Below are 44,722 nucleotides of genomic sequence, written 5' to 3' on the forward strand. Positions count from 1 at the left end.
AGGTGAATAAGATTCATCCCGAATATGTAATGTCCGAGATTGACAAGCTGGCTTCGGATGATGCTGTATTCACAGTAGATACGGGGATGACTTGTGTATGGGGAGCACGTTATCTGCAAGCAACAGGGATGCGCCATATGCTGGGTTCTTTCAATCACGGTTCTATGGCTAATGCGTTACCGCAAGCTATTGGCGCGGCTTTGGCTTGCCCCGACCGTCAGGTAGTTGCGCTTTGTGGAGACGGCGGATTGTCGATGACTTTGGGAGATTTGGAGACGGTTGTTCAATATAAGTTGCCGATTAAGATTATCGTATTCAATAACCGTTCACTGGGAATGGTGAAACTGGAAATGGAAGTGGACGGACTACCGGACTGGCAAACAAATATGCTGAATCCCGATTTTGCCCAAGTAGCCGAAGCAATGGGAATGACAGGATTCAATGTCAGTAACCCGGAAGAAGTATTAACGACTCTATTCAATGCTTTCGAACTGGATGGCCCTGTACTCGTGAATATCATGACCGACCCGAATGCACTTGCCATGCCGCCTAAAATTGAACTGGGACAGATGGTAGGTTTTGCCCAATCCATGTATAAGTTGTTAATCAACGGACGTTCACAAGAGGTTATTGATACTATCAATTCGAATTATAAGCATATAAGGGAAGTATTTTAAGTTGAGTGACAAGGGTGATTATCATTTTATTTTCTTATGTTTGTAATCATCTAAAAGTTGAAACATATGGAAAAGGCTGACTCTTCACCCTTGTCACGACAAGCTTTGTACGCAAACAAAAAGGAATGGAACCGGTTTCTATCCATTTTCTTATTAGCAGTGGGCATTGGTTTTACCGTATCAGGTATCATTTTTTTCTTTGCCTATAACTGGAACGACCTGCCCAAATTTGCAAAACTGGGAATTGTAGAAGTATTATTAATATCTTCTGTCTTGCTTGCCGTATTCACCCGATGGAACAGGCTCGTCAAACAGATTCTTCTTACAGGAGCGACTTTCCTGATAGGTACGCTCTTTGCCGTCTTCGGACAAATTTATCAGATAGGTGCTGATGCCTACGACCTTTTCCTGAGTTGGACACTTTTTACTATCCTTTGGGCGGTTGCTGCCCGTTTTGCTCCGTTATGGCTGACCTTTATCGGATTACTTTGTACAACGATATGGCTGTATAATATACAAATAGCCAGTCGCGGCTCATGGGAAATGATTCTGTTTGCCAATGCAGTAACTTGGATATGCGCTTTGGCAACTGTCATCACAGAATGGATGAGTATAAAAGGGAGTCTGAATAAACAAAACCGCTGGTTTGTCAGCCTCCTTTCATTGGCTACCATTGTGCACGCCAGTTATCTTATGATGTTGGCGATTTCTGATACCAGCTCTCTTACAATAGCAACCATCTGCGAAGAAAAAGCTATAACCGTTTCACTCATAAGCACTATTCTTATATTCTCTGCGGGACTATGGTTTGGATGGAAAGAAAAGAATCTGTTCTACCTGGCTGTTATTCCTTTTGCGACATTGATGATTCTATTGACTACATTCATATGCCACAGCGGTTTGAGAGATGTCAATCTATTCTTCTTTTCAGGAATTATGGTTATCACCGGAACAACCTTACTTATCTACATTATTCTTCAACTAAAAAAGAAGTGGTATGGCACAGAAGCATAATCTCACAATTCAAGTGGTATCCATCATCGGTGGAATACTGACTGCTATCTTTTTTCTCGGATTTCTTGCACTTGCCCGAATCCTAAGCTCCGAAATCTCATGCCTGTTAGTCGGGAGTTTATTGATTATTACTACATTAACAATCAGCCGTCTTGTCATCCGGTCTTTCCTGGATGCTATGAATATCACTTTATATATTGCAGGATGCGTATTGGTTGGCTTTGGGCTTAGTGATTATATGAATATACTTTTCATTGCACTTATGGGAATCAGTATGCTCACCTTCTGCCTGTCGAAAGGTTTCATCCTGCCCTTTCTTTCAGTGATTGCGTTTATCATATCCTTATTTGGAGAAATAACTCATATATTTTCTTCTTCCTATCCTCTGCAAATTGCAGTAGTTCCTGTGATGGCAGTATTCCTGTTCACCAATCTTTTCGAAGTGAAACTGCTTGCCCGATTAGGAAATAGTTTTTCCAAATACATGCCATTCCATTACGGACTATTCGTTTCTTGTCTTGTTTTAATGAGTGGACTGTCAATCAATTATCTGACACAGGATATGAATTATTGGATTATATCCTGCATTCTGTCTGTATTTATATGGATAGGACTTCTCATCATGGTTCAACGGATTATGAAAGTCATGCAAGTGGATAACCCGGTACATCAGGCCGGCATCTATATTCTTTGTATCGTCATCTGTCTGCCCACTATATTTGCCCCTTATTTATCCGGTAGCTTATTGTTGATTCTGATATGTTTCCATTATGGCTATAAAGCAGAGTGTGCAGCCTCACTCCTTCTCTTTATCTATGCTGTTTCCAAATATTACTATGATTTGAATATAAGCTTACTTATTAAGTCTATCACGTTATTCATTATTGGAATTTCCTTTATTGCAGCCTGGTATTTCTTCACTCAAAAAAGAATAAGACATGAAAAAATATAGTCGGATATTGATTATTGCAAATCTTATATTGCTACTGGGATACTTCAACTGGTCAGTTTTCAAGAAAGAACAGACTTTGAAGGATGGACAATTAGTGTTATTACACTTAGCTCCCGTTGACCCTCGTTCTCTCATGCAAGGGGACTACATGAGACTCAACTACGAAATAAACTCATCTTCGTCAGACTTTATAGATGAGCAGACTGCCACGCGCGGTTATGCCATACTCCAAACGGACAGTAATCAGGTAGGTCAACTTATACGATTGCAGAATGCTCTAATACCTTTGAATGATAATGAGATAGCTATCAAATACAAAATAGTAAATAATCGGATATTTCTCGGTGCCGAATCCTTCTTCTTTGAAGAAGGACAGGATACTCTTTATCAGAATGCCATGTATGGTGGGCTAAAAGTGGATGATAAAGGACAAAGTTTACTAATTGGATTGTATGATGAGAACTTTCAGCATATCCAACCAGATAAATAGAATATAAAAATCCCGGACTTTCTCAAGCCCGGGATTTCCATATTCTCAAAACATCTCCTTATCTATAGGGAAATAAGGGACTAGCAAATTGTTTCTAGCGCAACAAAGAAGATGCCTTAAGACAAAAAAGGGATACCTGTGGGAAATAAGGGAGGTATCCCTTCCAAGAGAAAAACATTTGAAAACATACTTTCACAAGCATAATTTTCAGTCCATCTCTCAGTATATTTCTTGTAAAGGATTTATAATCCTATATTACAACTTGTAAAGAGAAGGCATCTTCAGTCTATGAAAAATTAAGATGCCCTCAATTACAAATCTTTTAATCTAGATTACTTATTTACTGTTTTACTGTTACGTAGATGGATACAGATTTTGTTCTGCCCCACTTATCAAGAATGTTAACATCCACTTTACAAGTAGGAGGAGTTACGATTACCGCACCCTCTTTCTTAGATATAACAACTTCCGCTTTATCAGCTGCCTTATTATCAGTATCATCAAGAATAAGCTTACCAGTCATCGCCAAATAAGTTTGAGCGTCTTCGTCTGCTAATTTAGCCTCAACAGACTCTATTCTGTTATCGTCGAAATTATAGGTCTTAGCACGAGCATCTATTCTCTTGAAATCATCAGGTGATATAGTTACTGTATTTCCTGCGATTACGAACGGATTCTCTTTTGTTCCTATAGCTTTCTTATCTACCTCTTTGGTAAATTCAAAAGTACCTTCATAGATTTCTGACTGTATTGTCAAATTGATTCTATCAGTAATAGCCTTCAAACCATCATTTCCAAATGGCGCATAAGATACAGTGATATAACGATCAGTATAAGCACCACCCCAGTTTTTATCAGTTGCTGGCTTAGAAGTATAAGGGAAAACTCCAATCTTTGACTCATGAGTTGGTACACCACCAAGCTCCTCAGTCAACCATGCAGGAGCATCCACTTTCTTACCACCTTCAACTCTAGAAGGTTTCTCTTCTGTAAATGTAATATCTTCCTTAAGAACATCAGATATAGAACCCTCTTTATATAAAGTATAGAGATCGAAGCTAATCTTATTAGCTTGAGCTGTAGCCGGCACTGTACCATAAGCCTTAGCATTACCATCTTTATCAAAGTAAGCAGTTGCACGCTTAAAGACGAACAATTTATCATCTTGCTGATCTACAGTAATCTTGAATGTTGTTTCATACAAGTACTCATTGCCTAAATGATCTCCGGGCTTACTATTCTTGAATTTAACTGTTGCAGTATGAGGCACAGCAGCAACTGTTTCAGATTTAAATTCAGCTTTGATTACAAATTTAGTAACTTTGTCTGTATTAGCAACCCATTTGTCTACTGGATTTCCGTCTTTGCCCAAACCTAGCAACTCCAACTCAATACTCTCATCTACATATTTCCGAACTGGTGCTCCATTGATCATTGCCTTATCGTCAGTATAAGCAATAGATGCTTCTATAGGGTCGTTCAAGTTGACATTTTTTATAATATCTTCTACTGAAGGACCTACAATTTCAGAAGTAGCTGTTAGCTGTTTCTTATCACCACTTACAACCCAAGTCATATCTTTGATTTCAGCTTTCTTTGCCACATAAGTAAATATCAAATTTACTTTTGCCTCAGTAGTAGCTCCATCAACAGCAAGATAATGAATGGTAACGTCTACTTTAGTTGGCTCATTTGCAATAATTGTATTGTTCTTTTTATCAAAGTCTACCTTGTCATTATCTGCAACCGTATAATAGTGAGCTACCACCTTATTCAATTCACTACTAAATAATTCATCTAAGCTATAGGACTTTTGATAAGTCAAATCTTCGTCAGGAGCTTGAAAACTAACGCTCGGTGTACCATTTTCAGCCTTTTCAGTCTTAACTTTTACGTCATATCCAGAAATGATTTCATTACCCCATGCATCTTTTGTTGTAAGCGCATAAGCAGTTTCAGCTTTTTCCAAAGCTGTCAATTCCTCTTGAGTCAATCCATTCGCAAACTTAAGAGTCAAGTCGTATACACCTTTATTTGCTGTAGGTTCTTTTTCCGGATCCGCTGCACGAGTCAAAGCTTCTAAACTAAAATTATCTTCAATATTAGCAACAGCAAAATTAGTATTGCCCTTAGAGTCCGTTAAGCCAATTTCATAAGCTTGAATATCTGCTGCCTTCAAGTTCACAGGATTAATCAATGCATGAATCTTGCTACCACCTCTGGCAACAAGCACATCTCCTTTTTTCTTGAAAGTTTTGTTTCCATTAAACTCAATATCTTTGCCTGCTATACCATAATATAAAGTAGCTTCAGCCTCAGCAGAACTTACATCAACAGTACCATCATCTTTTACACCAAGTACACTAATACTCGTGATACGAGCTGACTTCGGCATAGAAACTGTTTCCCATTCTTTTGTTTCCTTATTAAGGATATTCAATACCCAAACCAATGGATTACTAGCATCAGCAGTTACATAGATATCTGTAGCAGCTTTCACATCTGTTTTCTTAGGTTTTTCAGTATCAGCATCCCAAACTATCCAATATCCATCTTCAGAAATCTGCGGTGCGTATCCTGCTGCACCAGGCTGACCTGGTTTGCCTTCACCACCCGGTTTACCATCTGTTCCTTTCTTTCCTTCAGCACAAATACCAAGGTCTGTACCATTGACAATCCAGTTCTTTGTTGTTGAATCAATCTTGATTTCCGTTGGTGTAGCATCTTTACCGCTTGTGATAGAATAACTTTTATTATCATTAAAAGTTATCTTAAATCCATCAGTAATTGGTTCAACATTGGTTACCCACTTACCTTCTTTCACAAAATTCTGCAACTCGGCAATGCTAGCTTTGTTTGCGTCAATCTGTGTTTGCAGATTGTCGATGTCATCATCGTAGTCCTTACAACCTACATAGGTGACAGTAGAAAGTGCCAGCGCCCCGAAGAACATCACTTTTACAAATTTTCTTTTCATAACTACTTAAAAATTACATTAATAATATATTATTAAACACTAAGTTTCAATAATAGACAGCCCGTTACTCTGTAGGTAACGGAGAAACCTTTGTGCCTGCTCTTTTAGAGTAGTCAATACTGAAAAATGGTATGATATGCGATGAAACATTTTTACCCCTGCTTCTGACAAGCGGCAGAGGGGAGGGAAATCTATTGCAAAATTTAGAAGTTAACAAAGCCCTAATACAAAGAATCCGTGTGTTTTATTTGGTATAGTTCCTCTTTTGAGTGATTTATTAGAAAAAATGTGTGATTTAGTTTGGTTGTTTTAAGAAATATGCTCATATTTGCACCGGAATTTATCCCCGTTACCTACAGAGTAACAGTTTAATTTTCAGACGCTTACTACAGACACAGCACGTTTCACAAAATCAAGTACTTGTTTATTTGCTTCATCTATTTTCTTATCCTGAAAAGGTTTCAGATAAGTCTCAGTCACCGTGATAGATGAATGCCCCATCGCTTCGGAAATAATACCCGGATGGATTTCACAATAATAAGCTGTCGTAGCCCAGGTGTGGCGGGCGGTGTACGAACTCAGTTTGTCTCCCAATCCTAGCAATTCTCCCAATAACATCAACCGTTGATTAAAGCTGCGCAATGCCAACTGATATTCACGATAGGCTTCCTTGGTCCCTTCACGGCTTCTCAAAAACGAAAACAAATAAGGCGAAGAAGAGTCACGGTTCATGTACTTCTTTATCAGAATCATTGCTTCAGGAGTTAATGTCACTGACAGTGGATGTCCCGTCTTACGTCTGCGATACGTAATTACGTCATCACGCAAATCACTCTTGCGCAAATAAGCAAGATCGACAAACGGCATACCACGGAGCAGAAACATCAGAATGAATAACTCTTGAGCCTGACGGACAGGCAACGATACTCCCGGTTTCCGGGACAAATTAACAAAGATCTTCTTCATGTCATCATCAGCCAGGGCACGTTTATGATCGGCACGTGTCCCGGTGTAAACGAAACGGAACAGATACGGAACATAGAGGGCTTTTCGAAGATTAACCGCACGATTGTAAACGGCACGAAAGGTACGCATATAGGTGGAAACCGTATTCCAACTACACCCACGATTACGAAGATGGACTTCGAACCCTTTCAACCACTCCGAAGTCACTTCACTAAAAACAAAGTCGCTTTTCCCACGATAAGCAATGATGGCATTCAGACTGCTACGATAGACGTGCGCAGTACCAAAGTTTCCCTCCACCTGTAACCTGTTGGCTACTTGCTTCATAAATGTTAATACTTTCAACATCTCACTTTTTATTAATAAATTTGAATCTAAATATACGAAGTATTCTTGGCATCAAGAATACAAGTAGAAAAACAAACAAAATAAAAAGCGAAGATGTTTTGAAAACACTTACTTACAAAATAGATGGATTGCAGAGAGAATCTTTAAAGATTCAGAGCAGTAAATAACAAAAAAGTCGCTTCCGGAAATCCGGAAGCGACTCTTATATTCATTCAAAGGAAACCGGAATTACATCATTCCGCCCATACCTCCCATTCCGGGAGCGCCCATCGGCATTTCAGGTTTGTCTTCCTTCTTTTCTACGATAACACATTCAGTAGTCAGGAACATACCAGCGATAGAAGCTGCATTTTCCAAAGCTACACGAGCAACCTTAGCAGGGTCTACCACACCGGCAGCGTGCAAGTTTTCGTAAACGTCCGTGCGGGCATTGTAACCAAAATCACCTTTTCCTTCACGTACTTTCTGAACAACTACTGCACCTTCTTTACCAGCGTTGGCAACAATTTCGCGAAGCGGTTCTTCGATGGCACGTTTGATGATACCAATACCGGTTGTTTCATCGGCATTGTCACCCTTCATACCTTCGATGCTGTCGATAGCACGGATGTAAGCTACACCACCGCCCGGGATGATACCCTCTTCGATAGCAGCACGAGTTGCACGCAATGCATCGTCTACGCGGTCTTTCTTTTCTTTCATTTCCACTTCAGAAGCAGCACCTACGTAAAGAACAGCTACACCACCTGACAATTTAGCCAGACGTTCCTGCAATTTCTCACGGTCATAGTCAGACTTGGTTGCAACGATTTGAGCCTTGATTTGCTCGCAACGTTCCTTGATGCTGTCCTTGTTTCCTGCACCGTTTACGATAGTAGTATTATCCTTAGAAACAGTTACTTTGTCGGCAGTACCCAACATTTCGATAGTAGCCTGTTCCAGTTTCAGGCCTTTTTCTTCGCTGATAACAACACCACCTGTCAGGATAGCGATATCTTCAAGCATTTCTTTACGACGGTCGCCGAAGCCCGGAGCTTTCACAGCACAAATCTTCAACTGAGAACGCAGACGGTTTACTACCAGTGTAGTCAACGCTTCGCTATCTACATCTTCTGCGATTACCAACAGAGGACGACCAGTCTGTACAGCCGGTTCGAGGATAGGCAAGAAATCTTTCAGGTTAGAAATCTTCTTGTCGTAGATCAGGATGTAAGGTTTTTCCATCTCACATTCCATCTTTTCCGTATTAGTCACGAAGTAAGCCGACAGATAACCACGGTCGAACTGCATACCTTCCACTACACCGATAGTAGTGTCAGTACCTTTCGCTTCTTCGATAGTGATAACACCGTCTTTAGAAACTTTACGCATAGCGTCAGCAATCAATTTACCGATTACCGGGTCATTGTTTGCAGATATGGTAGCAACCTGTTCGATTTTGTCATAGTTGTCACCTACCGTCTCAGCCTGTGATTTGATTGATTCCACCACTTTGGCAACGGCCTTGTCGATACCACGTTTGATATCCATCGGGCTTGCACCGGCAGTTACGTTCTTCAAACCTTCAGCTACGATAGCCTGAGCGAGAACGGTTGCGGTAGTTGTACCGTCACCGGCATCGTCACCTGTCTTGGAAGCAACTTCCTTTACCAACTGCGCACCTGTATTCTGATAAGCGTCTGCCAATTCGATTTCTTTTGCTACTGTCACACCGTCTTTGGTGATGTGAGGCGCACCAAATTTCTTCTCGATGATAACGTTACGTCCTTTCGGGCCAAGCGTTACTTTTACTGCATTTGCCAAAGCATCAACACCTTTTTTCAATTGGTCGCGGGCGTCGATATTGAATAATATTTCTTTTGCCATCTCTTTATTTACTATTTAAAGATTTATGATTTACTATTATTAATTAACCCAAAACAGCGAGAACATCGCTCTGACGCATGATAAGATATTTAGTACCTTCAACGTCAAGTTCTGTTCCGGCATATTTGCCATAAAGAACCGTATCGCCTACTTTCAATACCATTTCTTCATCTTTCGTACCGTGACCTACTGCCACAACTTCACCCTTCAAAGGTTTTTCTTTTGCTGTATCAGGAATAATGATACCACCAATTGTTTTTTCTTCTGCAGGTGCAGGGAGAATAAGCACTCTGTCTGCTAATGGTTTAATGTTCATAGTTACTTTTTTTATATTTTAGTTATACATTTAATAGTAGATACTATCCGTCTTTCTCAGGCGGAACGCTAAAGACATTGCGAAAAGCGTGCCAAAGTAGATAAATGATTCTTTGTCAGAAATTGACTGACAAAATGACTGACAACCCATACCATCTGGCAAAAAAGTATATTTGTTCCATACTTTTTAAACAAAATAAAAGGTTTATTCCTTATAATGACGTATATTCGTAAACAGACCATTTAATGCATTGTACTAATAATATGAATAAAATAGCATCCGGCATACTTATCGCCTCTTGCATCTTCTGCTCCTGCAATTCGCGTACAGGAGAGGTTTCGTCTGCCGAAATCCAGCCATCGGATTCATTAATACAGGACACGATTACTGAAACCGCCGTTAAACCTGTCGTTAAAAAGCTGACAGGGGAACAGATACAACTCACCAAAGATTTACTCTATGACAAATATACACTGGATGATACCTATCCTTATAAAGATACTACCCGACAGTTTCAATGGGATAAAATAAAAGAACGGTTGGCCTTGCTTGAGAATATACAGCTACAACCCACTACATGGGCTATCCTTCAGAACTATAAGAACAGGAACGGGGAAGCTCCCCTTGTAAGGAGTTTCAAGAGAAATGCTTACGGACGAGTGGCAGACACTCTCGGAGTGGAGCGGTATCAATCTGTCCCACTCTATCTGCTCACTGACACATTAGTAGCCGAGCGTTACGGTCAGGACGGTGAACTGACCCGTTTTATAGAAGACGGAGAAAAGTTTGTCAAAGCGGAGCCGATATTCACGGGGGACGAGTGGATGATTCCCAAGAAATATGTGAAAGTTATCGGAGATACGATTGTATTCAACAAAGCTGTTTTCGTAGACCGGCACAATCAGAATATCACCTCTCTTGAACGTAGTGGAAAAGGGGAATGGATAGTGCGCAGCATGAATCCCTCCACTACCGGACGCCACCTTCCGCCATATGCGCAGGAAACTCCTTTAGGTATGTTTGTATTACAGGAAAAGAAGGCCAAAATGGTATTTCTCAAAGACGGTTCGAAAGAGACAGGCGGTTATGCGCCTTATGCCAGCCGTTTCACGGATGGAGCCTATATTCATGGAGTACCTGTCAATGCTCCCCGCAAGACGCTGATAGAATACAGTCCGTCATTAGGAACAACTCCACGCTCTCATATGTGTGTACGAAATGCAACTTCCCACGCCAAATTCATTTATGACTGGGCTCCGGTAAATGAGACTATTGTTTTTGTATTAGAATAAAATTCAAACAATCAGATTACATAAAAGAAGTGTTATAATCATTATTATCACCATCTCCACAAAAAAGTTTTCATCGTTTTTGCCCTCATACTCTCATAAATCGTCTCAAAACCTTTATCCATCAGCATTTCAGCTATGAGAGCACCCTATGAGAGCACCCTGATAGTAAAATTTACCCTCATACCTGCCTACACGTACTTCAAGCCATTAATATCTGATGTTCAAAGTATTAACAGTTATCCCGTCAAGTATTAACACCCTACATCCCAAACATTAATAGTTGAGGAATCAGGTATTAATACATAAGAAACAACATAATAATGACTGATAAACGATTCGATACTATCTGGAACAACAGATAGAATAATCTGTAGATACAAGATAAAGAATTATATCCTATAAGATGAGTGTCCGTTTCCCCATAGGGAAACGCCAGTTTCCTCGTAGAGATACGACTGTATCCCCGTAGGGAAACGGGCGTTCCCTCGTAGAGATACGAGAGTTTCCATTATTAGAAACGAAAGGAAACTGCAAACGATTGATAATCAACAATACAGTTTCATATGATGATGATTAAAGATTATAGGTTAGCCATATATTTCCAAAGCGGAGCGGCATTCAGTGACTGCATGATTTCATAGTTTTCACCGGAATACCACACCTTTTCCTGTTTTCTATCTTTTATTCGTCTATGTCGATACAGGTAATCTCTATCCCCTGTATTTGTTCCAGGTATTTCTTGGTCGAACTAACCAGTGAACTTCCCATATAGAATAAAAACATCAAGCTGATAATAACCATCAGCGCGCCAATCATTGCAAACCGGCTGCGTTGTTCTAAAATACTGCTACTCATACCTCTGTCTCCTCTCCTTTTTTTGTCTACTACAAAGATAACGCACGGGGGCTACAAAAAAATGACAAGAATGTTACAAAAGACTTAAATATTGAAATTCTGTTCGTATCTTTGCACCGGCTAACTAACAACCTCTTTATTACAATATGGCATTTACGAATAATATTATGATTGTCCGGCACAAATTGCTGGCTGACCTTGTCAGACTCTGGAAAAACGACCAGTTGGTAGAAAAGATAGACCGACTCCCGATTGAGCTGAGTCCGCGGAAATCAAAACCGTTGGGACGTTGCTGCATACACAAAGAACGGGCGGTGTGGAGATACAAGACTTTTCCGCTGATGGGACTGGATATGACAGACGAACACGATGAAGTGACCCCGCTTTCCGATTACGCACGCATGGCGTTGAGTCGTCCCGAACCGGAAAAGGAGAATATCATGTGCGTCATTGACGAAGCATGTTCTTCCTGCGTACAAATCAATTATGAAATAACGAACCTTTGCCGTGGCTGTGTAGCCCGCAGTTGCTACATGAACTGTCCGAAGGATGCGATACGTTTCAAGAAAAACGGTCAGGCCATGATTGACCATGACACATGTATCAGTTGCGGCATTTGTCACAAGAGCTGTCCTTATCATGCTATTGTGTATATTCCTGTGCCTTGCGAGGAAGCTTGTCCGGTAAAGGCTATCAGTAAAGATGAACATGGCATAGAACATATCGACGAAAGCAAATGTATCTATTGCGGTAAGTGTATGAATGCCTGTCCGTTCGGTGCTATCTTCGAGATTTCACAGACTTTCGATGTGCTGCAACGGATTCGGAAAGGAGAAAAGATGGTTGCCATCATCGCTCCGTCCATTCTCGGACAGTTCAAGACTTCCATCGGACAGGTATATGGCGCTTTCAAGGAAATAGGATTCACCGATGTAATCGAGGTGGCCGAAGGCGCCATGGCGACTACCAGCAACGAAGCCCATGAATTACTGGAGAAACTGGAAGAGGGACAGAGTTTCATGACTACTTCCTGTTGCCCTTCTTATATAGAATTGGTAGAGAAACATATTCCGGGTATGAAACCTTATGTATCCACCACCGGTTCACCAATGTATTATGCGGCACGGATTGCCAAAGAGAAACATCCGGACGCAAAAATCGTATTCGTCGGCCCTTGCGTGGCTAAACGCAAGGAAGTACGCCGCGATGAAGCCGTGGACTACATTCTGACGTTTGAAGAAGTGGGTTCTATCCTCGACGGACTGGATATTCAGTTGGAGCAGATGCAGGAGTTTTCCGTATTGCATACTTCCGTTCGCGAAGCACACGGTTTTGCCCAGGCAGGCGGCGTGATGGGAGCGGTCAAGGCTTATCTGAAAGAGGAAGCGGAGAAAATTAATGCGATACAGGTATCGGACATTAACAAGAAGAATATAGCTCTGCTACGTGCTTGTGCCAAGACAGGAAAAGCTGCCGGGCAGTTTATTGAAGTGATGGCTTGCGAAGGTGGATGTATCACCGGGCCGAGTACGCACAATGACATTGTTTCAGGACGTCGCCAACTGGCACAGGAGCTTCTCAAACGGAAAGAGAGCTATGAAACAATGGATAGATAAATTACGGAAGGAAAGGACACTCCGGCAGGAAGAACTCCGGCAACTGTTGACTGAATGTGACGCAGAAACCCTGCGAACCATCAACCGGCAGGCACGGGAAGTAAGTCTGCTCCACTTTGGAAACAAGATTTATATCCGTGGCCTGATTGAGGTCAGCAACTGCTGCCGGAATAACTGTTATTATTGCGGTATCCGAAAAGGAAACCCGAATATCGAACGTTACCGGTTGACCGTGGAAAGTATCCTGGATTGCTGTAAGCAAGGTTATGACCTGGGATTCCGTACTTTTGTACTGCAAGGCGGGGAAGACCCTGCCTTGACGGACGACCGGATAGAAAAAACAGTCTCCGCCATCCGTCAGAATTATCCGGATTGCGCTATCACCCTGTCGCTTGGCGAAAAGCCGCGCGATGTGTATGAACGTTTCTTCCGGGCAGGCGCCAACCGCTATTTGCTCCGTCACGAAACCTACAACGAACAGCATTACGGGCAACTGCACCCGGCAGAAATGTCCGGCAAACGACGTTTGCAATGCTTGCAGGATTTAAAGGATATCGGTTATCAGACGGGAACAGGAATCATGGTCGGCAGCCCCGGACAAACGGTGGAGCATATCATCGAAGATATCCGGTTTATAGAAAGGCTTCACCCTGAAATGATTGGCATCGGCCCTTTCCTGCCCCACCATGACACGCCTTTTGCCGGATATCCCGCCGGCACGGTGGAGCAGACCCTTCTTTTATTATCCATCTTCCGCCTGATGCATCCGACCGCACTGATTCCGGCAACAACGGCTTTGGCCACACTTGCTCCTGATGGCAGGGAACGGGGAATATTGGCAGGAGCGAATGTAGTCATGCCCAATCTGTCCCCCCGTGAAGAACGGAAGAAATATGAACTATACAATGACAAGGCTTCACTCGGAGCAGAATCCGCCGAAGGACTGGCCACGCTACAAAAGCAACTGCACGCCATCGGCTACGAGATTTCCACCGAAAGAGGTGACTTTAATACAACAGAATTATGATATACCAAGCAGATTCATCAAAAGCGGAAGAGTTTATCCACCACGAGGAGATTCTGGATACACTGGAATACGCACAAAACAACAAGGATAACCGTGCACTGATTGAACAACTTATTGAAAAAGCTGCCCTGTGCAAGGGATTGACCCACCGTGAGGCAGCCGTCCTGCTGGAATGTAACCAACCTGACCTGATAGAACGTATCTTTCATCTCGCCAAAGAAATCAAACAGAAGTTTTACGGCAACCGCATCGTGATGTTCGCACCGCTTTATTTGTCGAATTATTGCGTAAACGGTTGTATATATTGCCCGTATCATGCCAAGAACAAGACTATCGCACGCAAGAAACTGACGCAGGAAGAAATCCGAAGGGAAGTGATTGCCTTACAGGATATGGGACATAAGCGTCTGGCTCTCGAAGCCGGGGAGCATCCGTCACTGAATCCGATAGAGTATATCCTTGAGTCTATCCGGACAATTTACAGCATCAAGCACAAGAACGGCGCAATCAGGCGGGTAAACGTCAACATCGCCGCCACTACGGTAGAGAACTATCGCCGCCTGAAGGAAGCGGGTATCGGCACATATATCTTATTTCAGGAAACCTACCACAAAGAAAACTACGAAAATCTCCACCCCACCGGCCCGAAAAGCAACTATGCCTATCATACCGAAGCGATGGATCGTGCCATGGAAGGGGGAATTGATGATGTAGGAATAGGCGTTCTTTTCGGTCTGAATACGTATCGGTATGACTTTACAGGCTTGTTGATGCATGCCGAGCATCTGGAAGCCCGGTTCGGTGTAGGCCCTCATACGATTAGCGTTCCGCGCATTTGCTCGGCAGATGATATTGACGCGGGAGATTTCCCGGATGCTATCTCCGATGAGATATTCAGCAAGATTGTAGCTGTAATCCGCATTGCGGTTCCTTATACGGGAATGATTATTTCCACCCGTGAGTCGCAGGAATCCCGGAAGAAAGTGCTCGAACTGGGTATTTCGCAAATCAGTGGCGGTTCACGTACCAGTGTGGGCGGATATGCGGAAAAAGAATTGCCTGATAATAATTCCGCCCAGTTCGATGTAAGCGATACACGGACATTGGACGAGGTAGTCAACTGGTTGCTCGAACTTGGCCATATCCCCAGTTTCTGCACGGCCTGTTATCGGGAAGGAAGAACGGGCGACCGGTTTATGTCTTTAGTCAAATCCGGTCAGATAGCCAATTGCTGCGCTCCGAATGCCTTAATGACTTTGAAAGAATACCTGGAAGATTATGCTTCGGAAGATACGCGCCGAAATGGTTTGGAACTTATTCTGAATGAAACGGAACGAATCCCTAACCCTAAAATCAGAGAAATAGCCATCCGGAATCTTAAAGCCATCGCTGAAGGCAAAAGAGACTTCAGGTTTTAGGGCAAGGTGCCCTGCCAAATTTCCATGCGGATGGAGACTAATTAAAATATAGAAAGAATATGAGCTTAACAGATACCCCAAATGCCAACAGACTTCATATAGCCCTTTTCGGTAGACGGAACAGCGGCAAGTCTTCTCTTATCAATGCGCTGACAGGACAGGATACCGCTATCGTCTCGAATACGCCCGGTACAACGACCGACCTTGTTTCCAAGGCAATGGAAGTTCACGGCATCGGGGCTTGTCTTTTTATGGATACTCCGGGATTCGACGACGAGGGGGAACTTGGAGAAATGCGTATCGCCCGGACATTGAAAGCGATTGAAAAGACGGACATTGCCTTGTTGCTTTGTGAAGATGACTCGTTCTCTTGTGAAAACAAAAAAACGGAGCAACCGGAACACGAAATATTGAAGCAACTGAAAGAGAAGAATATTCCCGTCATCCTCATACTGAACAAAATTGATATACGTAAAAATATTGATACGTTGGCTGCACGTATTGAACTGCAATATAACCAGCGCCCGTTGCTTGTCAGCGCGAAAGAAAGAACAGGAATCGAGGAAATCCGACAGGCGATTCTTGAAAAACTTCCTTCGGACTTCGGGCAGCAAAGTATCACCGGAGCTCTTGTCGCAGAGAATGACCTCGTATTGCTAGTCATGCCGCAGGATATTCAGGCGCCTAAAGGCAGGCTTATCCTGCCTCAAGTGCAGACTATCCGTGAACTATTGGATAAAAAATGTCTTGTAATGACTTGTACCACCGACAAACTTTCGGAAACCTTGCAAGCTCTCGCCCGCCCGCCGAAGTTAATCATCACCGATTCGCAAGTCTTTAGAACTGTCTATGAACAGAAACCGGAAGCAAGTAAACTGACTTCTTTCTCGGTTCTCTTTGCCGGATACAAGGGGGATATTCATTATTATGTAGAAAGTGCAGCCGCCATTGAAAGCCTGACGGAATCGTCACGCGTACTGATAGCGGAAGCTTGTACGCACGCTCCCCTTTCCGAAGATATAGGAAGAGTGAAACTTCCGCGTTTATTACGAAAGAGAATCGGTGAGAAACTACAAATTGATATTGTAAGCGGAACGGATTTCCCTCAGGATTTAACTCCTTATTCTTTGGTTATCCATTGCGGAGCATGTATGTTCAACCGCAAATATGTACTCAGCCGCATCGACCGTGCACGGGAGCAGCATATTCCCATGACAAATTACGGAGTAGCCATTGCTTATCTCAATGGAATACTAAATCAAATAGAATACTAAAAAGGAAGCTATTTAGTTGTATGCTAAAATCAGAATCCTTACATTTGTCCGAATCTATTATTAACCTCTTTATTAATTTACAACACATGAAAAAGAAAAGAATGGTCTTTACCATTTTTCTGGCGACCGGGCTTGCTTTGCAAGCACAGGCACAAGAGAAACTGACAGAGTACAAAGTAAGAAATGCTATCGAAATCCGTACCCCTATCATGAACGACAGCATTAACCCGAAAGGAGAAAAACATTCTGTAAAGATGTTGCTCAAAACTCCGGTAGTACTGGACTTACCGGACGCACAGATGCAAACATTGACTGTCGATACGGCAGGCTATCTAAGTTTTGAAAAAGCAGGGCAAAACAACAAGCTCTACTTGTTTAAAACACAAATACGTGCAGAACGTTTCCTAAAAGGAAAACTGAAAGTAACTTCTCCCGTCCGTTGGGAAATGTTTATTGACGGAGTTTCCAAACAGACGAAAGACGCCGCCGAAGACAGCATAACTTCCGCCTCATCCCGCGAAATAGCCATCACTATGGAGCCGGAACGCGATTATGAAATTACTTTCAAACTGCTTTCCGCTTCGGAAGACAAAGCCGCCCCTACCTTGAAATGTGAATTGATTAAAGACGATAAACTCAAGGAAATCGCCTGCACACTTACTCCCGATGCCAAGCAACGCTTCTCACTCGACAATACAGTGTATGGAAACCGGACAATTTCTGTCGCCGTTTCTCCCAGCGGGAAGTATTTATTAACCCGCTATTGGGATAATCATTCCGCCAAACGTTCACGCACGTATTGCAAACTCAGCGACTTAAAAACCGGAAAGGTTCTTTTGGACAACGTAAGAGACGGCATGCGATGGATGCCGAAAAGCGACAAGTTGTATTATACAGTTACGGCACTAAGCGGAAATGACGTAATTGCCCTCAATCCCGCCACCCTTCAAGAAGAAGTGATTTTAAAAGGAATACCCGAACAAGGTTTCACCTGGTCGCCCAATGAAGACTTCCTTATTTACTATCCCAGGGAAGAAGGGGAAAAGGAAGAAGGCGCTCTCCGCCGTATTGTAAGTCCGGCAGACCGTATTCCTAATACCCGTGGACGCAGTTTCCTGGCTAAGTACGACATAGCCAACGGAGTTTCCGAACGGCTGACTTATGGCAATCACAGTACTTACTTACAGGATATTTCTCCTGACGGAAAGTATATGATATACAGCACTTCCAAAGAAAATATCACCCAGCGTCCTTTCTCCCTGTCTTCTCTCTATATCGTAGATTTAGAGACTCTGAAAGTAGATACTCTCTTCCAAAACGAAAGATTCCTGGGCGGTGCCAGTTATTCACCGGATGGAACACAGTTGTTACTGACCGCAAGCCCCGAAGCATTCGGCGGCATCGGCAAGAATTGCGGCAATCATCCCATAGCTAATGATTTCGATACGCAAGCCTTTATCATGGACTTGGCTACCCGCAAAATTCAGCCGATAACCAAAGATTTCAACCCTACCGTAAGTCCGCTTCAATGGAATCGCGGTGACGGATGCATCTACTTCAACACGGATGACGGCGACTGCAAGAACATCTACCGCTATTCTCCGAAAAACGGAAACTTCGAGAAACTGAACCTGGAAGAGGATGTTATCAGTGCTTTCAGCTTATCAGAATATAATCCGGCTATTGCCGCCTATATCGGTCAGTCGGATACAAGTTCAGGGGCTGCCTATCTGTACGATATAAAGAAAAAGACTTCCCGCCTGCTGTCCGACCCGATGAAACCGATTTTGGATAAAATAGAATTAGGCAAAACAGAGCCTTGGAACTTCACTGCTTCAGACGGAACGGTTATCACCGGAAAAATGTGTCTCCCACCCGACTTCGACCCGAACAAGAAGTATCCTATGATTGTCTATTATTATGGTGGAACCACTCCTACGACACGTGGCATCGGAAATCCATATTGCGCACAACTGTTCGCTTCACGTGATTATGTAGTATATGTCATTCAGCCTAGCGGTACTATCGGCTTCGGACAGGAGTTTTCCGCACGCCACGTCAATGCCTGGGGAAAACGTACTGCCGATGATATTATCGAAGGAACGAAACAGTTCTGCAAAGAACACTCGTTTGTGGACGCGAAACGAATCGGATGTATCGGTGCTTCTTACGGTGGATTCATGACTCAATACTTGCAGACTCAAACCGATATCTTCGCTGCCGCCGTATCTCACGCAGGAATCAGTGACGTGACCAGTTATTGGGGAGAAGGTTACTGGGGATATTCATACAATGCGATTGCGGCTGCCGACAGCTATCCCTGGAAGAATCCGGAACTGTTCACCAAGCAAGGTTCTCTGTTCAATGCCGACAAGATTAACACTCCGTTGTTATTACTGCATGGAACTGTTGATACAAATGTACCTATCGGGGAAAGTATCCAGCTTTTCAATGCGCTGAAGATATTAGGTAAGACGGTAGAGTTTATCACAGTAGATGGTGAAAACCATTTCATTTCTGATTACGATAAACGTATCAAATGGCATAATTCCATCATGGCCTGGTTTGCACGTTGGTTGCAAGACCGTCCCGAATGGTGGAATGAGTTGTATCCGGAACGTCATTTGTAATCCTGATGGCAATTCCGCTATAATTTATCTATAACGTTCCGAAACTTACAATCTTTAAAATAAGATACAATCTCTAAAATAAGAAAGGTGTCGCTGATTCTACAGTCAACGACACCTTTTATTATATCCTTATTTATCTATTATCTCCGCTTATTTCTTCACAGCAGCAATCAATTCTTCTGCCGAAACAAGGTTCTGTTCTCCCGTCTCCATATTCTTCAGCATTACTTTGCCCTCATTCATCTCGTTTTCACCTACGATAGCTACAAACGGAATATTCTTCGCATTGGCATAGCTCATCTGTTTCTTCATCTTGGCAGCATCCGGGAAAATCTCCGCACGAATACCTGCTGCGCGTACTTTAGCCAGGATTCCCATAGAGAAGGCAGCTTCCTTTTCACCGAAGTTGATAAACAGGATTTCCGTTCCGTTCACAGCTTCTTTCGGGTAAAGGTCGAGCTGATTCAATACGTCGAAGATACGGTCTGCACCAAAAGAAATACCGACGCCCGATACTCCTGCCATACCGAATACACCGGTCAGGTTATCATAACGGCCGCCACCTGTGATACTACCGATTTGTACATCCAGCGCTTTTACTTCAAAAATAGCACCTGTATAGTAGTTCAGTCCGCGAGCCAAAGTCAGGTCAAGTTCGATTTCATTCTTCAGTCCCATTGCTTCCAATGTATTCAGAATGAATTCGCTTTCTTCCACTCCCTTCATTCCCACTTCACTGGCAGACAATACATTCTTCAATGTCGCCAGTTTCTCCGTATTCGTTCCGCTAAGAAGGATAATCGGCTGCAACTTAGCGATAGCCTCATCGCTGATGCCTTTATCTTTCAACTCGGCATTTACGTTATCCAAACCGATCTTATCCAGTTTATCTATGGCAACGGTTATATCGACAATCTTTTCCGACTCACCGATAATCTCGGCAATACCGGAAAGAATCTTGCGGTTATTAATCTTGATGCACACACGGATATTGAAACGGCTGAACACCGTATCGACAATCTGCATCAACTCTACTTCATTCAGCAAAGAATCACTGCCTACCACATCCGCGTCACATTGATAAAATTCACGGTAACGTCCCTTCTGCGGACGGTCGGCACGCCACACCGGTTGGATCTGATAACGTTTGAACGGGAAAGTGATTTCATCACGATGCATCACCACGTAACGCGCAAAAGGTACTGTCAAGTCATAACGCAACCCTTTCTCACAAAACTTACTTGCCAACTTGGCAGCATTGCGGCTCAACAGTTCTTCGTCAGTTATCCCGGAAAAGTAATCTCCCGAATTCTGAATCTTAAAGAGTAGTTTATCCCCTTCATCACCGTACTTTCCCATCAGCGTAGAAAGCATCTCCATCGAAGGAGTCTCTATCTGCTGGAATCCATACAAATGATATACGTCACGAATCGTATTGAATATATAATTACGCTTCGCCATCTCTACCGGCGAAAAGTCACGAGTTCCTTTAGGAATACTTGGTTTTGCTGCCATAATATTACTGTTTATAATTTTAATTGCGCAAATTTACTGCAAATTTCCGAGCAACGCTTGCATATATCTGAAAAAATCATCAATATTGTACCCCAAGTAATACAAATACCCAAACAAGTAATACAAATTCTCAAAACAAAGGGCGACATCAGAAGCCCAAAAACAATAAAACTCACTAATATGATGAACAACACTATTATTTACCCGATGCGGGCAATAGGTATTCTTTTCACGGTTGCTTCGCTGATAACGACATCGGCACCGGCACAAAATAAGATGCAGGATGCTCCACTATTCAAAAGCACGCGTACAACCGTCCATCGGGCGGTGCAAAAAGATACCGCATGGACGCCGGGCGCTATCGTAGACCAAATACACTTCGTAAGATACAATCGTCACGGAAGAAAAATAGCGGAGAACTCATTAAAGCCGGATGGCAGTGCCGATAAAAAAATCATTTATGTTTATGACAAAGACGGTCATGTGAAAGAAGAAATCATAGCATCCATCAAGCAAGGCGGAATTACAGATGTTTATCAATACTACTATGATTCATCAGGAAGAAGGAACGGGAAGCACCACCTGAATCCTGAACAAAAGGTTGTGGGCATAGATACCATTATACGCAACGAAGCGGGATTAGTGGTACAAAGAATCCACAAAGGAACCAGCGTCCGTATAAAAGACCAACAAGTGACATCCTATCAGGAAAGCGTGAATATCTTCTATGACGACCTGGGACAAGTGACAGAAGTCATCGAAGAAAGTACACTGAATAAAAACGGAAATCCCGGTAACCGGAAATTACTCAAAAAAGATACGATACCATTGAAACTTTATTCAGAAGGAAGCGTATTTGAAAGATATAATGCCCCACGAAGTAAAAGAGTGGATACTGCCTATGATATGTATGGCAACTGGACAAAACGTACGGAATATAACGGAGCCACTCCCGAATTTATTGTCATGCGCCACATTGAGTATGCCGGACAGGATGATACCGACTGCAAGAAGCTGTTACTTCAGGGAAAAGTAAAATCCGTATATCAAACCTCATACATAGCACTTCCCAATGGGCCGGACATCATCAACAGAGGACAGAAGAAAGGAACTTTCTTTATTCACAAATTTGACAAGGATGGGCGGATAACAGCCGCCAGTCATTTTTCGGATGCCGGTGTCCCGGAAGGCAGCACTGAATATGTGTACGATATTAACGGCTACATCGAGAAAGAAATACATAAATCAACCACTGGCAAGATAGAGAGTACCGACCAAATGTATCACGACGATGAGGGCAGATTAAAAAGCAAAGCATTGATGGACGCCAATGGAGAAATGCAGCGCAAAACCATTTTCCGCTATGACGGAGAAGGTAACTGCACCGCAGAACTGTGTTTCAATAAAGACGGTTCAAAATACAGCGACATCCGTAACCAGTATGACCCATATGGAAATCTGATGCTCAAAGAAGTGCAGGTAGCTCCGGCAGAAGCCAAAGGTATGGAATATGAGCCCGTCAGACGCATATGGAATGCCCGTGGAAGAGTGGTGGAAGAGAAAATAGGCGCTCCCGGGAATGAGCGTCATTATACTTATCAATACAGCACCCGTGGCGAAGTTATTTCCGGCACGGAAACAGTGAACAACGAACCGCCTGTAAAATTCGTATATAAATTCTATAATGACAAGTATGGTAACTGGAAGAAGAGAATCAAATTCATTGATGACAAACCTGTATTATATGAAGAACGTGAATATACATATTACGAATAAATAAGAGCCTATACAAAAAGAACGTCTCCATAGCTTTTACAAATGCCATGGAGACGTTCTTTTATATTCTAATGTCAGAAGTCGCGCAAATCCGCGTCACCTCTTTTCATCTCTTAGTCTCTTCTACCCATTGCAATCATGATGTAGTAAACCAACGTAGCCAATGAACCTAACGCAGCAACTACATACGTATAAGCAGCAGAGCGAAGAGCATCTTCAGCCTGTGCATGATTGCGTGAATTAGTAATGCCGGATGAACTCAACCAAACTAGTGCACGCTTGCTTGCATTGATTTCCACAGGCAGCGTGATAAAGCTGAACAGCGTAGTCATAGCAAACAGGATAATACCCGCCCACAACAATTGGGGGAAAGTGTTTATCATCAAGATACCACCCAACAGAACCCATGTCATAATGGAAGACGCAAAGTTCACAACGGGAACCAATGCACTACGCATTTTCAATGGGGCATACATACGTGCATGCTGCACAGCGTGTCCACATTCATGGGCTGCTACGGCAGCAGCCATTATACTATTACTTTCATAGACCCCTTCACTCAAATTCACTGTTTTATTAGTGGGATTGTAGTGGTCGGTCAACTGACCCGGTGTATGTGTAACCTGTACATCATAAATTCCATTGTCATGCAACATCTTTAAAGCTACGTCGCGTCCTGTCATGCCATTCCCGGTAGGAATCTTGGAGTACTTCTTGAACTTGTTCTGCAAATTCATCTGTACCAGCCAACTTACTACGGCAATTCCAATAAATAATACCCAATAAGACATCATATACTTTTCATTTTAATTATTACTCACTATCTATATAAACAAATTGTTTGCCAAAAGTAAGGGGAAACTATCAATGTCAGAATAGTTTCCCCTTGCTTTTATGAAGAATTAGCTAAAAATTAGTCAATTGTAAGTTCTACCACATAGTCAATATCTTTCGGCACATCGGCAAACTCCAGCAAAACACCTGCTTTCGTCTTGGTAAAGCGAACCGGTGACTGGTCTTTGAACAACACCGCCTTCTTCACCTTCTTATCTGCCAAAGGTAAAAACAGCGCTTTGTCTTTCAAATTAAGGATATGCACATAGAGCTTATTTCCTTTCTGCGTTGTCACTCCCCAGTCATGCGGGGCAACTGCACCGCCACGTGTTCCATAAATGGTTTCGCCATATTGCTTCATCCACTCTCCCATCTCCGCCAGACGTTCTACTGCCACCGCCGGAAGCTCTCCATCGGGCTGAGGGCCGATATTCATCAGTAGATTGGCATCCTTACCGGCAGCCTTCACCAAATAATGAATCAATGTCTTGGTCGATTTATAATTAGGGTCAGTAATCTTATATCCCCACATGCCATTCATCGTTTCGCAAGTCTCCAAAGGCAGGTGGCTTACATCCTGTCCCGAAAGTCCCGCCGAATTTTCACCGGGAAGGTCACGTTCGAAAATCTGAATATCTTCACCCGCAAAAGGCGTCTGATGATGGTTATTACCTATCAGGCATCCCGGTTGGAGCTTATGAATCAGCGCATATTGTTCAGGCAATTCCCAATCGAAGTCTTTATTCTGATCCTGATCCCACCATCCATCGAACCAGATAGCACCTACCGGCCCATAATTCGTCAATAATTCCGTCAACTGGTTATTCATGAATTGATAATAGCTTTTCCAGTCACCCTGCGGATTTGTACGTCCCGTTCCGCGTCCTGTACGCCCCCAAGGATAATCTTCACGCGCCCAGTCGAGGTGAGAATAGTAGAAATGAAGCTTGATTCCATGCTTTGCGCAAGCGTCTGCCAGTTCCTTCACAATGTCACGCTTAAAAGGAGTCGCCTTGACTACATTATAGTCCGAATACTTGGTGTCGAACATGGAAAAGCCTTCGTGATGGCGGGTAGTGAAACAGATATATTTCGCCCCCGAAGCCTTGATAGCTTCCACCCATTTATCGGCATCAAACTTGGAAGGATAGAATCCACCTGCCAGTTTGGCATATTCTTTATAATTCAGATTGTTGTTTGTCATAGTCCACTCACCGGTAGCCAACATGGCATACAGTCCCCAGTGAAGGAAAATACCAAACTTATTGTCCTGAAACTCCTGACGTGCTTTCAGATTTTCTTCGGTTGGCTGATAAGAAGAAGATTGGGCAAATGTACTCATGCCCATGGCGAGCAGTAAAAAGATAGAAAGAAAACGTGTTTTCATAAGCGTTATTATTTATGTGTGTTAAAATAGGAAACAAGAGGTTGGGAATAAGAAAGGCGAAGATAAAGATACTCCGCCTTCCCCCTATATAATTATCAGCTTGTTACTCTTCAGTATAACGTTCGATAGTCTGCGCTCTGTCCGGCCCTACGGATACAATCTTGATTTCCACACCAAGCTGTTCTTCCAGGAAAGTCAGGTAAGCATTGAATTCTTCAGGGAACTCATCTTCGCTCTGCATCTTCGTCATATCAGTTTTCCAGCCCGGAAGTTCCGCATACACAGGTTCCACGCCATCGGTAATGTCATACGGGAAGTAATCAATTTCCTCACCATCCACTTTGTAAGCTACACAAGCCTTGATAGTGTCGAATGTGTCGAGAACATCGCTCTTCATCATAATCAGTTTGGTAACACCGTTTATCATCACAGAATACTTCAACGCCACCAAGTCAATCCATCCACAACGACGCTTACGTCCTGTTACCGAACCGAACTCATGTCCCAATGTACACATCTTATCTCCTGTTTCATCAAACAATTCTGATGGGAACGGGCCTGCGCCTACACGGGTACAATATGCCTTGAAGATACCATACACTTCACCGATACGGTTAGGAGCCACTCCCAGTCCGGTACATGCACCTGCACAAACCGTATTGGAAGAAGTCACGAACGGATATGAACCGAAATCAATGTCAAGCATCGTACCTTGCGCACCTTCACAAAGAACACTCTTGCCATCCTTCAGCAGATTATTCACTTCATGTTCGCTATCTACGAAATGGAATTGTTTCAGATATTCAATGCCTTCCAACCAGGCCTTTTCCAGTTCCGTGAGGTCATACTCATAGTTCAGACCTTTCAGGATTTGTTCGTGGCGGGCTTTCGCAGCCGCATATTTCTGTTCGAAGTTATGAAGTATATCACCTACACGGACACCGTTACGGCTGACTTTATCCGTATAAGTAGGGCCGATACCTTTTCCGGTAGTTCCTACTTTGGCGTCCCCCTTGGCAGCTTCGTAAGCGGCGTCGAGGATACGGTGTGTCGGAAGAATAAGATGAGCTTTCTTTGAGATGTGCAAACGTTCTTTCAACGGATGGCCTGATGCTTCAAGAGCTTCCGCTTCTGCCTTGAACAGTGCCGGGTCAAGTACCACTCCGTTACCGATAATGTTCACCTTGTTTCCCTGAAAAATACCGGAAGGAATAGAACGAAGTACATACTTCTGTCCCTCGAACTCAAGTGTATGACCGGCATTCGGGCCGCCCTGGAAACGAGCAACCACATCGTACTTAGGTGTTAAAACGTCGACTACTTTTCCTTTACCTTCGTCGCCCCATTGTAATCCTAAAAGAACATCTACTTTCATTTTTCTTTTTTATTGTTATTATTATTAACTTTCTTCCTTTTGTTAGCCCTGTCGCACTTGCTGCATACTCCATATATATATAAGGAGTAATGAGAAAGTTGGAAGCGGCTTAATTTCGTATTTTCAATGGCATGCTGCAAATCCTCGTTCTGAAACTCGGTCACTTTACCACATTGCGTACATATCTGATGATGATGCGTCTCGCGGTTGTATGATTTTTCGTATTGGGAAGAAGTACCGAACTGATGCTTGATGACCAACCTTGCATTGATAAGAAGAATAATGGTATTGTAGAGAGTTGCCCGGCTTACCCGGAAATTCTCCAGATCCATCATCCGTGAATAGAGCATGTCGATGTCGAAATGGCCGTCGATAGAATAGATTGTATCGAGTATGGCGTATCGTTCAGGAGTCTTACGATGCCCGTTCGCCGTGAGATATTCCGTGAATATCTGCCTTACTGTATCTTTCACGTTTTGAGTTTCCATCATCAGCCAAAATTAGCGCCAACAAAGTTAAGCCTTTTTTGCGGAACGCAAAAGGATTTCTTTGATATTTATCAGAGCAGTCATTCTGTCTCCGCTTTCACCATATTATAAAGCATCTGTTCTCCTGTTACGGCTGAATCAGCCATCCCTTCCACCATGCGGCACACTTGGAAAGCATGCTCTTCGCTATGCTGCATATATTTGCGGATCACCAGCAAAGCTGCATTGCGCACATGATAACTTTCGGAATGAACGCTGCACATCGCCTGGTCGAGCAGCTCACCGGAAGCCCGTTCGGTCATATCCCCCTTCTTCATCAGCAACCGGGCGGCAGTCAGGAAACCGCAAGTCTGCACATACTCCCGTTCATCGGCAATCCAGTGGAAAGACTTGGCAGGAGCATAAGGCAGGTTTTGGAAAAGGTTCATACAAGTCAGTTCCGCGATTTCGATATTCCGGATATCTTCCACCCAAATATCCGCGATTTCGGGATAGAAAGTGTCAACCGGCTGAAGCATTCCCGCCAAAATCTTACATTCGCGGATCTCCTCTTTCCACAAGGCTTGCGCCAGGTCGTGGTTCTTTTCATAACCTTCGGCAATCATTTTGATGCGGGGCAGCTCCACTCCGAAATTGAGTTTGTACACCAGCCCTTTTTCACGCATACTTTGGGACACAGCCCCGTTCATGGAGAGACGGAGCTGTGTCTTGATATCTTTCAATTGTTCTTTAATATCCATTTTCAGATTAATTGTTTACTGAAGGAAGCGGGGAATAATCCTTGCTGTAACGCAGCATTTGTTCCACATAGCCTTCATCATAAGCTACCGTGACATCTGTAATGTTTCCGTTTTCATCTGTCACCAATTCATATTTCGGATTCACGAAGCCTTTGTAGGGAGCCAGGTTCAGCTTCTTATAACGCTCCAATATTTCAGCATGCAGAGCCGGGTCTACCTTCACCGCATAATTCTCTACCAATGAACGGGCAGCTTCAAAATCGCCTGTCGATTTGATACGCTGAATCTCAGCCAACAGTTCGCCGAACAACTCACGCACCTTTTCATAATCATTGATAACGACATACGTCTTTCCGTCTTTCTTCACCAGTTCCACTACCTTGTCGGCAGCCCCTTTTTCAAATACCCAACGGGCAATCAACTGACGGTTACGCATATGTGCTTCTTCCACCGTGTTTCCCGATTCGATACGTACCAACTGCGTCATCAAGCCGTTCATCAGATACGTATAATACTGGGCTTTGTAAGCCTCGGGAGAAGACAGAAGTTTCAGTTCCACCAGTTTCGGATCAGCCACATAATAGAGTCCGAACAAATCGGCACGCGCTTCTTCAATCGTAGAACCGTAAGCCTTCAACGCGTCAGGATCGACACCCGGAAGCAACTTGCCCGAACCGTGTCCCAAACATTCGTGCAAATCCGTATGAAGTTCATCCGTCAGGTCGGAATAGGCATCAATCAATTGTCTTTCCGTATCGCTGTACACAAATTCTTCATTGAACCCGTTTCCGTGAGCCGCCTTGTTATAAGCATCCGTAATGTTACCGATAGTCACCGATTTGGAACCGTGATGCGCACGAATCCAGTTAGCGTTCGGCAGGTTGATACCGATAGCCGTAGCCGGATAAAGGTCGCCGGCAAGGATAGCGGCAGTAATCACTTTCGCCGATACGCCTTTCACTTCATCTTTCTTGAATGATTTATCTACCGGAGAATGGTCTTCAAACCATTGCGCGTTGCTACTGATAATCTCCGTGCGGTGCGTAGATTCAATATCCTTGAAGTTCACCAGTGATTCCCAACTAGCCTTCATTCCCAGCGGGTCACCATAGCTTTCCGTAAATCCATTCACAAAGTCGATGCGCGAGTCCAGGTCTTTCACCCAAAGGATGGCATATTCATCGAAATCCTTCAGATTACCGGTTTCATAGAACTGAATCAGCTTGGTGATAACCGCTTTCTGCGCATCATTCTCCGCCACTGCTTCAGCCTTCTTCAGCCAATAAACGATTTTCTCGATAGCCTGCGTATAAAGTCCGCCTACTTTCCATACTTTCTCCTGCAACTTACCGTTCTCTTTTACCAAACGGCTGTTCAATCCATACGAAACCGGAGTCTCATCCTTCGGGTCTTTCATCGCGCCATAGAAATCTTCCGCTTCCTTCTGCGTCACCCCGTCGTAGTAGTTACAAGCGGAAGTCAGTACAAGATCCTCACCATCTGCCTGGTTCACCCGTTTCGGCATGATAGCCGGATCGAAGATAACAGGGAAAAGTTCATCGCAAAGTTGTCCGACAGTCTGTCCTTCCGCCAACGGAAGCAACTTGGCATCAAGTCCGAGCACAGCCTGTTTCAGGAAATCCTGCGAGAAGCCGGGCACAAACTTCTCCGTTCCATAATGATGATGAATACCATTGGAGAACCATACCCGTTTCAGGTACACTTCCATGTTCTTGAAATCAGGATTCGTTTTATCTCCCTGATAATTCGTATATACCGCTTCGAGCATCCGTCGGATTCTCAAATTATATTTTCCATTCTGGTCAAACAGAATATCCCTTCCTTCCAGAGCAGCCTCTGTCAGGTAATAAACCAGTTCTTTCTGTTTCAGCGTCAGTTCCTCAAATCCGGGGACTTTATAACGCAAAATCTGTAAATCTGCAAATTGTTCCACTGTATAATCAAATTTATCTGCCTCGGCAGTTGTTGTTTTGGCTCCGCCGCACGACGTCAGAATCGTAGCAGCTACCGCCATCGAAATAAGATGTTTATTCATAATGCCAGTATCGATTAATTAAAAATAAGAAAAGGAATTATCTCCAAAATCTTCCATTTAGAGGTAATTCCTTTTGATTAATTTCGGAATGCGCAATTACTTTTTACTTTCCAAATGTTTTTTGCGATATCCGTTAGGAGTCTCACCTACATTTTTGTAAAACGCAGCGTAAAAAGATTGACGATTTGCAAAGCCAACCATAGCGCTAATCTCTTCCACATTTTTGTCGGCATAACGCTTATCCGTCAATAAATGCAAAGCATCTTTCACTCTGTATTCATTCAACAGGCAAGAATAGTTCATGCCGAAACGTGAGTTCACTACTGCGGAAAGGTAACGAGTATTCGTCTTCAGCTCTTTCGCCAAATCTTTCGCTGAATAGTCAGCATCCTTGTACTTTTTCTGCACAACGATGATATTCAGTATCTTGTCATACAACTCGTCTGCCAATTCCGGTCTGATTAAAGACCTGTATGCAGCCTTCTTTTCTTTCTTTTCCCTCAAATTGTAGGGACGTTTTTTCGGAGTTTCTTCCGATTTTTTGTTCTCTAAATCACTCATTGAATTAACTGGTTAGGGTTTGTTCATTTGTTAGTACTCGCATATTTGCAACGTAACATGTTACAAATGTCTTACTTTTTTTTTAAACACACAATTATTTTGTGCATTTTTTTTCTAAATAAACAATCAAAAACCTTGAAAAAGAGGGAATAAGCTCGAATAATAAGAAACTTTAACCTTTTTATATTTCATCTCGGAAACTGAAATCCGTACATTGCGGAAATTGTCAAAGAAAAACGTACCTTTGCAGCAAGTTAAAACAAGCGTCCATGAGAGAAACTCTAAAAAAATATTTCGGATACGACAGTTTCCGTCCCTTGCAAGAAGATATCATCCGCCACATTCTCAATAAGAAAGATGCGTTAGTGCTTATGCCTACCGGTGGGGGAAAGTCAATCTGTTACCAGCTTCCCGCCCTGCTCTGCGAAGGTACTGCCGTCGTAGTGTCACCGCTGATTTCATTAATGAAAGATCAGGTGGAAGCATTGTTGGCAAACGGAGTCGCCGCCGGAGCATTGAACAGCAGTAATGACGAAACGGAAAACGCCAACCTGCGTCGTGCCTGCATCGAGGGACGTTTGAAGCTGCTTTACATTTCACCGGAGAAATTACTGGCAGAAAAAGACTTTTTATTGCGAGATATGCATATTTCACTGTTCGCTATTGATGAAGCGCACTGTATTTCGCAATGGGGACACGATTTTCGACCGGAGTACACTCAAATGGGGGTGCTTCATCAACAATTCCCGCAAGTACCGATTGTTGCCCTGACTGCCACCGCAGATAAAATCACCCGCGGGGACATTATCCGCCAACTCCATCTTGTCGAACCCCGCACCTTTATCTCTTCTTTCGACCGGCCCAATATCAGCCTGACGGTAAAACGCGGTTTCCAGGCAAAGGAAAAGAATAAAGCTATCCTTGATTTTATCCGTCGGCATGAGGGAGCGAGCGGCATCATTTACTGCATGAGCCGAAGCAAGACGGAGACGGTAGCCCAAATGTTGCAGAAGCAGGGAATCCGTTGCGGGGTGTATCATGCCGGATTGCCTGCGCAGCAACGGGACGAGACGCAGGATGATTTCATCAATGACCGGATTCAGGTGGTATGTGCCACGATTGCTTTCGGCATGGGTATCGACAAGTCGAATGTCCGTTGGGTAATCCACTACAATCTGCCTAAAAGTATAGAAAGTTTTTATCAAGAGATAGGACGTGCCGGACGGGACGGTCTGCCAAGTGACACTGTATTGTTTTATTCATTGGGTGATTTGATATTACTGACCAAATTTGCCACAGAAAGCAGCCAGCAAAGTATCAACATTGAAAAGCTGCAACGTATGCAGCAGTATGCGGAAGCGGATATTTGCCGGAGAAGAATACTGCTAAGTTATTTCGGAGAAACGACTACCGAAGATTGCGGCAACTGTGATGTCTGCAAAAATCCTCCCCAACGGTTTGACGGGACGGTTATCGTGCAGAAAGCATTAAGCGCCATTGCACGTGCGGAGCAGCAAATCAGCACAGGTGTATTGATTGATATTCTTCGTGGAAGCTACTCCGCGGAAGTGACCGGAAAAGGATACCAGGAACTTAAAACATTTGGTGCAGGGCGAGATATCCCACCTCGCGACTGGCAGGATTATCTGCTTCAAATGCTCCAACTAGGCTACTTCGAGATTGCTTATAATGAGAATAACCACCTCAAAATCACGTCAAGCGGAAGCGATATACTTTTCGGAAGGACACAAGCAACATTGGTGGTTATCCACCACGAAGAAGCTGCCACTCCCAAAGGGAAAAAGAAGAAGGTGGTTATCGCCAAAGAACTCCCCTTCGGTGCGGCAGGCGGCGAAAGCGAGGATTTGTTCGAAGCATTGCGAGGACTAAGAAAACAGCTTGCCGACCAGGAAGCGCTGCCCGCCTATATTGTCTTGTCGGACAAGGTTTTGCACTTGCTCAGTATTTCACGCCCTACTACCATTGAAGAATTCGGGGAAATCAGTGGTATCGGAGACTATAAGAAAAAGAAATATGGAAAAGACTTCGTCAAGCTGATTAGGCAGTTCGTTGAATAAAAGAGATTCTTGGATAGCATATATTAGTAAGTCACATAGTATATATTAGTGAGCCGCTTTACTAATCAGTATTCGTTCCACAGTGGTTGTCTTTAAGTTCCACCTAGGTTTCCCTTTAGTCCTACCCAAGTGGAACTAAAGGGAAACCTAGGTGGAACGAACCGACTCTTATAATAAAGGGCTTTCCTTTATGCTAATCGGGAATATATAATTGCTTAATTATAGCTTTACTTGCACTGTTGAAGTTGTTGGTGCAAATCAGCAGGCGGTACTCCCAAAGAGATAGCTTTCTCAAAATCAGCTTTTGCCAATGCTTTCTTCTTTTGAGTCAGATAGATATTTCCACGCAACAGATAAACATCTGCCGATGACGCGTTCAGCCGGATAGCCTCTTCCAAATCCACCAATGCCAAATCATCGTGTTTCATCTCACGCTCCACATCGGCACGGGCGACATAAAGTATTGCGTCATCAGGATCTTCCACAATCATCTTGTTCAGAATATCAAGAGCTTCACGAAACTTTCCCTCTTTCTGTTCAAGGGTAGCCAGTCCCAAACGGCCGCTGTAACTCTGTGGGTCAATCTCAAGTAAGCGGTTATAATCAATCCGTGCAGCCGGATAATCCCTGCGAACCACATAAATATAAGCGCGCATCAACAATGCTTCTTTGTTCTGTTTATCCTCGTCAAGCACCTGGCAGTAATCCGTGTAAGCACGGTCTGTCTTTCCCATTTCCATATAAATGGCAGCACGGTCAAGAAGAATGGGTACTGCCAACGGAGCAAAGTTCAAGGCAAACGAATATGATTCCAAAGCCTTGTCGAACTCTCCCAACCGGCGCTGTACCAATCCTAAATTAGAAAAGAGCAGGGCGTTCTTTGCATTTTTCGGCTCTAACTTCAATGCCTGAAGCAGAAGTTTTTCAGCTTGGGGAAGACTGTCCTTCTCGATGCATTCGATTGCTTTTTCAGACAACTGTTGATAAGTCTGCGCACAAATGGCAACCGGAAAACAAAAGAGCAATGCTATAATAATTCTTATCATATCGTTCGGGTATTATTAATAAATCAATCCAACGGATACGCGTCAAACGCAAACAACTCGGTAGACAAATAACGCTCTCCCGTATCAGGTAACAACGCTACGATTTTTTTGTTCTGAAACTCGGGACGCTCTGCCAACTGCCGGGCTGCATATACCGCCGCACCCGAAGAAATCCCTGCCAACAAACCCTCTGTTGCCGATAATTCACGTCCGGCACGAATCGCTTCATCATCGGGCACACCAATCACTTCATCCACCACAGATGCGTCATACAATTTCGGAATAAAGTTCGCCCCGATTCCCTGAATACGATGCGGAGCTGCCTGCCCGCCTGCCAGTACAGGAGACGACGACGGTTCTACCGCTACTATATAAACGTCCGGATTGTGTTTCTTCAAAGCACGGGCTACCCCGCAAACTGTTCCGCCCGTACCTACTCCGGCAACAAAAACCTCTACTTCACCATCCGTATCCCGCCATATTTCCTCTCCTGTCGTACGTTCATGGGCGGCAGCATTGGCAGGATTTTCAAATTGTTGCAAAATCACCGAACCGGGAATGCTATCACGCAACTCTTCTGCCTTGGCAATAGAAGCAGCCATTCCGCCCAATCCGTCCGTCAGCACAATTTCAGCGCCGAGTGCCTTCAACAGATTCCGACGTTCCAGGCTCATCGTTTCAGGCATAGTCAATATCAGATGATACCCTTTGATGGTAGCCACCATTGCCAGTCCGACACCGGTATTTCCACTTGTCGGTTCAATAATTGTTGCGCCGGGTTTCAACGCTCCGCGTGCTTCAGCATCTTCAATCATCGAAAGAGCCACCCTGTCCTTTACGCTTCCGGCCGGATTAAAAGACTCCAGTTTGGCAATTATATTTTGTTTCAGACCATACTTTTCGCTATAACCGGAAAGTTCCATCAAGGGGGTATTCCCCACTAAATCTGTTAGTTTCTTTGCAATCTTAGCCATTTCATTCCTTATTTTTTGTCACATTTAGGGCAAAGATATGGAAAAAAAGGTATGTTTTACATCACATCATAAGAAAGATAAGGAAAAGTATAGTAACTTTGTATCCGTTCAATCTTTTTAAGTTTACAGATATGAAAAAGAGAATTATACAATTTCTCACGACCTATTTTTTGTTTGTCCTTCTGTTCGTTCTTCAAAAACCTATCTTCATGGTTTACTACCATGAACTATATAGCGGTGTGTCCTTCGGCGATTATTTCAGTGTCATGTGGCACGGACTGCCTTTGGATCTTTCACTCGCCGGCTACCTCACCGCCATTCCGGGATTTATACTCATAGCTTCCGCCTGGACAAAATCATCCATACTCCGGCGCATCCGGCAAGTCTACTTCGGAATAATCGCTTTCGTCATGGCTTGCATCTTTATCATTGACCTCGGATTGTACGGCTTTTGGGGATTCCGTCTGGATGCCACCCCTATTTTCTATTTCTTCTCTTCGCCCAAAGACGCTATGGCAAGTGTCAGCTTTTGGTTTGTCCTGTTAGGCATACTGGCGATGTTTATCTACGCCGCCCTCTTATACTACATATTCTATATGGTGCTCATCCGCGAAAGAAAACCATTGAAGATACCCTATCGCCGACAAAATGTCTCTCTCGCACTTCTGTTGCTGACAGCCGCCCTCTTTATTCCTATCCGTGGCGGTTTCACCGTATCGACCATGAATTTGAGCAAAGTATATTTCAGCCAGGATCAGCGGATGAACCATGCCGCCATCAATCCGGCATTCAGTTTCATGTACTCCGCTACCCATCAGACCAATTTCGACAAGCAATTCCGCTTCATGGATCCGAAAGTGGCGGACGAACTATTTGCAACGATGCTCGACAAGCCTGTCACAACCACAGACAGCATCCCGCAATTATTGAACACCCAACGTCCGAATATCATCTTTATCATTCTCGAAAGTTTCTCCACACACCTGATGGAAACTTTCGGCGGGCAGCCCAATGTCGCTGTCAACATGGATAAATTCGCAAAAGAAGGCATTTTATTCAGTAACTTCTATGCCAGCAGTTTCCGCACCGACCGCGGACTAGCGTCTATCATCAGCGCTTATCCCGGACAGCCGAGTACCAGCATCATGAAGTATCCCGAAAAGACGGATAAACTTCCTTCCATTCCGCGCAGCCTGAAAAACGCCGGATATAGTTTAGATTATTATTACGGCGGAGACGCGGATTTCACCAATATGCGCTCTTACTTAATGTCTTCCGGCATTGAGAAAATCGTTTGCGATAAAGATTTCCCCTTGTCCGAACGTACAAGCAAATGGGGAGCACAGGATCATGTCCTGTTTCAACGCCTGATGAAAGATATAAAAGAAGAAAAGCAAAAAGAGCCTTTCCTGAAATTCGTTCAGACCTCAAGTAGCCATGAGCCGTTTGAAGTGCCGTTTCACCGACTGGATGATAAAGGACTCAATGCCTTCGCTTACGCTGATAGCTGCGTAGGCGACTTCGTCAAACAATATAAGGAACTTCCACTATGGAAAAACACCGTGTTTGTGCTCGTTCCGGATCATCAAGGAGTCTACCCGTATCCGATAGAAAATCCATTGGACGGGCAGACCATTCCTCTTATTCTAATTGGCGGAGCAATCAAAGAACCCCGTGTCATAGATACCTATGCTTCACAAATTGACATTGCCGCCACCCTGCTTTCACAGCTAGGATTGCCGCACGATGAATTTACCTTCAGCAAGGATATCATGAATCCGGCATCTCCGCATTTCGGATATTTCACCCGGCCGAACTTCTTCGGCATGGTGACTCCCGAAAATCAATTAGTGTATAACCTGGATGCCAATACCGTACAACTCGACGAAGGCACGGAAAAAGGAGCGAACCTGGAAAAAGGAAAAGCCTTCCTGCAAAAGCTCTACGACGATCTTGCCAAACGATAGGAAGCAGGTATTATAGAAGATTTATAAGGTAATATAGGACAATTTCCTATTCTTTATTGTATATTTGCTGCGTTAAAAAATAGAACAATAAAGAATGATGGTAAATACAGACATCGTCAAATTCCTCTCAGAGATAGATACCAGTATCTTTCTGTCTTTCAATGGTATCCACTCCCCTTTTTGGGATTACTTTATGACTTCCTTCACCGGAAAGATTATTTGGGTACCTATGTACGCAACCATCTTGTATATCCTGCTTAAGAACTTCCATTGGAAAGCAGTACTTTGTTATGTGGCGGCTATCGCCCTTACAATCACTTTTGCCGACCAAATGTGCAGCAGCCTTATCCGACCGGTTGTAGCACGGCTTCGCCCTGCCAACCTCGAAAACCCGATTGTGGATATGGTATATATTGTCAACGGCTATCGTGGCGGAAGCTATGGATTCCCGTCATGCCATGCCGCCAATTCATTCGGCCTTGCCATGTATGTGATCTTCACATTCCGCAAACGCTGGTTAAGTATTTTCATTGTAACATGGGCTATCCTCAATTGCTATACCCGCATCTACCTGGGTGTACATTATCCCGGCGATTTACTCGTCGGCGGAATTATCGGCGGATTCGGCGGATGGATGTTCAGTGCCCTTGCCCATAAGGCAGCCGCTTATATAGAACCGTCCACCCGTATAAGAAGAAATGAAATAAAGCAGTCGTCAGTCACGATTTACGCAGGCTTGCTGACAGTGCTCGGCATTCTTATCTATTCCACAATTAAAAGCTGGTAAAGAAGACATCAAGCGATCTTAAAAAATAAAGCCTGGCACCGTTTCCGATGTCAGGCTTTTATTATTCAGGTTTTTCTCCTGATTAACAGAGTTTATCAAGCTTTCCTGATATAATCAACAATCCATTGTCCCACTTCTTTCGTTCCGTATTTTTCACCACCGGCAACCTGAATTTCCGGTGTACGTACGTTCGCGTCCAAAGAAGCGTCTACCGCTTTACGAATCAACGCACCTTCTTCTTTGAGGTCGAAATATTCGAACAACATAGCTACGGAAAGAATCTGTGCCAACGGATTAGCAATGTTCAATCCCTTAGCCTGCGGCCATGAACCGTGAATCGGTTCAAATACCGGAGTACTCTCGCCTGTAGAAGCAGAAGGAAGCAAGCCCATAGAACCACTGATTACCGAACCTTCGTCTGTCAGGATATCACCGAATGTATTTTCAGTAACCATCACGTCGAAGAATGCCGGTTCCTGAATCATCTTCATGGCGGCATTATCCACAAACATATAGTCAGTCGTTACTTCCGGATAATCAGGAGCCATCTCCTGTGCAATCTGACGCCACAGACGGGAAGAAGCAAGGACATTCGCCTTATCTACCACCGTCAGGTGCTTTCTGCGTTTCATTGCATACTCGAAAGCCACTTTGAGGATACGTTCAATTTCAGGGCGGGTATAATAGTTGGTATCATAAGCCTTGTCGTTATCCTGGTATTTCTCACCGAAGTACATTCCACCGGTCAGTTCGCGGATACAGATAAAATCGGCATTCTCTACCAGTTCCGCACGCAACGGAGATTTGTGAATCAGGCATTTGAATGTCTGTACGGGGCGGATATTAGCGAAAAGACCCAATTTCTTACGCATCGCCAGCAGACCTTGTTCAGGACGTACCTTAGCAGTAGGGTCATTATCAAATTTCGGGTCGCCTACGGCAGAAAATAATACAGCGTCCGCATCCTTACAAACCTGATAGGTTGCTTCCGGGAACGGGTCGCCTACTTTATCAATCGCATCGGCACCACAGATGGCGTGTTCGTAACTTACTTTGTGACCAAACTTTTCGCAAACGGCACTCATTACCTCTACACCTTGCACTGAGATTTCCGGTCCGATCCCGTCGCCTGCTAATACAGCAATTTTAAAATCCATAATTGTTAATTCTTCTATTTATATATTCTTATAAAAACATTCTTCGCTTCGGGCAAGCAGCATCCCGCTTACTCTTTCTCATATTCATCTTCTATGAGGTTCAGCATCTTCATAGTAGCTTTGATGGCAGCTTCCGTCTGGTCGGCATCCAGTCCACGAGTACGGAACACTTGTTCGTCATAACTCCATGTGATTACCGTCTGCACAAACGCATCCGTACGTCCGCCGGGCGGGATGGTTACCGCATAATTGGTCAGCATCGGGAATTTACGTCCCAGCGTCACCTTATATATCTTACGCAATGCACGGACAAAAGCATCATACTGACCGTCTCCACCCGAACTTTCTTCGTACTCTTTTCCGTTGATTTCTATCTTCAACGTTGCCATCGGCTTCAAGCCATGAGCGAGATTTACGAAATAACTCTTCAGTCTGACCTTCTCGCCTATCGAGCCATGTTTCAATACATCAGAAACAATGTACGGCAAATCTTCCTGCGTCACCAGTTCTTTCTTGTCGCCCAGTTCGATAATGCGTTCCGTCACCTTGCGCATGGATTCTTCGTCCAGTTGCAGTCCGAGGTCTTCGAGGTTCTTGCGGATATTCGCCTTGCCGCTTGTCTTGCCCAACGCATATTCGCGCTTACGCCCGAACCGCTCGGGAAGCAAGTCATTGCAATACAGGTTATTTTTATTGTCACCGTCGGCATGCACGCCCGCCACTTGGGTAAAGACATTCTCGCCCACAATCGGCTTGTTGGCAGGTATCATGATACCCGAGTACGACTCTACCACCCGGCTGACATCATTCAGACGGCTTTCGTCGATATTGGTCACCGCATTGAAATGATCCTTCAGGATAGCCTGTACACTTGCGAGAGGAGCATTGCCCGCCCGTTCGCCCAGTCCGTTGATGGTGGTATGCAATCCTTTGACACCGCTTAATACCGCTGCCAGCACATTGCTCACCGCCAAATCATAATCATTGTGCGCATGGAAATCGAAATGAGTATTCGGATAACGTTTCTTCATCTTCCGCATATATTCTATTACCTGCAACGGATTCAGGACTCCCAACGTATCGGGCAGCATGAAACGCTTGATACTCGTTTCCTTCAATCCGTCCACCAACTGGAATACATATTCGGGAGAATCTTTTATGCCGTTACTCCAGTCTTCCAGATAGACATTGACGGTTATATCCTGCTCGTCGGCATAGTGCACCACGTCGATAACGTCCGCCAAATGTTCTTCCGGTGTCTTTTTCAGTTGTTGCGTACAATGCTTCAGCGAACCTTTGCAAAGGAGATTAATCACACGGCAACCGGCACTCTGTATCCAGTCTACCGAAGTATGGCCGTCTACAAATCCCAGCACTTCCACTTTTTGGAGCAGATTGCGCCGGGCTGCCCAGTCACAAATCATCTTCACGGCTTCAAACTCGCCTTCCGATACTCGTGCCGAGGCAACCTCCACCCGGTCTACCTTCAAATCTTCCAATAGCAAACGGGCGATCATTAGCTTCTCATGAGGCACAAAAGATACTCCGCTGGTTTGTTCACCATCACGGAGCGTTGTGTCCATGACTTCTATTTTCACGCCTTCTTTTCCCATTCTTCTATTTTGTCTTTATTGCTTAGCAGGAAATCTATATCGTCCAATCCGTTCATCAAACAATGTTTCTTGTAAGCATTGATTTCGAAATGTTCACTTTTACCTGTCGCCTTGTTGGTGATGGTTTGTTCGGGAAGGTTCACTTCCACTTCCATCTTCGGATCCGCTTCAATCGAATCAAACAGTTCTTGCAGGAATTCTTCGGTAACAACCACGGGAAGCACAAAGTTGTTCAACTCGTTGTTTTTATGAATATCGGCAAAGAAACTGGATACCACCACACGGAAGCCATATCCGGCAATCGCCCAGGCTGCGTGTTCGCGGCTCGAACCGGAACCGAAGTTCTTTCCTGCCACTAATACCTGTCCGCTGTACGTAGGATTGTTCAACACAAAATCCTGATTCAGAGAACCGTCGGCATTGTAACGCCAGTCACGGAAAAGGTTATCACCAAAGAATTTCTCTTCACGGGTAGTTGCTTTCAGGAAACGGGCCGGAATAATCTGGTCGGTATCTACATTTTCCAAAGGCAGGGGTACACAAGTACTTGTTATGATATTAAATTTTGTCTTAGCCATCTTGATATTTACTATTTAACGATTTACTATTTACGATTGAAATCACATCAATTCCCTCGGATCGGTAATCACACCAGTCACCGCAGCCGCAGCCGCTACCAGCGGACTGGCCAACAATGTACGTGCACCCGGTCCCTGGCGACCTTCAAAATTACGGTTACTGGTAGATACCGAATATTTGCCGGCAGGAATCTTATCATCATTCATCGCCAGACAAGCGGAACATCCCGGCTGACGGATAGCAAAACCTGCTTCTGTCAGTATCTTGTCAATGCCTTCCTTACGAATCTGCGCATCTACCATCCAGGAACCCGGCACCAGCCATGCGATTACGTTGTCCGCTTTCTTACGACCTTTCACCAAAGAAGCAAACGCACGGAAATCTTCAATACGACCGTTTGTACAAGCACCCAGGAATACATAGTCAATCTTCTTGCCCAGTAAAGACTCACCCGGCTCGAATCCCATATAATCCAATGATTTCTTGAAAGAAACCTGTGCGGCTTCGCCCATTCCTTCAGTAGTAGGGATATGCTGAGTGATGCCCATACCCATTCCCGGGTTCGTTCCGTAGGTAATCATCGGCTCGATATCGGCCGCGTCAAAGCGTACTTCCTTATCGAATACGGCATTATCATCACTCTTCAGTGTTTTCCAGTGTGCCACTGCTTTCTCCCACTCTTCTCCTTTCGGAGCATTCTCACGACCTTTGATATATTCAAAAGTCACTTCGTCAGGAGCAACCATACCACCACGTGCACCCATTTCGATAGAAAGGTTACAGAGCGTAAGACGTCCTTCCATTGTCATGTTGCGAATCACCGAACCCGCATATTCTACAAAGTATCCGGTAGCGCCACTGGTAGTCATCCTGGACATCATATACAGAGCCACGTCTTTTGCAGTCACCCCTTTGCCCAGTTCGCCGTCCACAGTGATACGCATCGTTTTCGGTCTTGACTGAAGGATACATTGCGAAGCCAGTACCATTTCCACTTCACTCGTTCCGATACCGAAAGCAATCGCCCCCATGGCACCGTGAGTAGAAGTGTGAGAGTCACCGCAAACAATGGTCATTCCCGGCAGTGTCAGACCGCGTTCCGGGCCTACCACATGGATAATACCATTCTTCGGATGCATCATGCCGTAATGTGTCAGGCCGAAATCCTTGGCATTCTGCGTCAGAGTATCCACCTGTGTCTTGGAGATAGGATCTTCAATCGGCTTGTCCTGATCGTGAGTCGGCGTATTGTGGTCGGGCATACAGAACACCTTTTCCGGGCGCAACACCCCGATTCCACGCTCGCGCAATCCGGCAAAGGCTTGCGGGCTTGTTACTTCATGACAATATAGACGATCAATGTAAAGCTGTGTAGGGCCATCTTCCACGGTAGTCACCACGTGGGCATCCCATATCTTATCAAATAATGTATTCATCTGTTTATTTACTATTTTACTAATTACTATTTACTATTTTTAGTCAATCCCTGTAACGCTGAGTCGCTACGAGTCTCTTCTTTACGGTTTGAATTTGTTGATACAGTCGATATAGGCTTCTACCGAAGCGGCTATAATATCCGTATTCGCGCCGAAACCATAATAAACCTGATTATCGTATTCCACCTGCATATGAACTTTACCTACATCATCACTTCCCTTGCTGATAGCCTGAATAGTAAATTCTTTCAGCGTCATGTGACGGTCTACAATCTTTTTCAATGCCTTGATAGCTGCATCTACCGGACCGTTACCGCTGGCACAGCCTTCAAACTTCTCACCGGCAATATTCAATCCCAGACTGGCTACCGAACGAACCCCGACACCACTTGTCACTTGCAGGTATTCCAGTTTGATACGGTGGTTCCCGCTACGGTCCGCACCTGCCAATACCAAAATATCATCGTCGTTAATATCTTTCTTCTTATCTGCCAGCTTCAAGAATTCTTCATAAACCTTATCCAGTTTTTCCTGATCCAACTCAACACCCAGGATAGTCAGGCGGTTCTTCAAAGCGGCACGTCCGCTACGGGCAGTCAATACGATTGAGTTGTCGTCAATACCCACATCATGCGGATCAATAATCTCATACGTCTGTACATTCTTCAACACACCATCCTGATGGATACCCGAAGAGTGGGCAAAGGCATTGCGACCTACGATAGCCTTATTCGGCTGCACCGGCATATTCATCAGGCTCGATACCATGCGGCTGGTCGGGTAAATCTTCTGTGTATTGATATTAGTCTGAATGTCAATTTCGTGGTGGCTCTTGATAATCATCGCGATTTCTTCAAGCGCAGTGTTTCCGGCACGTTCGCCGATACCGTTGATGGTAACTTCCACCTGGCGTGCACCATTCAAAACACCTGCAATCGTATTGGCAGTGGCCATACCCAAGTCATTGTGGCAGTGAGTGGAAAGGATTGCATTTTCAATGCCGTCTACATGGTCTATCAGGTATTTAATCTTAGCCCCATATTCCGAAGGCAAACAATAACCGGTCGTATCCGGTATATTGACTACCGTAGCTCCTGCCTTGATAACAGCTTCTACTACACGCGCCAGATATTCATTGTCCGTACGACCGGCATCTTCTGCATAGAACTCTACATCGTCTACAAAACGACGGGCATATTTCACGGCAGCTACCGCACGCTCGATAATTTCTTCACGATTCGAGTTGAACTTATATTTAATGTGTGAATCGGAAGTGCCGATACCTGTATGAATACGTTTATGCTTTGCAAATCTCAACGCATCGACAGCTACATCAATATCTTTTTGAACGGCACGGGTCAGAGCACAGATAGTAGGCCAAGTCACCGCTTTAGAAATTTCAATTACTGAATTAAAGTCACCCGGGCTTGAAATGGGAAATCCGGCTTCAATCACGTCTACCCCCAACAGTTCCAATGCCTTTGCTACCTGAATCTTTTCCACTGTATTCAACTGGCATCCCGGAACCTGTTCGCCATCCCTAAGGGTGGTATCAAAAATAAATAACCTATTGTCCATATTCTTTTTATATTATGTAATTATTAGCATTAAAAAAAGCCTTTCACACTTGGAAGTGAGAAAGGCTTTCGTATATCTTCATTTATACACATTTACGCGCAGCACTCACTTCCACTAACCTTTGATAGTAGAATAATAATACCGCATAGTAGAATATGTATAAACATTTGATTCATTTCTTGTCTCTTTTTATAGTTTGACGGTGCAAAGGTATGGATTATTTCGTTACCACCAAATAAAACGTTACTTTTTTATCGAATAAAATTTCATTTCATAAGTTAAACCCGAATATTAACTAAAATATATCACGAATAGAGGGCATATTCCATTAAACAAAAAGGGGGAACAGAGTGCTTTCGTTCACTCCATCCCCCTTTTGTCTTATTGTTCTAAATCAATAGATTACTTCTTATCGCAGCATCCTTTCTTTTCTGCGCAATCAGCTTTCTTATCGCAGTCTGCTTTCTTATCACAAGCAGCAGCACAAGAATCTTTAGCCTGGCAGCAAGAATCAGCTTCAACGATAGCAGCAGCTTCTACTGTTTCCACAGTTGCTTCTTCGCCTTCAGCGGCAGCGTTAGTAGTTTTGTTACCAGTACAAGAGATCACTGCAAAAGAAAATGTTACTGCCACGGCAGCCAAAAATAATTTAGTTTTCATACCTTTCAAATTTGCTTTAAACGTTTAATAAAATAATTGTCGGTGGCAAATATAGCAAAATTTTCTAGAACTACCAAAAACAGAAAGCCCCTTGATTCTTTCGTTGAATCAAGGGGCTTCTTAAAAACGGCGGCTACCTACTCTCCCACTGTTACGCAGTACCATCGGCGTGACGAGGCTTAACTTCTCTGTTCGGAATGGGAAGAGGTGGAACCCTCGTGCTATAACCACCTGAAGAAGGTTATGACATGATGAAAAGTAAAATTAGCAACAGCTAAACGTATATATCGCGCCCCGTACAAGTCCAAAAGAAAGTGAACGGGCAATTAGTAATGCTCGGCTATGATGTTACCACCTTTACACCTGCATCCTATCAACGTCATCGTCTTTGACGACC

General features: G+C 43.9%; 35 protein-coding genes and 2 rRNA genes (1 of these 37 cut by a window edge). 14 read left to right on the plus strand and 23 right to left on the minus strand.

Annotation, left to right across the window (positions count from 1 at the left end; genetic code table 11):
* The 4 genes from BQ7997_RS01140 to BQ7997_RS01155 form a co-directional block, all read left to right on the plus strand.
* Positions 1–677 carry the final stretch of a thiamine pyrophosphate-dependent enzyme gene (locus tag BQ7997_RS01140; RefSeq protein WP_073342686.1) on the plus strand. The gene continues 1,063 nt to the left of window position 1, outside the view, so 677 of the gene's 1,740 nt are visible here — the last part of the coding sequence; its start codon lies off the left edge, out of view; it ends in the stop codon at positions 675–677.
* Between the two features lie 66 nt (positions 678–743).
* Positions 744–1,691 carry a DUF2157 domain-containing protein gene (locus BQ7997_RS01145; protein ID WP_073342689.1) on the plus strand — a complete coding sequence of 316 codons (948 nt, stop codon included), beginning with the start codon at positions 744–746 and terminating at the stop codon, positions 1,689–1,691.
* Positions 1,675–2,643 carry a DUF4401 domain-containing protein gene (locus BQ7997_RS01150; RefSeq protein WP_073342692.1) on the plus strand — a complete coding sequence of 323 codons (969 nt, stop codon included), beginning with the start codon at positions 1,675–1,677 and terminating at the stop codon, positions 2,641–2,643. Before BQ7997_RS01145 ends, BQ7997_RS01150 begins: the two co-directional genes overlap by 17 nt.
* Positions 2,630–3,133: a GDYXXLXY domain-containing protein gene (locus tag BQ7997_RS01155; RefSeq protein ID WP_073342694.1), complete on the plus strand. Its 504-nt coding sequence runs from the start codon at positions 2,630–2,632 to the stop codon at positions 3,131–3,133. The genes BQ7997_RS01150 and BQ7997_RS01155 overlap by 14 nt, the downstream gene beginning before the upstream one ends.
* Before the next feature lie 340 nt (positions 3,134–3,473).
* Here the strand turns inward: BQ7997_RS01155 and BQ7997_RS01160 are convergent, their stop codons facing one another.
* From BQ7997_RS01160 to BQ7997_RS01175, 4 genes are all read right to left on the minus strand, one after another.
* Positions 3,474–6,110 carry a PL29 family lyase N-terminal domain-containing protein gene (locus BQ7997_RS01160; RefSeq protein ID WP_073342697.1) on the minus strand — a complete coding sequence of 879 codons (2,637 nt, stop codon included), beginning with the start codon at positions 6,108–6,110 and terminating at the stop codon, positions 3,474–3,476.
* A gap of 375 nt (positions 6,111–6,485) precedes the next feature.
* Positions 6,486–7,424 carry a tyrosine-type recombinase/integrase gene (locus BQ7997_RS01165; protein WP_073342699.1) on the minus strand — a complete coding sequence of 313 codons (939 nt, stop codon included), beginning with the start codon at positions 7,422–7,424 and terminating at the stop codon, positions 6,486–6,488.
* Between the two features lie 228 nt (positions 7,425–7,652).
* The gene (groL, locus tag BQ7997_RS01170; protein ID WP_073342702.1) at positions 7,653–9,290 is read right to left on the minus strand and encodes a chaperonin GroEL; all 1,638 of its coding nucleotides are present in this window, start codon (positions 9,288–9,290) and stop codon (positions 7,653–7,655) included.
* Between the two features lie 43 nt (positions 9,291–9,333).
* Positions 9,334–9,606: a co-chaperone GroES gene (locus BQ7997_RS01175; RefSeq protein ID WP_004314007.1), complete on the minus strand. Its 273-nt coding sequence runs from the start codon at positions 9,604–9,606 to the stop codon at positions 9,334–9,336.
* 245 nt (positions 9,607–9,851) lie between these two features.
* On the opposite strand from BQ7997_RS01175, the gene BQ7997_RS01180 reads away from it, so the two are divergent.
* Positions 9,852–10,898 carry a L,D-transpeptidase family protein gene (locus BQ7997_RS01180; RefSeq protein ID WP_083589134.1) on the plus strand — a complete coding sequence of 349 codons (1,047 nt, stop codon included), beginning with the start codon at positions 9,852–9,854 and terminating at the stop codon, positions 10,896–10,898.
* A 681-nt stretch (positions 10,899–11,579) separates the two neighbouring features.
* On the opposite strand, the gene BQ7997_RS25640 is transcribed toward BQ7997_RS01180, so the two are convergent.
* Complete coding sequence (locus BQ7997_RS25640; RefSeq protein ID WP_162842103.1) at positions 11,580–11,753, minus strand: hypothetical protein; 174 nt, start codon at positions 11,751–11,753, stop codon at positions 11,580–11,582.
* 146 nt (positions 11,754–11,899) lie between these two features.
* Between BQ7997_RS25640 and BQ7997_RS01185 the strand changes: the two genes are divergently transcribed.
* From BQ7997_RS01185 to BQ7997_RS01205, 5 genes are all read left to right on the plus strand, one after another.
* The gene (locus BQ7997_RS01185) at positions 11,900–13,369 is read left to right on the plus strand and encodes a 4Fe-4S dicluster domain-containing protein (protein ID WP_073342705.1); all 1,470 of its coding nucleotides are present in this window, start codon (positions 11,900–11,902) and stop codon (positions 13,367–13,369) included.
* The gene (gene hydE / locus BQ7997_RS01190; RefSeq protein WP_073342707.1) at positions 13,350–14,396 is read left to right on the plus strand and encodes a [FeFe] hydrogenase H-cluster radical SAM maturase HydE; all 1,047 of its coding nucleotides are present in this window, start codon (positions 13,350–13,352) and stop codon (positions 14,394–14,396) included. Before BQ7997_RS01185 ends, hydE begins: the two co-directional genes overlap by 20 nt.
* A complete protein-coding gene (hydG, locus tag BQ7997_RS01195; RefSeq protein WP_073342710.1) occupies positions 14,393–15,814 on the plus strand; it encodes a [FeFe] hydrogenase H-cluster radical SAM maturase HydG in 1,422 nt (473 codons plus the stop codon). The genes hydE and hydG overlap by 4 nt, the downstream gene beginning before the upstream one ends.
* Positions 15,815–15,873: 59 nt before the next feature.
* Positions 15,874–17,088, plus strand: a complete 1,215-nt coding sequence (hydF, locus tag BQ7997_RS01200; RefSeq protein ID WP_073342712.1) for a [FeFe] hydrogenase H-cluster maturation GTPase HydF — start codon at positions 15,874–15,876, stop codon at positions 17,086–17,088.
* Positions 17,089–17,174: 86 nt separating this feature from the next.
* Positions 17,175–19,718 carry an alpha/beta hydrolase family protein gene (locus BQ7997_RS01205; protein WP_073342715.1) on the plus strand — a complete coding sequence of 848 codons (2,544 nt, stop codon included), beginning with the start codon at positions 17,175–17,177 and terminating at the stop codon, positions 19,716–19,718.
* 150 nt (positions 19,719–19,868) lie between these two features.
* On the opposite strand, the gene hisS is transcribed toward BQ7997_RS01205, so the two are convergent.
* The gene (gene hisS / locus BQ7997_RS01210) at positions 19,869–21,233 is read right to left on the minus strand and encodes a histidine--tRNA ligase (protein WP_073342717.1); all 1,365 of its coding nucleotides are present in this window, start codon (positions 21,231–21,233) and stop codon (positions 19,869–19,871) included.
* Positions 21,234–21,413: 180 nt separating this feature from the next.
* On the opposite strand from hisS, the gene BQ7997_RS01215 reads away from it, so the two are divergent.
* A complete protein-coding gene (locus BQ7997_RS01215; protein WP_073342720.1) occupies positions 21,414–23,009 on the plus strand; it encodes a hypothetical protein in 1,596 nt (531 codons plus the stop codon).
* A 113-nt stretch (positions 23,010–23,122) separates the two neighbouring features.
* Here BQ7997_RS01215 and BQ7997_RS01220 read toward each other — a convergent pair whose 3' ends face one another.
* The 7 genes from BQ7997_RS01220 to BQ7997_RS01250 form a co-directional block, all read right to left on the minus strand.
* Positions 23,123–23,803 carry a zinc metallopeptidase gene (locus BQ7997_RS01220; RefSeq protein ID WP_022136672.1) on the minus strand — a complete coding sequence of 227 codons (681 nt, stop codon included), beginning with the start codon at positions 23,801–23,803 and terminating at the stop codon, positions 23,123–23,125.
* Positions 23,804–23,922: 119 nt separating this feature from the next.
* Entirely contained in the window at positions 23,923–25,230 is a 1,308-nt protein-coding gene (locus BQ7997_RS01225) for an alpha-L-fucosidase (protein WP_073342723.1), read from the minus strand.
* A gap of 103 nt (positions 25,231–25,333) precedes the next feature.
* Positions 25,334–26,605 carry an adenylosuccinate synthase gene (locus tag BQ7997_RS01230; protein WP_022136670.1) on the minus strand — a complete coding sequence of 424 codons (1,272 nt, stop codon included), beginning with the start codon at positions 26,603–26,605 and terminating at the stop codon, positions 25,334–25,336.
* Positions 26,602–27,093 carry a Fur family transcriptional regulator gene (locus BQ7997_RS01235; protein ID WP_022136669.1) on the minus strand — a complete coding sequence of 164 codons (492 nt, stop codon included), beginning with the start codon at positions 27,091–27,093 and terminating at the stop codon, positions 26,602–26,604. Before BQ7997_RS01235 ends, BQ7997_RS01230 begins: the two co-directional genes overlap by 4 nt.
* Before the next feature lie 80 nt (positions 27,094–27,173).
* Positions 27,174–27,833 (minus strand): DNA alkylation repair protein, encoded by a 660-nt coding sequence (locus BQ7997_RS01240; RefSeq protein WP_044655329.1) that lies wholly within the window; start codon positions 27,831–27,833, stop codon positions 27,174–27,176.
* A 7-nt stretch (positions 27,834–27,840) separates the two neighbouring features.
* Entirely contained in the window at positions 27,841–29,889 is a 2,049-nt protein-coding gene (locus BQ7997_RS01245; RefSeq protein WP_073342725.1) for a dipeptidyl-peptidase 3 family protein, read from the minus strand.
* A gap of 96 nt (positions 29,890–29,985) precedes the next feature.
* Positions 29,986–30,450 carry a helix-turn-helix domain-containing protein gene (locus BQ7997_RS01250; RefSeq protein WP_022136666.1) on the minus strand — a complete coding sequence of 155 codons (465 nt, stop codon included), beginning with the start codon at positions 30,448–30,450 and terminating at the stop codon, positions 29,986–29,988.
* A gap of 269 nt (positions 30,451–30,719) precedes the next feature.
* On the opposite strand from BQ7997_RS01250, the gene recQ reads away from it, so the two are divergent.
* Positions 30,720–32,528: a DNA helicase RecQ gene (gene recQ, locus BQ7997_RS01255; protein WP_073342727.1), complete on the plus strand. Its 1,809-nt coding sequence runs from the start codon at positions 30,720–30,722 to the stop codon at positions 32,526–32,528.
* Positions 32,529–32,755: 227 nt separating this feature from the next.
* Here recQ and BQ7997_RS01260 read toward each other — a convergent pair whose 3' ends face one another.
* Complete coding sequence (locus BQ7997_RS01260; RefSeq protein ID WP_073342730.1) at positions 32,756–33,574, minus strand: tetratricopeptide repeat protein; 819 nt, start codon at positions 33,572–33,574, stop codon at positions 32,756–32,758.
* Positions 33,575–33,597: 23 nt separating this feature from the next.
* On the minus strand, positions 33,598–34,548 hold the full coding sequence (gene cysK / locus BQ7997_RS01265; RefSeq protein WP_073342733.1) for a cysteine synthase A: 951 nt from the start codon (positions 34,546–34,548) through the stop codon (positions 33,598–33,600).
* Between the two features lie 131 nt (positions 34,549–34,679).
* On the opposite strand from cysK, the gene BQ7997_RS01270 reads away from it, so the two are divergent.
* Entirely contained in the window at positions 34,680–36,515 is a 1,836-nt protein-coding gene (locus tag BQ7997_RS01270) for an LTA synthase family protein (RefSeq protein WP_083589137.1), read from the plus strand.
* 97 nt (positions 36,516–36,612) lie between these two features.
* Positions 36,613–37,302: a phosphatase PAP2 family protein gene (locus BQ7997_RS01275; protein WP_073342806.1), complete on the plus strand. Its 690-nt coding sequence runs from the start codon at positions 36,613–36,615 to the stop codon at positions 37,300–37,302.
* A gap of 95 nt (positions 37,303–37,397) precedes the next feature.
* Here BQ7997_RS01275 and leuB read toward each other — a convergent pair whose 3' ends face one another.
* From leuB to BQ7997_RS01315, 8 genes are all read right to left on the minus strand, one after another.
* Positions 37,398–38,459: a 3-isopropylmalate dehydrogenase gene (gene leuB / locus BQ7997_RS01280; RefSeq protein WP_022136660.1), complete on the minus strand. Its 1,062-nt coding sequence runs from the start codon at positions 38,457–38,459 to the stop codon at positions 37,398–37,400.
* Positions 38,460–38,527: 68 nt separating this feature from the next.
* Positions 38,528–40,072, minus strand: coding sequence for an alpha-isopropylmalate synthase regulatory domain-containing protein (locus BQ7997_RS01285; RefSeq protein WP_073342738.1), 1,545 nt, complete (start codon positions 40,070–40,072; stop codon positions 38,528–38,530).
* Positions 40,054–40,650, minus strand: a complete 597-nt coding sequence (gene leuD, locus BQ7997_RS01290; RefSeq protein WP_073342741.1) for a 3-isopropylmalate dehydratase small subunit — start codon at positions 40,648–40,650, stop codon at positions 40,054–40,056. Before leuD ends, BQ7997_RS01285 begins: the two co-directional genes overlap by 19 nt.
* Positions 40,651–40,692: 42 nt before the next feature.
* Positions 40,693–42,087 carry a 3-isopropylmalate dehydratase large subunit gene (gene leuC / locus BQ7997_RS01295; RefSeq protein ID WP_073342743.1) on the minus strand — a complete coding sequence of 465 codons (1,395 nt, stop codon included), beginning with the start codon at positions 42,085–42,087 and terminating at the stop codon, positions 40,693–40,695.
* A gap of 81 nt (positions 42,088–42,168) precedes the next feature.
* Positions 42,169–43,665, minus strand: a complete 1,497-nt coding sequence (locus BQ7997_RS01300; protein WP_073342746.1) for a 2-isopropylmalate synthase — start codon at positions 43,663–43,665, stop codon at positions 42,169–42,171.
* 402 nt (positions 43,666–44,067) lie between these two features.
* The gene (locus BQ7997_RS01305) at positions 44,068–44,325 is read right to left on the minus strand and encodes a hypothetical protein (protein WP_022136655.1); all 258 of its coding nucleotides are present in this window, start codon (positions 44,323–44,325) and stop codon (positions 44,068–44,070) included.
* A 124-nt stretch (positions 44,326–44,449) separates the two neighbouring features.
* Positions 44,450–44,560: ribosomal RNA gene (gene rrf / locus BQ7997_RS01310) — 5S ribosomal RNA — on the minus strand.
* Between the two features lie 70 nt (positions 44,561–44,630).
* Positions 44,631–44,722, minus strand: a 23S ribosomal RNA gene (locus BQ7997_RS01315); the annotation flags it as partial.

This window comes from Bacteroides congonensis (assembly GCF_900130125.1).
In the GTDB taxonomy this organism is placed as follows: Bacteria; Bacteroidota; Bacteroidia; order Bacteroidales; family Bacteroidaceae; genus Bacteroides; species Bacteroides congonensis.

Bases quoted from the DNA above. Each gene is read 5' to 3' on its own strand.
- cysK (WP_073342733.1), bottom strand. From the start codon at position 34,548: ATGGCTAAGATTGCAAAGAAACTAACAGATTTAGTGGGGAATACCCCC.
- BQ7997_RS01235 (WP_022136669.1), bottom strand. From the start codon at position 27,093: ATGGAAACTCAAAACGTGAAAGATACAGTAAGGCAGATATTCACGGAA.
- hisS (WP_073342717.1), bottom strand. From the start codon at position 21,233: ATGGCAGCAAAACCAAGTATTCCTAAAGGAACTCGTGACTTTTCGCCG.
- BQ7997_RS01215 (WP_073342720.1), top strand. From the start codon at position 21,414: ATGATGAACAACACTATTATTTACCCGATGCGGGCAATAGGTATTCTT.
- BQ7997_RS01150 (WP_073342692.1), top strand. From the start codon at position 1,675: ATGGCACAGAAGCATAATCTCACAATTCAAGTGGTATCCATCATCGGT.
- BQ7997_RS01165 (WP_073342699.1), bottom strand. From the start codon at position 7,424: ATGTTGAAAGTATTAACATTTATGAAGCAAGTAGCCAACAGGTTACAG.
- BQ7997_RS01180 (WP_083589134.1), top strand. From the start codon at position 9,852: ATGCATTGTACTAATAATATGAATAAAATAGCATCCGGCATACTTATC.
- BQ7997_RS01305 (WP_022136655.1), bottom strand. From the start codon at position 44,325: ATGAAAACTAAATTATTTTTGGCTGCCGTGGCAGTAACATTTTCTTTT.
- BQ7997_RS25640 (WP_162842103.1), bottom strand. From the start codon at position 11,753: ATGAGTAGCAGTATTTTAGAACAACGCAGCCGGTTTGCAATGATTGGC.
- BQ7997_RS01300 (WP_073342746.1), bottom strand. From the start codon at position 43,665: ATGGACAATAGGTTATTTATTTTTGATACCACCCTTAGGGATGGCGAA.
- hydE (WP_073342707.1), top strand. From the start codon at position 13,350: ATGAAACAATGGATAGATAAATTACGGAAGGAAAGGACACTCCGGCAG.
- BQ7997_RS01250 (WP_022136666.1), bottom strand. From the start codon at position 30,450: ATGAGTGATTTAGAGAACAAAAAATCGGAAGAAACTCCGAAAAAACGT.
- leuB (WP_022136660.1), bottom strand. From the start codon at position 38,459: ATGGATTTTAAAATTGCTGTATTAGCAGGCGACGGGATCGGACCGGAA.
- recQ (WP_073342727.1), top strand. From the start codon at position 30,720: ATGAGAGAAACTCTAAAAAAATATTTCGGATACGACAGTTTCCGTCCC.
- BQ7997_RS01285 (WP_073342738.1), bottom strand. From the start codon at position 40,072: ATGGGAAAAGAAGGCGTGAAAATAGAAGTCATGGACACAACGCTCCGT.
- BQ7997_RS01175 (WP_004314007.1), bottom strand. From the start codon at position 9,606: ATGAACATTAAACCATTAGCAGACAGAGTGCTTATTCTCCCTGCACCT.
- BQ7997_RS01230 (WP_022136670.1), bottom strand. From the start codon at position 26,605: ATGAAAGTAGATGTTCTTTTAGGATTACAATGGGGCGACGAAGGTAAA.
- BQ7997_RS01220 (WP_022136672.1), bottom strand. From the start codon at position 23,803: ATGATGTCTTATTGGGTATTATTTATTGGAATTGCCGTAGTAAGTTGG.
- BQ7997_RS01160 (WP_073342697.1), bottom strand. From the start codon at position 6,110: ATGAAAAGAAAATTTGTAAAAGTGATGTTCTTCGGGGCGCTGGCACTT.
- hydG (WP_073342710.1), top strand. From the start codon at position 14,393: ATGATATACCAAGCAGATTCATCAAAAGCGGAAGAGTTTATCCACCAC.
- BQ7997_RS01260 (WP_073342730.1), bottom strand. From the start codon at position 33,574: ATGATAAGAATTATTATAGCATTGCTCTTTTGTTTTCCGGTTGCCATT.
- BQ7997_RS01155 (WP_073342694.1), top strand. From the start codon at position 2,630: ATGAAAAAATATAGTCGGATATTGATTATTGCAAATCTTATATTGCTA.
- BQ7997_RS01245 (WP_073342725.1), bottom strand. From the start codon at position 29,889: ATGAATAAACATCTTATTTCGATGGCGGTAGCTGCTACGATTCTGACG.
- leuD (WP_073342741.1), bottom strand. From the start codon at position 40,650: ATGGCTAAGACAAAATTTAATATCATAACAAGTACTTGTGTACCCCTG.
- BQ7997_RS01240 (WP_044655329.1), bottom strand. From the start codon at position 27,833: ATGGATATTAAAGAACAATTGAAAGATATCAAGACACAGCTCCGTCTC.
- BQ7997_RS01225 (WP_073342723.1), bottom strand. From the start codon at position 25,230: ATGAAAACACGTTTTCTTTCTATCTTTTTACTGCTCGCCATGGGCATG.
- leuC (WP_073342743.1), bottom strand. From the start codon at position 42,087: ATGAATACATTATTTGATAAGATATGGGATGCCCACGTGGTGACTACC.
- BQ7997_RS01185 (WP_073342705.1), top strand. From the start codon at position 11,900: ATGGCATTTACGAATAATATTATGATTGTCCGGCACAAATTGCTGGCT.
- BQ7997_RS01145 (WP_073342689.1), top strand. From the start codon at position 744: ATGGAAAAGGCTGACTCTTCACCCTTGTCACGACAAGCTTTGTACGCA.
- BQ7997_RS01270 (WP_083589137.1), top strand. From the start codon at position 34,680: ATGAAAAAGAGAATTATACAATTTCTCACGACCTATTTTTTGTTTGTC.
- BQ7997_RS01205 (WP_073342715.1), top strand. From the start codon at position 17,175: ATGAAAAAGAAAAGAATGGTCTTTACCATTTTTCTGGCGACCGGGCTT.
- hydF (WP_073342712.1), top strand. From the start codon at position 15,874: ATGAGCTTAACAGATACCCCAAATGCCAACAGACTTCATATAGCCCTT.
- groL (WP_073342702.1), bottom strand. From the start codon at position 9,290: ATGGCAAAAGAAATATTATTCAATATCGACGCCCGCGACCAATTGAAA.
- BQ7997_RS01275 (WP_073342806.1), top strand. From the start codon at position 36,613: ATGGTAAATACAGACATCGTCAAATTCCTCTCAGAGATAGATACCAGT.